General features: G+C 67.0%; 47 protein-coding genes, 2 tRNA genes, 5 rRNA genes, 11 pseudogenes and 1 riboswitch (2 of these 66 only partly in view). Of the genes and pseudogenes, 58 read left to right on the plus strand and 7 right to left on the minus strand.

Features of this window, described 5'->3' with window-relative positions; translation table 11 throughout:
* The 7 genes from HK415_RS21560 to rrf (HK415_RS21590) form a co-directional block, all read left to right on the plus strand.
* Positions 1–2568, plus strand: a 23S ribosomal RNA gene (locus HK415_RS21560) (it extends 309 nt beyond the left edge of the window).
* A 137-nt stretch (positions 2569–2705) separates the two neighbouring features.
* A 5S ribosomal RNA gene (gene rrf, locus HK415_RS21565) occupies positions 2706–2818 on the plus strand.
* 407 nt (positions 2819–3225) lie between these two features.
* Positions 3226–4756, plus strand: a 16S ribosomal RNA gene (locus HK415_RS21570).
* Positions 4757–4851: 95 nt separating this feature from the next.
* A tRNA-Ile gene (locus HK415_RS21575) sits at positions 4852–4928 on the plus strand.
* 21 nt (positions 4929–4949) lie between these two features.
* A tRNA-Ala gene (locus HK415_RS21580) sits at positions 4950–5025 on the plus strand.
* A 322-nt stretch (positions 5026–5347) separates the two neighbouring features.
* A 23S ribosomal RNA gene (locus HK415_RS21585) occupies positions 5348–8225 on the plus strand.
* 137 nt (positions 8226–8362) lie between these two features.
* Positions 8363–8475 (plus strand): 5S ribosomal RNA (gene rrf, locus HK415_RS21590).
* The 16S, 23S and 5S rRNA genes sit together here with 2 tRNA genes alongside, the layout of an rRNA operon.
* Before the next feature lie 84 nt (positions 8476–8559).
* Here the strand turns inward: rrf (HK415_RS21590) and HK415_RS21595 are convergent.
* From HK415_RS21595 to HK415_RS21605, 3 genes are read right to left on the minus strand one after another with little or no spacing between them, the layout of a single operon-like run.
* Positions 8560–9483: an MBL fold metallo-hydrolase gene (locus HK415_RS21595; protein ID WP_171562790.1), complete on the minus strand. Its 924-nt coding sequence runs from the start codon at positions 9481–9483 to the stop codon at positions 8560–8562.
* 6 nt (positions 9484–9489) lie between these two features.
* Positions 9490–11178, minus strand: a complete 1689-nt coding sequence (locus HK415_RS21600; RefSeq protein WP_171562792.1) for an AMP-binding protein — start codon at positions 11176–11178, stop codon at positions 9490–9492.
* A 46-nt stretch (positions 11179–11224) separates the two neighbouring features.
* Positions 11225–11959: an FFLEELY motif protein gene (locus HK415_RS21605; protein ID WP_171562794.1), complete on the minus strand. Its 735-nt coding sequence runs from the start codon at positions 11957–11959 to the stop codon at positions 11225–11227.
* Between the two features lie 62 nt (positions 11960–12021).
* Here HK415_RS21605 and HK415_RS26680 point away from each other — a divergent pair, with 62 nt between their 5' ends.
* From HK415_RS26680 to HK415_RS21620, 5 genes are all read left to right on the plus strand, one after another.
* Complete coding sequence (locus HK415_RS26680) at positions 12022–12150, plus strand: hypothetical protein (RefSeq protein WP_309246785.1); 129 nt, start codon at positions 12022–12024, stop codon at positions 12148–12150.
* A 20-nt stretch (positions 12151–12170) separates the two neighbouring features.
* Entirely contained in the window at positions 12171–12932 is a 762-nt protein-coding gene (locus HK415_RS21610) for an esterase/lipase family protein (RefSeq protein ID WP_309246786.1), read from the plus strand.
* A gap of 116 nt (positions 12933–13048) precedes the next feature.
* Entirely contained in the window at positions 13049–13690 is a 642-nt protein-coding gene (locus HK415_RS21615) for a helix-turn-helix transcriptional regulator (protein WP_253261983.1), read from the plus strand.
* A gap of 60 nt (positions 13691–13750) precedes the next feature.
* A complete protein-coding gene (locus HK415_RS25695; protein WP_253261984.1) occupies positions 13751–13921 on the plus strand; it encodes a hypothetical protein in 171 nt (56 codons plus the stop codon).
* A complete protein-coding gene (locus HK415_RS21620) occupies positions 13900–14409 on the plus strand; it encodes a Crp/Fnr family transcriptional regulator (protein WP_309246787.1) in 510 nt (169 codons plus the stop codon). Before HK415_RS25695 ends, HK415_RS21620 begins: the two co-directional genes overlap by 22 nt.
* Here the strand turns inward: HK415_RS21620 and HK415_RS21625 are convergent.
* Complete coding sequence (locus HK415_RS21625) at positions 14349–16133, minus strand: adenylate/guanylate cyclase domain-containing protein (protein WP_171562798.1); 1785 nt, start codon at positions 16131–16133, stop codon at positions 14349–14351. The two genes, HK415_RS21620 and HK415_RS21625, sit on opposite strands and share 61 nt — an antisense overlap.
* A 196-nt stretch (positions 16134–16329) precedes the next feature.
* Between HK415_RS21625 and HK415_RS21630 the strand changes: the two genes are divergently transcribed.
* From HK415_RS21630 to HK415_RS21665, 8 genes and pseudogenes are all read left to right on the plus strand, one after another.
* Entirely contained in the window at positions 16330–16989 is a 660-nt protein-coding gene (locus HK415_RS21630) for a GNAT family N-acetyltransferase (RefSeq protein ID WP_171562800.1), read from the plus strand.
* An 89-nt stretch (positions 16990–17078) separates the two neighbouring features.
* Positions 17079–17958: pseudogene (locus tag HK415_RS21635) on the plus strand (CorC family transporter).
* A pseudogene (lnt, locus tag HK415_RS21640) lies at positions 17955–19496 on the plus strand (apolipoprotein N-acyltransferase). Before HK415_RS21635 ends, lnt begins: the two co-directional pseudogenes overlap by 4 nt.
* Positions 19497–19633: 137 nt before the next feature.
* Positions 19634–20469, plus strand: a pseudogene (glyQ, locus tag HK415_RS21645) (glycine--tRNA ligase subunit alpha); the annotation flags it as partial.
* Between the two features lie 3 nt (positions 20470–20472).
* Complete coding sequence (gene glyS, locus HK415_RS21650) at positions 20473–22575, plus strand: glycine--tRNA ligase subunit beta (protein ID WP_171562801.1); 2103 nt, start codon at positions 20473–20475, stop codon at positions 22573–22575.
* Positions 22576–22587: 12 nt separating this feature from the next.
* On the plus strand, positions 22588–23154 hold the full coding sequence (gmhB, locus tag HK415_RS21655; protein ID WP_171562802.1) for a D-glycero-beta-D-manno-heptose 1,7-bisphosphate 7-phosphatase: 567 nt from the start codon (positions 22588–22590) through the stop codon (positions 23152–23154).
* 5 nt (positions 23155–23159) lie between these two features.
* The gene (locus HK415_RS21660) at positions 23160–23927 is read left to right on the plus strand and encodes a lysophospholipid acyltransferase family protein (protein WP_171562803.1); all 768 of its coding nucleotides are present in this window, start codon (positions 23160–23162) and stop codon (positions 23925–23927) included.
* 44 nt (positions 23928–23971) lie between these two features.
* Positions 23972–24883 carry a M48 family metallopeptidase gene (locus tag HK415_RS21665; RefSeq protein ID WP_171562804.1) on the plus strand — a complete coding sequence of 304 codons (912 nt, stop codon included), beginning with the start codon at positions 23972–23974 and terminating at the stop codon, positions 24881–24883.
* 2 nt (positions 24884–24885) lie between these two features.
* Here HK415_RS21665 and HK415_RS21670 read toward each other — a convergent pair whose 3' ends face one another.
* A complete protein-coding gene (locus HK415_RS21670; protein ID WP_171562805.1) occupies positions 24886–25959 on the minus strand; it encodes an MBL fold metallo-hydrolase in 1074 nt (357 codons plus the stop codon).
* 97 nt (positions 25960–26056) lie between these two features.
* Between HK415_RS21670 and HK415_RS21675 the strand changes: the two genes are divergently transcribed.
* The 10 genes and pseudogenes from HK415_RS21675 to HK415_RS21715 all read left to right on the plus strand — a co-directional run bounded on the left by HK415_RS21675 (position 26057) and on the right by HK415_RS21715 (position 34277).
* On the plus strand, positions 26057–26476 hold the full coding sequence (locus HK415_RS21675) for a MerR family transcriptional regulator (RefSeq protein ID WP_171562806.1): 420 nt from the start codon (positions 26057–26059) through the stop codon (positions 26474–26476).
* 35 nt (positions 26477–26511) lie between these two features.
* Positions 26512–26973 carry a PaaI family thioesterase gene (locus HK415_RS21680; RefSeq protein ID WP_171562807.1) on the plus strand — a complete coding sequence of 154 codons (462 nt, stop codon included), beginning with the start codon at positions 26512–26514 and terminating at the stop codon, positions 26971–26973.
* Between the two features lie 19 nt (positions 26974–26992).
* Positions 26993–28171, plus strand: coding sequence for an isovaleryl-CoA dehydrogenase (locus tag HK415_RS21685; protein WP_171562809.1), 1179 nt, complete (start codon positions 26993–26995; stop codon positions 28169–28171).
* Positions 28172–28221: 50 nt separating this feature from the next.
* Positions 28222–28875: a carbonate dehydratase gene (gene can, locus HK415_RS21690; RefSeq protein ID WP_171562811.1), complete on the plus strand. Its 654-nt coding sequence runs from the start codon at positions 28222–28224 to the stop codon at positions 28873–28875.
* Between the two features lie 21 nt (positions 28876–28896).
* Positions 28897–30693: a bifunctional isocitrate dehydrogenase kinase/phosphatase gene (gene aceK / locus HK415_RS21695; RefSeq protein ID WP_256373125.1), complete on the plus strand. Its 1797-nt coding sequence runs from the start codon at positions 28897–28899 to the stop codon at positions 30691–30693.
* The gene (locus HK415_RS25700) at positions 30690–30938 is read left to right on the plus strand and encodes a hypothetical protein (protein ID WP_253261985.1); all 249 of its coding nucleotides are present in this window, start codon (positions 30690–30692) and stop codon (positions 30936–30938) included. The genes aceK and HK415_RS25700 overlap by 4 nt, the downstream gene beginning before the upstream one ends.
* A complete protein-coding gene (locus tag HK415_RS25705; RefSeq protein WP_253261986.1) occupies positions 30935–31183 on the plus strand; it encodes a hypothetical protein in 249 nt (82 codons plus the stop codon). The genes HK415_RS25700 and HK415_RS25705 overlap by 4 nt, the downstream gene beginning before the upstream one ends.
* Before the next feature lie 11 nt (positions 31184–31194).
* A pseudogene (locus HK415_RS21705) lies at positions 31195–32375 on the plus strand (acetyl-CoA C-acyltransferase).
* A gap of 93 nt (positions 32376–32468) precedes the next feature.
* Positions 32469–33137: an SDR family oxidoreductase gene (locus HK415_RS21710; protein ID WP_171562816.1), complete on the plus strand. Its 669-nt coding sequence runs from the start codon at positions 32469–32471 to the stop codon at positions 33135–33137.
* A 10-nt stretch (positions 33138–33147) separates the two neighbouring features.
* Positions 33148–34277, plus strand: a pseudogene (locus HK415_RS21715) (acyl-CoA dehydrogenase family protein).
* A 12-nt stretch (positions 34278–34289) separates the two neighbouring features.
* Here the strand turns inward: HK415_RS21715 and HK415_RS26685 are convergent.
* Positions 34290–34583, minus strand: a complete 294-nt coding sequence (locus HK415_RS26685; RefSeq protein ID WP_309246788.1) for a sensor histidine kinase — start codon at positions 34581–34583, stop codon at positions 34290–34292.
* Positions 34538–35410 carry a hypothetical protein gene (locus HK415_RS21720; protein ID WP_309246789.1) on the minus strand — a complete coding sequence of 291 codons (873 nt, stop codon included), beginning with the start codon at positions 35408–35410 and terminating at the stop codon, positions 34538–34540. The genes HK415_RS26685 and HK415_RS21720 overlap by 46 nt, the downstream gene beginning before the upstream one ends.
* A 148-nt stretch (positions 35411–35558) precedes the next feature.
* Here HK415_RS21720 and trkA point away from each other — a divergent pair, with 148 nt between their 5' ends.
* The 28 genes and pseudogenes from trkA to HK415_RS21850 form a co-directional block, all read left to right on the plus strand.
* Positions 35559–36947 (plus strand): Trk system potassium transporter TrkA, encoded by a 1389-nt coding sequence (trkA, locus tag HK415_RS21725; protein ID WP_171562817.1) that lies wholly within the window; start codon positions 35559–35561, stop codon positions 36945–36947.
* A complete protein-coding gene (locus HK415_RS21730) occupies positions 36948–38408 on the plus strand; it encodes a TrkH family potassium uptake protein (protein ID WP_171562818.1) in 1461 nt (486 codons plus the stop codon).
* A 22-nt stretch (positions 38409–38430) separates the two neighbouring features.
* Positions 38431–38850, plus strand: coding sequence for a rhodanese-like domain-containing protein (locus tag HK415_RS21735; RefSeq protein ID WP_171562819.1), 420 nt, complete (start codon positions 38431–38433; stop codon positions 38848–38850).
* Complete coding sequence (locus tag HK415_RS21740) at positions 38847–39257, plus strand: YchJ family protein (RefSeq protein WP_171562820.1); 411 nt, start codon at positions 38847–38849, stop codon at positions 39255–39257. Before HK415_RS21735 ends, HK415_RS21740 begins: the two co-directional genes overlap by 4 nt.
* 1 nt (position 39258) lies before the next feature.
* Positions 39259–39930 (plus strand): HAD family hydrolase, encoded by a 672-nt coding sequence (locus tag HK415_RS21745; RefSeq protein WP_171562823.1) that lies wholly within the window; start codon positions 39259–39261, stop codon positions 39928–39930.
* 85 nt (positions 39931–40015) lie between these two features.
* Positions 40016–40872: pseudogene (locus tag HK415_RS21750) on the plus strand (STAS domain-containing protein).
* Between the two features lie 7 nt (positions 40873–40879).
* Positions 40880–41254: an STAS domain-containing protein gene (locus tag HK415_RS21755; protein ID WP_171562825.1), complete on the plus strand. Its 375-nt coding sequence runs from the start codon at positions 40880–40882 to the stop codon at positions 41252–41254.
* Positions 41244–41651, plus strand: a complete 408-nt coding sequence (locus HK415_RS21760; protein ID WP_171562826.1) for an anti-sigma regulatory factor — start codon at positions 41244–41246, stop codon at positions 41649–41651. Before HK415_RS21755 ends, HK415_RS21760 begins: the two co-directional genes overlap by 11 nt.
* 29 nt (positions 41652–41680) lie before the next feature.
* Positions 41681–42376 (plus strand): annotated as a pseudogene (locus HK415_RS27630) (ATP-binding protein); the annotation flags it as partial.
* 276 nt (positions 42377–42652) lie between these two features.
* Positions 42653–43520, plus strand: a pseudogene (locus tag HK415_RS21770) (sensor histidine kinase).
* Between the two features lie 107 nt (positions 43521–43627).
* Positions 43628–44047: pseudogene (locus tag HK415_RS25710) on the plus strand (response regulator transcription factor); the annotation flags it as partial.
* Positions 44002–45378: a hybrid sensor histidine kinase/response regulator gene (locus HK415_RS21775; protein ID WP_253262365.1), complete on the plus strand. Its 1377-nt coding sequence runs from the start codon at positions 44002–44004 to the stop codon at positions 45376–45378. The pseudogene HK415_RS25710 and the gene HK415_RS21775, both read left to right, overlap by 46 nt.
* A 572-nt stretch (positions 45379–45950) precedes the next feature.
* Positions 45951–46285 (plus strand): annotated as a pseudogene (locus HK415_RS24115) (FKBP-type peptidyl-prolyl cis-trans isomerase); the annotation flags it as partial.
* Entirely contained in the window at positions 46285–46908 is a 624-nt protein-coding gene (locus HK415_RS21785) for a glutathione S-transferase family protein (protein ID WP_171562828.1), read from the plus strand. The pseudogene HK415_RS24115 and the gene HK415_RS21785, both read left to right, overlap by 1 nt.
* 5 nt (positions 46909–46913) lie before the next feature.
* On the plus strand, positions 46914–47690 hold the full coding sequence (locus tag HK415_RS21790) for an SDR family NAD(P)-dependent oxidoreductase (protein WP_171562830.1): 777 nt from the start codon (positions 46914–46916) through the stop codon (positions 47688–47690).
* Between the two features lie 365 nt (positions 47691–48055).
* Positions 48056–48150, plus strand: a riboswitch (TPP riboswitch).
* A gap of 59 nt (positions 48151–48209) precedes the next feature.
* Entirely contained in the window at positions 48210–49046 is an 837-nt protein-coding gene (thiD, locus tag HK415_RS21795) for a bifunctional hydroxymethylpyrimidine kinase/phosphomethylpyrimidine kinase (protein WP_171562832.1), read from the plus strand.
* Entirely contained in the window at positions 49046–50122 is a 1077-nt protein-coding gene (locus tag HK415_RS21800) for a LuxE/PaaK family acyltransferase (RefSeq protein ID WP_171562834.1), read from the plus strand. The genes thiD and HK415_RS21800 overlap by 1 nt, the downstream gene beginning before the upstream one ends.
* Positions 50119–51588 carry an acyl-CoA reductase gene (locus tag HK415_RS21805; protein WP_171562836.1) on the plus strand — a complete coding sequence of 490 codons (1470 nt, stop codon included), beginning with the start codon at positions 50119–50121 and terminating at the stop codon, positions 51586–51588. Before HK415_RS21800 ends, HK415_RS21805 begins: the two co-directional genes overlap by 4 nt.
* Before the next feature lie 5 nt (positions 51589–51593).
* The gene (locus HK415_RS21810) at positions 51594–52334 is read left to right on the plus strand and encodes an ABC transporter ATP-binding protein (protein WP_171563598.1); all 741 of its coding nucleotides are present in this window, start codon (positions 51594–51596) and stop codon (positions 52332–52334) included.
* Complete coding sequence (locus tag HK415_RS21815; protein WP_171562838.1) at positions 52331–53098, plus strand: ABC transporter permease; 768 nt, start codon at positions 52331–52333, stop codon at positions 53096–53098. The genes HK415_RS21810 and HK415_RS21815 overlap by 4 nt, the downstream gene beginning before the upstream one ends.
* A 13-nt stretch (positions 53099–53111) precedes the next feature.
* Entirely contained in the window at positions 53112–53240 is a 129-nt protein-coding gene (locus HK415_RS26695; RefSeq protein WP_309246790.1) for a hypothetical protein, read from the plus strand.
* Positions 53198–54115, plus strand: a pseudogene (locus HK415_RS21820) (ABC transporter substrate-binding protein); the annotation flags it as partial. The gene HK415_RS26695 and the pseudogene HK415_RS21820, both read left to right, overlap by 43 nt.
* The gene (locus HK415_RS21825; protein WP_171562841.1) at positions 54112–54879 is read left to right on the plus strand and encodes an SDR family oxidoreductase; all 768 of its coding nucleotides are present in this window, start codon (positions 54112–54114) and stop codon (positions 54877–54879) included. The pseudogene HK415_RS21820 and the gene HK415_RS21825, both read left to right, overlap by 4 nt.
* On the plus strand, positions 54876–55913 hold the full coding sequence (locus HK415_RS21830) for a thiamine phosphate synthase (protein WP_171562844.1): 1038 nt from the start codon (positions 54876–54878) through the stop codon (positions 55911–55913). Before HK415_RS21825 ends, HK415_RS21830 begins: the two co-directional genes overlap by 4 nt.
* A gap of 20 nt (positions 55914–55933) precedes the next feature.
* Complete coding sequence (locus HK415_RS21835; protein WP_171562847.1) at positions 55934–56425, plus strand: tripartite tricarboxylate transporter substrate-binding protein; 492 nt, start codon at positions 55934–55936, stop codon at positions 56423–56425.
* Entirely contained in the window at positions 56350–56913 is a 564-nt protein-coding gene (locus HK415_RS21840; protein ID WP_171562850.1) for a Bug family tripartite tricarboxylate transporter substrate binding protein, read from the plus strand. The genes HK415_RS21835 and HK415_RS21840 overlap by 76 nt, the downstream gene beginning before the upstream one ends.
* 4 nt (positions 56914–56917) lie before the next feature.
* The gene (locus HK415_RS21845) at positions 56918–57565 is read left to right on the plus strand and encodes a phosphatase PAP2 family protein (protein WP_171562853.1); all 648 of its coding nucleotides are present in this window, start codon (positions 56918–56920) and stop codon (positions 57563–57565) included.
* Positions 57562–57671, plus strand: the 5' end (the start) of a protein-coding gene (locus HK415_RS21850) for a 6-bladed beta-propeller (RefSeq protein ID WP_171562856.1). Its footprint extends 988 nt past the window's final position; 110 of the gene's 1098 nt are visible here — the first part of the coding sequence; its start codon is at positions 57562–57564; its stop codon lies off the right edge, out of view. The genes HK415_RS21845 and HK415_RS21850 overlap by 4 nt, the downstream gene beginning before the upstream one ends.

A 57671-nucleotide genomic window follows, 5' to 3' on the forward strand; every position in this document is an offset into this window, starting at 1 on the left:
GCTACAGAGGGTGATAGCCCCGTACGCGAAAAGATCTGTGTGGTACTAAGCTAGCGAAAAGTAGGGCGGGACACGTGAAATCCTGTCTGAAGATGGGGGACCATCCTCCAAGGCTAAATACTCGTAATCGACCGATAGTGAACTAGTACCGTGAGGGAAAGGCGAAAAGAACCCCGGGAGGGGAGTGAAATAGATCCTGAAACCGCATGCTTACAAAAAGTAGGAGCCCGCAAGGGTGACTGCGTACCTTTTGTATAATGGGTCAGCGACTTACATTCAGTGGCAAGGTTAACCGAATAGGGTAGCCGCAGGGAAACCGAGTCCGAACAGGGCGTCCAGTCGCTGGGTGTAGACCCGAAACCAAGTGATCTATCCATGGCCAGGATGAAGGTGCCGTAACAGGTACTGGAGGTCCGAACCGACTAGTGTTGCAAAACTAGCGGATGAGCTGTGGATAGGGGTGAAAGGCTAAACAAACTTGGAAATAGCTGGTTCTCTCCGAAAACTATTTAGGTAGTGCCTCGCGTATTACCTTCGGGGTAGAGCACTGTTTTGGCTAGGGGTCATGGCGACTTACCAAACCAAGGCAAACTCCGAATACCGAAGAGTACAGCGCGGGAGACAGAGCACCGGGTGCTAACGTCCGGACTCAAGAGGGAAACAACCCAGACCGCCAGCTAAGGTCCCTAAAATTGGCTAAGTGGGAAACGAAGTGGGAAGGCTAAAACAGTCAGGATGTTGGCTTAGAAGCAGCCATCATTTAAAGAAAGCGTAATAGCTCACTGATCGAGTCGTCCTGCGCGGAAGATGTAACGGGGCTAAGCCAGTTACCGAAGCTGCGGATTTGCACGCAAGTGCAAGTGGTAGGAGAGCGTTCTGTAAGCCTGTGAAGGTGTCTCGAGAGGGATGCTGGAGGTATCAGAAGTGCGAATGCTGACATGAGTAGCGTTAAAGCGGGTGAAAAGCCCGCTCGCCGTAAGCGCAAGGTTTTCTACGCAACGTTCATCGGCGTAGAGTGAGTCGCCCCCCTAAGGCGAGGCAGAGATGCGTAGCTGATGGGAAACAGGTCAATATTCCTGTACCGATGTGTAGTGCGATGTGGGGACGGAGAAGGTTAACTCAGCCGGGTGTTGGATGTCCCGGTTCAAGCCTGTAGTCGTGCCTGGTAGGTAAATCCGCCGGGCTTAGATGAGGGGTGATAACGAGGCGGCTTGCCGCCGAAGTGAGTGATACCCTGCTTCCAGGAAAAGCCACTAAGCTTCAGCTACACACGACCGTACCGCAAACCGACACTGGTGCGCGAGATGAGTATTCTCAGGCGCTTGAGAGAACTCGGGAGAAGGAACTCGGCAAATTGACACCGTAACTTCGGAAGAAGGTGTGCCTTTAGTAGGTGAAGTCCCTCGCGGATGGAGCCCAATGAGGTTGCAAAAATCGGTGGCTGCGACTGTTTAATAAAAACACAGCACTCTGCAAACACGAAAGTGGACGTATAGGGTGTGACGCCTGCCCGGTGCTGGAAGATTAAGTGATGGGGTGCAAGCTCTTGATCGAAGTCCCAGTAAACGGCGGCCGTAACTATAACGGTCCTAAGGTAGCGAAATTCCTTGTCGGGTAAGTTCCGACCTGCACGAATGGCGTAACGATGGCCACACTGTCTCCTCCCGAGACTCAGCGAAGTTGAAATGTTTGTGATGATGCAATCTCCCCGCGGAAAGACGGAAAGACCCCATGAACCTTTACTGTAGCTTTGTATTGGACTTTGAACGGATCTGTGTAGGATAGGTGGGAGGCTTTGAAGCCGGGTCGCTAGATTCGGTGGAGCCAACGTTGAAATACCACCCTGGTGCGTTTGAGGTTCTAACCTAGACCCGTTATCCGGGTCGGGGACAGTGCATGGTAGGCAGTTTGACTGGGGCGGTCTCCTCCCAAAGCGTAACGGAGGAGTTCGAAGGTACGCTAGTTACGGTCGGACATCGTGACGATAGTGCAATGGCATAAGCGTGCTTAACTGCGAGACTGACAAGTCGAGCAGATGCGAAAGCAGGACATAGTGATCCGGTGGTTCTGTATGGAAGGGCCATCGCTCAACGGATAAAAGGTACTCTGGGGATAACAGGCTGATACCGCCCAAGAGTTCATATCGACGGCGGTGTTTGGCACCTCGATGTCGGCTCATCTCATCCTGGGGCTGTAGCCGGTCCCAAGGGTATGGCTGTTCGCCATTTAAAGAGGTACGTGAGCTGGGTTTAAAACGTCGTGAGACAGTTTGGTCCCTATCTTCCGTGGGCGCTGCAGATTTGAGGAAGCCTGCTCCTAGTACGAGAGGACCGGAGTGGACGCACCTCTGGTGTACCTGTTGTCACGCCAGTGGCATTGCAGGGTAGCTAAGTGCGGAAGAGATAACCGCTGAAAGCATCTAAGCGGGAAACTCGTTTCAAGATGAGATCTGCCGGGGCCTCGAGCCCCCTGAAGAGTCGTTCTAGACCAGGACGTTGATAGGCTGGGTGTGGAAGCGCAGCAATGCGTTAAGCTAACCAGTACTAATTGCTCGTGCGGCTTGACCCTATAACTTTGATCAAGAGATCAAGGTGTTATGCCAGGGTTGAACGCAATCAAGATACCGCAGCGCGCCCAGCGCTGCAGCTGATAAGACTCTATGAATTGGCTGTCTTGCCCGCAAAGCAAGATGGCAAAAAGTTATGCCTGATGACCATAGCGAGGTGGTCCCACTCCTTCCCATCCCGAACAGGACAGTGAAACGCCTCTGCGCCGATGATAGTGCGGGTTCCCGTGTGAAAGTAGGACATCGTCAGGCTGTTATTTGAGGCGCCCCGTCTTCGGACGGGGCGTTTTCATCAGTGCTCCTTGATCCCGATCAGGTCGAGCCTTGATGAGAACGCGACGAGTGTGCTAGAATGTGAGTCTTCACCGACATCGTGACCCGTAAACTGCACGGCAGGCGGTAAGCGAAGCGGCAGAGACCACAGAGTTTGACGGGACTCTACAAAATCTGTCATAATCGAGGGCTTCGCTGATCGCAGCGGGGTTGGCAAGAAGGGAAGGCGCAAAGCCGGAAGATCTTGCGGGGTTCGTTAAAAATATACAGCCGATAAGCGTGGGCGTTTGATGGCGACTGCCAAGTTCTTCGGAACAAATCAAACGCTCATATGAAGAAGAGAAGTGAAGTTCACTTCGATTCCTATTGAGCAAATTTTCAAGATCGAACTATAGAGTTTGATCCTGGCTCAGATTGAACGCTGGCGGAATGCTTTACACATGCAAGTCGAACGGCAGCACGGGGGCAACCCTGGTGGCGAGTGGCGAACGGGTGAGTAATACATCGGAACGTGCCCAGTCGTGGGGGATAACGTAGCGAAAGCTACGCTAATACCGCATACGAACTCTGGTTGAAAGCGGGGGATCGCAAGACCTCGCGCGATTGGAGCGGCCGATGGCAGATTAGGTAGTTGGTGGGGTAAAGGCTCACCAAGCCGACGATCTGTAGCTGGTCTGAGAGGACGACCAGCCACACTGGGACTGAGACACGGCCCAGACTCCTACGGGAGGCAGCAGTGGGGAATTTTGGACAATGGGCGCAAGCCTGATCCAGCCATTCCGCGTGCAGGATGAAGGCCCTCGGGTTGTAAACTGCTTTTGTACGGAACGAAAAGGCCTGAGTTAATACCTCGGGCTCATGACGGTACCGTAAGAATAAGCACCGGCTAACTACGTGCCAGCAGCCGCGGTAATACGTAGGGTGCAAGCGTTAATCGGAATTACTGGGCGTAAAGCGTGCGCAGGCGGTTATGTAAGACAGGTGTGAAATCCCCGGGCTTAACCTGGGAACTGCATTTGTGACTGCATAGCTAGAGTACGGTAGAGGGGGATGGAATTCCGCGTGTAGCAGTGAAATGCGTAGATATGCGGAGGAACACCGATGGCGAAGGCAATCCCCTGGACCTGTACTGACGCTCATGCACGAAAGCGTGGGGAGCAAACAGGATTAGATACCCTGGTAGTCCACGCCCTAAACGATGTCAACTGGTTGTTGGTCCTTCACTGGATCAGTAACGAAGCTAACGCGTGAAGTTGACCGCCTGGGGAGTACGGCCGCAAGGTTGAAACTCAAAGGAATTGACGGGGACCCGCACAAGCGGTGGATGATGTGGTTTAATTCGATGCAACGCGAAAAACCTTACCTACCCTTGACATGTCTGGAATTTCGCAGAGATGTGAAAGTGCCCGAAAGGGAGCCAGAACACAGGTGCTGCATGGCTGTCGTCAGCTCGTGTCGTGAGATGTTGGGTTAAGTCCCGCAACGAGCGCAACCCTTGTCATTAGTTGCTACGAAAGGGCACTCTAATGAGACTGCCGGTGACAAACCGGAGGAAGGTGGGGATGACGTCAAGTCCTCATGGCCCTTATGGGTAGGGCTACACACGTCATACAATGGCTGGTACAGAGGGTTGCCAACCCGCGAGGGGGAGCTAATCCCATAAAACCAGTCGTAGTCCGGATCGTAGTCTGCAACTCGACTGCGTGAAGTCGGAATCGCTAGTAATCGCGGATCAGCATGTCGCGGTGAATACGTTCCCGGGTCTTGTACACACCGCCCGTCACACCATGGGAGCGGGTTCTGCCAGAAGTAGTTAGCCTAACCGCAAGGAGGGCGATTACCACGGCAGGGTTCGTGACTGGGGTGAAGTCGTAACAAGGTAGCCGTATCGGAAGGTGCGGCTGGATCACCTCCTTTCTGGAAATACTAGCAGTCCAATTCAGGCGCTCACACTTATCGGTTGTTGGAAGATGTCGCCAGCGACGTCAAAAGCTCGTTTTAGCGACCGGCCTGGGTCTGTAGCTCAGTTGGTTAGAGCACCGTCTTGATAAGGCGGGGGTCGTTGGTTCGAGACCAACCAGACCCACCATCTCCGGCAAAGCGGATTCCTGGGGGATTAGCTCAGCTGGGAGAGCACCTGCTTTGCAAGCAGGGGGTCGTCGGTTCGATCCCGTCATCCTCCACCATCACCATCATCGGACAAGAGTTCAACACCAAAGCGGCTTGGCGCCACGCCAGGCTGCTTTGTTGTTGACTGCGGCATCTGCTGCAAGTCAATCGGCTGTTCTTTAACAATTCATAGAGTCGAATCAGCGTTGTTGGCGGAAACTGCACATTCGTAAAGGTTTAGTGCAGACCGTGCCGCCAATGACAATTTTTTGATTGCGTCAACCAGACTTCAATTTCGGATCAAACCGAAAGTATGAAGACGGCATAACGCGCGAGGTGAAAGACCTCGCGATTCCTTGATGGGCTTTCGAATCCTCGTGAGAGGGGTCAAAGTTATAGGGTCAAGTGAATAAGAGCATGTGGTGGATGCCTTGGCGATTACAGGCGACGAAGGACGTGATAGCCTGCGATAAGCTTCGGGGAGCTGGCAAATAAGCTTTGATCCGGAGATTTCCGAATGGGGAAACCCACCTCGCAAGAGGTATCGCATGATGAATACATAGTCATGCGAGGCGAACCGGGTGAACTGAAACATCTCAGTAGCTCGAGGAAAAGACATCAACCGAGATTCCGAAAGTAGTGGCGAGCGAAATCGGAAGAGCCTGCTAGTGATAGCACAGAACTTAGCGGAAGGACCTGGAAAGGTGCGCTACAGAGGGTGATAGCCCCGTACGCGAAAAGATCTGTGTGGTACTAAGCTAGCGAAAAGTAGGGCGGGACACGTGAAATCCTGTCTGAAGATGGGGGACCATCCTCCAAGGCTAAATACTCGTAATCGACCGATAGTGAACTAGTACCGTGAGGGAAAGGCGAAAAGAACCCCGGGAGGGGAGTGAAATAGATCCTGAAACCGCATGCTTACAAAAAGTAGGAGCCCGCAAGGGTGACTGCGTACCTTTTGTATAATGGGTCAGCGACTTACATTCAGTGGCAAGGTTAACCGAATAGGGTAGCCGCAGGGAAACCGAGTCCGAACAGGGCGTCCAGTCGCTGGGTGTAGACCCGAAACCAAGTGATCTATCCATGGCCAGGATGAAGGTGCCGTAACAGGTACTGGAGGTCCGAACCGACTAGTGTTGCAAAACTAGCGGATGAGCTGTGGATAGGGGTGAAAGGCTAAACAAACTTGGAAATAGCTGGTTCTCTCCGAAAACTATTTAGGTAGTGCCTCGCGTATTACCTTCGGGGGTAGAGCACTGTTTTGGCTAGGGGGTCATGGCGACTTACCAAACCAAGGCAAACTCCGAATACCGAAGAGTACAGCGCGGGAGACAGAGCACCGGGTGCTAACGTCCGGACTCAAGAGGGAAACAACCCAGACCGCCAGCTAAGGTCCCTAAAATTGGCTAAGTGGGAAACGAAGTGGGAAGGCTAAAACAGTCAGGATGTTGGCTTAGAAGCAGCCATCATTTAAAGAAAGCGTAATAGCTCACTGATCGAGTCGTCCTGCGCGGAAGATGTAACGGGGCTAAGCCAGTTACCGAAGCTGCGGATTTGCACGCAAGTGCAAGTGGTAGGAGAGCGTTCTGTAAGCCTGTGAAGGTGTCTCGAGAGGGATGCTGGAGGTATCAGAAGTGCGAATGCTGACATGAGTAGCGTTAAAGCGGGTGAAAAGCCCGCTCGCCGTAAGCGCAAGGTTTTCTACGCAACGTTCATCGGCGTAGAGTGAGTCGGCCCCTAAGGCGAGGCAGAGATGCGTAGCTGATGGGAAACAGGTCAATATTCCTGTACCGATGTGTAGTGCGATGTGGGGACGGAGAAGGTTAACTCAGCCGGGTGTTGGATGTCCCGGTTCAAGCCTGTAGTCGTGCCTGGTAGGTAAATCCGCCGGGCTTAGATGAGGGGTGATAACGAGGCGGCTTGCCGCCGAAGTGAGTGATACCCTGCTTCCAGGAAAAGCCACTAAGCTTCAGCTACACACGACCGTACCGCAAACCGACACTGGTGCGCGAGATGAGTATTCTCAGGCGCTTGAGAGAACTCGGGAGAAGGAACTCGGCAAATTGACACCGTAACTTCGGAAGAAGGTGTGCCTTTAGTAGGTGAAGTCCCTCGCGGATGGAGCCCAATGAGGTTGCAAAAAATCGGTGGCTGCGACTGTTTAATAAAAACACAGCACTCTGCAAACACGAAAGTGGACGTATAGGGTGTGACGCCTGCCCGGTGCTGGAAGATTAAGTGATGGGGTGCAAGCTCTTGATCGAAGTCCCAGTAAACGGCGGCCGTAACTATAACGGTCCTAAGGTAGCGAAATTCCTTGTCGGGTAAGTTCCGACCTGCACGAATGGCGTAACGATGGCCACACTGTCTCCTCCCGAGACTCAGCGAAGTTGAAATGTTTGTGATGATGCAATCTCCCCGCGGAAAGACGGAAAGACCCCATGAACCTTTACTGTAGCTTTGTATTGGACTTTGAACGGATCTGTGTAGGATAGGTGGGAGGCTTTGAAGCCGGGTCGCTAGATTCGGTGGAGCCAACGTTGAAATACCACCCTGGTGCGTTTGAGGTTCTAACCTAGACCCGTTATCCGGGTCGGGGACAGTGCATGGTAGGCAGTTTGACTGGGGCGGTCTCCTCCCAAAGCGTAACGGAGGAGTTCGAAGGTACGCTAGTTACGGTCGGACATCGTGACGATAGTGCAATGGCATAAGCGTGCTTAACTGCGAGACTGACAAGTCGAGCAGATGCGAAAGCAGGACATAGTGATCCGGTGGTTCTGTATGGAAGGGCCATCGCTCAACGGATAAAAGGTACTCTGGGGATAACAGGCTGATACCGCCCAAGAGTTCATATCGACGGCGGTGTTTGGCACCTCGATGTCGGCTCATCTCATCCTGGGGCTGTAGCCGGTCCCAAGGGTATGGCTGTTCGCCATTTAAAGAGGTACGTGAGCTGGGTTTAAAACGTCGTGAGACAGTTTGGTCCCTATCTTCCGTGGGCGCTGCAGATTTGAGGAAGCCTGCTCCTAGTACGAGAGGACCGGAGTGGACGCACCTCTGGTGTACCTGTTGTCACGCCAGTGGCATTGCAGGGTAGCTAAGTGCGGAAGAGATAACCGCTGAAAGCATCTAAGCGGGAAACTCGTTTCAAGATGAGATCTGCCGGGGCCTCGAGCCCCTGAAGAGTCGTTCTAGACCAGGACGTTGATAGGCTGGGTGTGGAAGCGCAGCAATGCGTTAAGCTAACCAGTACTAATTGCTCGTGCGGCTTGACCCTATAACTTTGATCAAGAGATCAAGGTGTTATGCCAGGGTTGAACGCAATCAAGATACCGCAGCGCGCCCAGCGCTGCAGCTGATAAGACTCTATGAATTGGCTGTCTTGCCCGCAAAGCAAGATGGCAAAAAGTTATGCCTGATGACCATAGCGAGGTGGTCCCACTCCTTCCCATCCCGAACAGGACAGTGAAACGCCTCTGCGCCGATGATAGTGCGGGTTCCCGTGTGAAAGTAGGACATCGTCAGGCTGTTATAGCGACGAAGGCCCGGCAGAAATGCCGGGCCTTTTGTTTTGGTGCGTCCGATCGCAACGCCTGTGCAGCCACAGTCGCTCAGTCGTTGGCCAGCATCCCATTTTCGATCCGTGCCGCGCCGCTGCGGACCAAGTCCTCCAGCAAGGAGGCAATCCACGACGCCTCCGGCGTGCCGGAAAACCAGCGGCGCCACACCAAGCCGAAATAGGCCGTGCTTTCCGCCCAGGCCACGAAGTCGGCGACCGTCACCTGCTGAATCTCCAGCAGCTTGAACTTCAGCAGCACCTTGGCCGCATGGGAGGCATGGCGCGCTGGACCGCGAGCGTACGCCTCCAGCCTGCTGCGGGCCCGACCCAAGGCAGCGGCCACGTCGACGAAGGGTGCGCCGTGCCCGGGAAGCACCACCTGCGGCTCCAGTCCTTCGATCAGGTCCAGCGTGGCCGCGACTTCGTCGAAGGCCCGCTCTCCCTCGAGCTCCTGGAACACGATCCCGAAACCGTTCTGCCACAGGGCATCCGCTGAAATCAGCGTGCGGGAGGTGGGCTCGAACAGGATCACAGAATGCTGATCGTGTCCTGGCGCTGCATGCACCTCCCAGGACAAATCCCCCAAAGCGATCGCCTCGCCCGGCCGCAGCGTTTCCTGGAAGTCGAACCGCGGGCAGCGCTGCCCTGTTGGCACGAAAGTGAGCGCCACTTCGTCCCAGTTCCGCACCGCGGCAGCGAGTCCAGGCGGGATCAAGGTACGCAGCCCCGGCCAGCGCGACTGCAGCGCGGCGTTGCCGCCGCAATGGTCGCTGTGCAAGTGCGTGTTCACCAGCGTTTGCGGCGTGCGATCCCCGGCCGCGTGGGCGACCAGCTCCACCGTCTGCTCCGCATGCGTGCAGTAGCCACTGTCGACGACCGCTGCGCCGCTGCGTCCGCGGATCACGATGTTGTTGGATGACAGCCAGCCCCGTTCGAGAACCACCACGCCGGGCGGCAGCATCGCCTGGTATCCCATACGGACTCAGTCCGCAGCGCGCAGCTCGCGCCGCAGGATCTTGCCGACGTTGGACTTCGGCAGCTCGTCCCGGAACTCGATGTACTTGGGCATCTTGTAGCCGGTCAGGTTCTGCCGGCAGTGGCTGGCGACGCCTTCTTCGGTCAGCGTCGGGTCGTTCTTCACCACGAACACCTTGATCGCCTCGCCCTGTTTCTCGTCGGGGATGCCGATCGCTGCGCATTCGACCACGCCCGGGCAGAGCGAGATGACGTTCTCCAGCTCGTTCGGATACACGTTGAAGCCGCTGACCAGGATCATGTCCTTCTTGCGGTCGACGATGCGCGTGTAGCCGCGCGCATCCATCTCGCCGATGTCGCCCGTGCGAAGGTACCCGTCCGGGGTAAAGGCCTTCGCGTTCTCCTCCGGCTTGTCGTAGTAGCCCGGCGTCACGTTCGGGCCCTTGATGCAGATCTCGCCGCGTTCGCCGATCGGCAGCGACCTGCCCGCGTCGTCCTTGATCGCCACGTCGATGCTCGGCAGGGGCAGGCCGATGGTGCCGGAGAAGTCGGTGGCGTCGAGCGGATTGTTCGTGCCGATTGCGCAGGTCTCGCTCATGCCCCAGCCTTCGACCATCACGCAGCCCGTGGTCTGGCGCCACTGGCGTGCGGTGCCCGCGGACGCCGCCATGCCGCCGGCTTGCGACACATACAGCTGCGAGAAGTCCACCGATCGGAACTGCGGATGCTGCAGCAGCGCATTGAACAGCGTATTGACGGCCGGCAGCATGTGGAAGGGGCGCTTCTTGAGCACCTCCACGAACTTGCCGATGTCGCGCGGATTGGGCACCAGCGTCATGTGCGCGCCGGAACGGATCGCCAGGAAGCACAGCGTCAGCGCGAAGATGTGATACAGGGGCAGCGCCGCGATGCTGTTGGTGCGGCTTACGTCGCCCACGCGATTCAGCGCGGGATGGAACCAGGCCTCCGCCTGCAGGATCGCGGCGACCACATTGCGGTGCGTGAGGACGGCGCCCTTGGACAGCCCGGTGGTCCCGCCCGTGTATTGCAGGAATGCGATCGAGTCCAGCGTCTGCTGCGTGGGCTGCAGGTTGCGCTGCGACCCTTCGGACACGGCCACCGGGAACGGCGTCACCGTGCGCCCGTCCGCCAGCGACAGCCGGTACGCCGGGACCATTTTCGCCACGTGCCGCACCGCGAACGTGATCCACTGCCCGTACACCGTCCCCAGCAGGTCGCCCATGGCGGTGACGACCACGTGGCGCACGCCGGTGTGCGGCAGCGCCTCTTCCAGGGTGTGGCAGAAGTTCTCCAGGATGATCAGCGCCGTGGCGCCCGAGTCCTTCAGCTGGTGCTCCAGCTCGCGGGCGGTGTACAGCGGGTTGACGTTGACGCAGGTATAGCCCGCGCGCAGCACGGCAGCCATCGCAACCGCGAACTGCGGCACGTTCGGCAGCATGATCGCCACCCGCGCGCCGGGCTCCAGGCCGCGGGACTGCAACCAGGCCCCCAGTGATTTCGAAAGTTCGTCCAGCTGGCGGTACGACATCCACCGCTCCATGCAGACGGAGAAGGGCCGGTCGGCATGCTTGCGGAAGGACTCTTCCAGCAGTTGCGTCAGCGAGGTGTACTGGTCCGGGTCGATCTCGTGGGGAACTCCTTGCGGGTAGCTCCTCAGCCAGGGCTTCTGCTCCATTCAACGCTCCTTCGGGCGCGATTCTCTGCAGCAATGGCGCCGCCGGTTAGCGGGCTTGTCCTAGGATGCTGCGCAGTTCGGTCTCGCAAGCGACAAGGTCGGCGTCGAACAGCAGGTCCACCAGGTGCTGCTCCCGCTCGCGGATGATCTCCAGGAAGCGCTCGGCGCCGCCGCGCTGCTTGGCCACCTCCGCGAAGGTGTCGAATCCCGCCTCCAGGAAGCGCTGCAGCGAGCTCATGCCGGCGGCGGAGGCCGGCCCGCGCATCATCTTCAGCATCATGCGGATGCCGGGCAGCCGCGTCAGCCGCGTCATCTCGGCGCCCACCGCCACGACCGTTTCGAGCTGGCGCTGTCTATCCTCGCGGCGCCCGATCGCTTTCCAGGCCCGCACGTAGCCGTCGACGTCGTCGTGGCCGTCGAGCGGTTCGATGCGCGCCATGCCGTGATCGAGCGACTCCGTGAGGGCGTGCAGCCTGGCGAGGGTGGCGGCGGTGTCCGCCACGTCGCGCGGGAACAGCTTCTCCACGGCGCCGGCGATGCGGGCGAACTGGGCATCGCGGTCACCGTAGTCGCGTTCGCTGTACAGCTCCTCGAGGAAGAAGCGCGCGGCCGCCGCGTACGACTGCGAAGCCAGCAGGTCCGCGTAGGTGCCGGCAAAGCGCCGGGCCTGGAAGCGCTTGAGCCGCACGACGGCGGCGCCGATGGCCGGCACCAGGCGGCTTTCTTCCCGCAATCGCTCGACCTCGGCGACGGACTCGCGGATGGTTTGCGCTGTATTCATGCGTCGTGCCAAGTCTAGCGCCCCTTCGCGAGGCCGCCGGCACGCGTGGGATACTGGCTGGGATGCCGAGCCGATCCAGCCTCGCGCGACTGCTGCAGGTCGCCTGTCTCGCCCAGCTCGCGCTGGCGCTCGCCTGGCTGGCCTGGCGCTGGAATGCCTCGCCGCTGCAGGCCCTGGGGGAGCAGCGCTGATCCTGTTCATCGCCCCGGCAGTGCTGGCCATCGAGTTCGTGATCGTCTCGCGGGTCGGAAACTCGCATGCGGCTCCGCCTCCCAGCGTCGGCCAGCTCGCGGGCGCCTGGCTGTCCGAAACCGCGCACTTCTTCCAGACCTTCTGCTGGCGCCAGCCCTTTCGCTGGCGGCGCGTGCCGGACCACCTGGACCCCGCGTGCGCCGGCCGCACCGGCGTCGTGCTGGTGCACGGCTTCATGTGCAACCGCGGCTTCTGGAACGCATGGATGCAGGACCTGCGCGATGGTGGCCACGCCTGCGCCGCCGTCAACCTGGAGCCGGTGTTCGCCTCCATCACCGAGTACGCCGCAACGATCGACGAAGCCGTGGACCGCATCAGCCGGCTGACCGGACGTCCGCCCGTGCTCGTCTGCCACAGCATGGGAGGCCTGGCTGCTCGCGCCTGGTGGCGCACGGTCGGTGGACGCCGGCGCATCGCGCACCTGGTCACCATCGGAACGCCGCACGGCGGTACCTGGCTGGCCCGGTTCAGCCGCAGGATCAACGGCCGGCAGATGCAACTGGACAGCCAGTGGGTGCGGCAACTGGCGCTGGACGAGGAACGCCTGCCGCTGCCCGCCACCACCTGCTGGTTCTCGAATTGCGACAACGTCGTCTTCCCGGCGTCGACCGCCACGCTGGCGACGGCGGACAACCGCTTCGTCCCCGGGCAGGCGCACGTCGCACTGGCCTTCCACCCCGAGGTCCGGCAGGCCTGCCTTGAGCTCATTGCCCGCAGCTGACCGCGCGTCAAGGTGAATCCGTCACCGGATCGGCTTTGGAAAAGCGCTAACGGCCGTGATGGCCGCGTTCCTAAGCTGGCTGGACTTTGCCGGAGGGGGAACACATGGATGCAGCCTTGGAAAGCGCACGCAGCGCCGCCTTCATCGCCGGGATGCTCGAGGGCCCGGCGCACGGGCTGTCGCTGGTAATGGACGAACTCGCGCACGGCGTGCTGCTCGCATCCGTCAAGGGGCAACTGCTGCATGCCAACCACGCCGCCCGGCACGAACTCGCGCTGCGCCAGACCCTGTCCGTGCATGAAGGCCACCTGCAGACCGCCGATGCCGCCCAGTCGAAGATCCTGGTGCAGGCGCTGGCCAAGGCGGAGACCGGCCGTCGCAGCCTGATCGCGCTCCGCTCGCCGGCGCGCAAGCGCCTGAGCATCGCGGTCGTCCCCCTGCGCTCCGAGCGGGGCCATCCTGCCCCGTCGGTGGCGCTGGTCTTTTCCCGCGCGACCGTGTGTGACCCGGTGATGCTCTGTTTCTTCGCACGCACGCACGGACTGACGCCGTCGGAGGAACAGGTGCTGGGCATCCTGTGCCAGGGCTATTCAGCCCCCGAGGTGGCGCGCCAGCTGAACGTCGCGGTCTCCACCGTGCGCAGCCACGTTCGCAGCATGTGCACCAAGACGCACTCGAACGGCGTGCGGACGCTGGTCGGACAGGTGGCGGTGCTTCCGCCCATCGGCGCGGCGCACCTGCAGGAGCCGGTGCATTAGCAACCCCTCTTGGGCCTTGCGCATCGCCATGCTAGAGTTTTTCCAAGGGGGAAGGACGCCATGAACGTGTCCCGGACAGTGATGGAGCAGGACAGGTTGATCGCCCGGCTCGAGCCCGCCGTCGGGCGGCTGGCCGCCAAGGGCATCGTGCGAAGCTATCGCAAGAACACCATCGTCCTGAACGAGGGCGAACCGGGGGACTCCTGTTCGTGCTGCTGCAAGGCGAGGTGAAGGTGTACGCCACCGACGAGAACGGCCGCGAGATCACCTACGGCACCATCGTGGCGGGCGACTATTTCGGCGAGATGTCCCTCGACGGCGGCCCACGCTCCGCTTCCGTCATGACGCTGGAACCCTGCCTGTGCGCCCTGCTCTCGCGCGCCGCGGTGCAGCAGCACCTGGCCGAGGAACCTGCATTTGCCATGCACCTGGTCACGCAGGTGATCCGGCGCGCGCGCTCCGCCACCGAGACGGCGCGGCAGATGGCGCTGCTCGACGTGTACGGCCGCGTGATCCACACCCTCGAAGGCGAACAGGGCCCTGCCAGCATGCAGGCTCCGGTGCAGCTCACGCAGATCACGCACCAGCAGATCGCCAGCCGCGTGGGCGCATCGCGCGAAATGGTCAGCCGCCTGCTGAAGGACCTGGAAAAGGGTGGCTACGTCGAACTGGGCATCAAGCGCATCACGCTCAAGAAGAAGCTGCCGGCGCGCTGGTAGCCTGCCTCAGGTTTCCGGCACGCCCGCGCGCGCGAGCGCCCGTGCAAAGCGCGCCTGCAGCCCCTCCTCCATCGATGTCGCCCCCGTGAAGGTGCGGACGCTGAAGGCCGGCTGCTTCTGAACAGCTGCTGCTGCGTGGCGCGTGCATCCCCGATTCGCTCGTTCTCCACCTGGGCGACGACCAGCGTGCGCAAGGCAGGCAGGTAGCGCGGATTGCGCTGCACCGACTGTTGCGCGAGCACCAGCGCCTGTTCCGCGTCCCGGTCGGCCAGTGCCGCCAGCGCGGCGACCGCGTCGTACAGGTAGCGCATCGGCTCCAGCGACAGGCCGTGCGTGGCCTGGAGTGCGGCAAGGCGCGCGGCGCGGCCGGAGCCGCGCAGTGCCAGCCACTCCGCCTGGAACAGGAGCGCGAGCGAATGCCGGGGGCGCAGGCTCAGGGCCTGCGCGAAGCGCTCGCCCGCCGCCTCCATGTTGCTCGCGCAGTGCACGCACGCGTGTCCGTCCATGGCCAGGGCGAGCACTGCGCTCGAATCCGCCTGGACGGCGGCCGCGGCATGGGCGCGGGCCAGGGCCTCGTCCTGCCGCGTGAAGCCGGGCAGCGACTGCTGCACGCGCAGCACGTGCAGGTGTCCCAGCCAGGCGTGCGTCACGGGGTGGCGCCGCCAGCGTTCCAGCAGGTGCTCCAGCATCCCGCGCGCCGTCGCCATGTCCACGGGCGACAGCCTGTGCATCAATCCCACGGACGCCAGCAGCAGGCGGGCGCCTTCGACCGAGGGCAGCGGCCGGCCGCCCACCGACTTCAGTTCGCGTTCGATCACCGCGCCATGCACCGCGGTCACGACCTGGGAGAGCAGGGCGCCATCCAGCAGCCCCTGTGCGTCCGCGGCGGGATGGAAGCTGTCGGCCCAGACGACGTCGCCACTGTCCGCTTCGGCGAGCTCCGCGTGCATCACGAGCGCACCGGCGCGCGGGCGCGCGCGGCCGGTGAGCACGTAGCGTGCGCCGACCTCGCTCGACACCGTGTGCAGCGAGTCGCGGCTCGCGTCCAGCGGCGCGGTGCTCATGCGGGAGACGACCTGCAGCACGTCGCTGCGGCTGAGCGCGGTGACCAGTTCGTCGGCCAGCGTCTCGCCGCCGGACTCGGACGCGGGCTCGCTGCGCGACGCGAAGGGCAGCACCGCCACCGCCACGCGCAGGCCGCGCGTGTCCACCGGCTGGGCCGAAAGCACCGGCGCCTCCCGTGCCTGGCCGATGCGGAAGGCGTGCACCGGCTGCTTGACGTGCTTGAGGTGGCAGCGTCCCAGGTCCTCCAGGTGCAGGGCCAGCGCGCCGGCCAGCCGGTCGCGCAGGGCCGCGGAGATCACCACTTCGCCCGGACCGGCGAGCGAGGCGATGCGCGCCGCCACGTTCACGTCGGTGCCGTAGATGTCGTACTGGTCGGCGAGGAAGTCCGCGACGTGCGCGCCGATGCGCAGGTGAACGTGCTCCTCGCTGGGCAGGCCCTGGTTGAGGTCGTGGAACCAGGCCTGCATGGCCAGGGCGGCCCGCACGCAACCGGGGGCGTCGGCGAACTCCAGCATCAGCCCGTCGCCCAGGCTCTTGTGCAGCCGACCGGAGTAGAGCACCACGTGCTCCTGCACGAAATTCACGAACTGGTGCCAGCGGGTGATGAATTCGTGCTCGCCCAGCTCCATCAGCCGGACCGACTCCACCACGTCGGCCACCGCGATGACCTTGGTGGCCCGTGTGAAGGGAAAGACGCGTGGAGGGCTCGACATCTGTTTGAGCTGGCGCAAACGCCGAGATACTTGTAGCACGTCGTGTGAAGCGTTGCACATTGCATCTGATTCAGAGCAGACGGATGTCGCTTTTAGAGGTCTGTCCTCTGGAGATTTACGGGAAAACCCTTACAGTTCGTGCATGGAAGAACCGAAGCACGACGACCCGCATTCGCGCGTCGTCCCGATCCGATCCCTGGGCGCCGGACACCGCAGCCGCATCCTCGCGCACCTGCTGGCGCTGGACGAGCAGGACCGGTACCTGCGCTTCGGCTACAGCGCGAACGACGAGCAGATCCACCGCTACGTCGACCACCTCGATTTCGAGCGCGACGACATCTTCGGCATCTTCAACCGGCGCCTGGAACTGATCGCCATGGCGCACCTGGCCTTCATCCCCAACGAACCGGGGACGCCGGCCGGCGGCGAATTCGGCGTCTCCGTGCTGAAGAAGGCGCGCGGCCGCGGCTACGGCACGCGCCTGTTCGAGCGCGCGGTGATGCACGCGCGCAATGAGGGCGTGGAGCTGATGTTCATCCACGCGCTCTCGGAAAACACCGCGATGATCAAGATCGCGCGCAACGCGGGTGCCACCCTGGAGCGCGCCGGCAGCGAGACCGAAGCCTACCTGCGCCTGCCGCCCGCCACGCTCGACAGCCGCGTCACCGAACTGGTCGAAGAGCAGATGTCTCAGGCCGACTATCTCCTGAAGCAGCAGGCCAAGAACTTCCTGGACTTCCTCGCGCAGGTGCAGGAGATCCGGCGCGGCGCGGTGGAAGCGCGCTCCAAGAGCGGCCGCTAGCGGCGGTTCTCCCGCCTCCGCCGGGCGGCTGAGCCATTGGGCATGGCCAATCCGCTATCCTATGGGTCCCTCCACTCCGCCTCACGGCTGTGTCTGACCCTCACCCTGCGCGCACCGCGCACGAAAAGCAGGACAAGCGCACGTTCCTCCAGAAGGTCGCCGAGTTCATCCACCCGGGTCCTGATTCGAAAGCGGAACTGATCGAGACGCTTGCCGACGCCGAGGACAACGACATCATCGGCCCGGAATCCCGGGTCATGCTGGAAGGCGTCATCAACATGGCCGAGCTCACCGCCGGCGACGTGATGGTCGCGGCGCCGCGCATGGACCTGGTGAACATCGATGCGCCCTACGACGAGGTCCTCAACGTCGTCATCGACACGGCGCACTCGCGCTTTCCGGTGTACGAGGGCGACCGAGAGAACATCATCGGCATCCTGCTGGCCAAGGACCTGCTGAAGCTGCAGCGGGCGCCCTCGCTGAACCTGCGCGCGCTGCTGCGCCCCGCGGTGTTCATCCCGGAAAGCAAGGGGCTGAACGACCTGCTGCGCGAATTCCGCGGCAACCGCAACCACCTGGCGATCGTCATCGACGAGTTCGGGCGCGTGGCCGGCCTGGTCACCATCGAGGACGTGCTGGAGCAGATCGTGGGCGAGATCGAGGACGAATTCGACATCGTCGAGGACGAGGGCGACATCTTCGCGCTGGCCGACCGCACCTACCGGGTCAGCGGCGACACCTCGATCGAACGCGTCAACGAGGCCTTCGGCGTGCAAGCTGGCCAGCGACGACGAGGAAGACGACTTCGACACCGTCGGCGGACTGATCGCGCACCGCATGGGACACGTGCCCAAGCGCGGCGAGGCCTCCACCGTCGGCGGCCTGAACTTCGTCGTGCTGCACACCAAGGGCGGCGCCGTGCGCTGGTTCAAGGTGTCGCCCGTCGAAGCCAGCGGCACTTCCGCTTGAGCCCGCGCGCCCTCCGCTGGGCCGCGCCCGTGGCCGCGGCCGGGGCAGGCGTCCTGCAGGCCCTGTCGCTGGCCTGGCCTGGCTGGGGCCAGCCCCTTTGGTGGCTGCAGCTGCTGTCGCTGGCGCTGCTGGCCGGCCTCCTGCAACGCAGTCCCAGCTGGCGCGAGGCCGCGCTGGCCGGATGGATCTTCGCCACCGCCTGGCTGACGTCCACCTTCTGGTGGCTGTTCATCTCCATGCACGTGTACGGCGGCCTGGCTTCGCCGCTGGCCGCGCTCGCGGTGCTGCTGCTGGCCGGCTTCCTCGCGCTGTACTACGCGCTGGCCGCGGGCCTGTACCGGTGGGGCGCCGTGGCCAAACCGGGGCGCGACGCTGCGCTGTTCGCGGGCCTGTGGCTCGGGGCCGAACTGCTGCGTGGCACGCTGTTCACGGGTTTCCCCTGGGGAGCCGGCGGCTATGCGCACGTGGACGGTCCGCTGGCGGCACTGGCGCCCTGGATCGGCGTCTATGGCATGGGCGCGGTGGCCGCCTGGCTGGCGATGCTCGCGGCCCTGCTGGTGCGGCGGCCGGTGCGCGGCTCCTGGCGCTACTGGCTGGTCGTCGGCGCGAGTGCCGGCCTGCTGGCCGCCTGCAATGCGCAGTCCCGCCTCGGCGCCCCGGACGCCGGCGGCCCCGCCTGCGCGTGGCGCTGCTGCAGGGAAACATCCCGCAGGACGAGAAGTTCGAGGGCGGCACCGGCGTCCCGCTCGCGCTGGACTGGTACGGCCGCATGCTGAAGGACAGCGACGCGCAGCTGGTGGTCGCCCCGGAAACGGCCATTCCGCTGCTGCCCGCGCAACTGCCCGACGGCTACCTGCAGGCGCTGCGCGACACCTTCACCCAGGGCTCGCGGGCCGCGCTGCTGGGCATTCCCCTGGGCAGCTTCGATGCCGGCTACACCAACTCGGTGATGGGATTTAGCACCGGCGACGGCAGCTACCGCTATCACAAGCACCACCTGGTGCCCTTCGGCGAGTTCATCCCGCCGCTGTTCAAGTGGTTCACGCGGATGATGAACATCCCGCTGGGCGACTTCAACCGCGGCGACGTCGGCCAGCCCTCGTTCACGTGGCAGGGTCAGCGGCTGGCGCCCAACATCTGCTACGAGGACCTGTTCGGCGAGGAACTCGGCGCGCGCTTCGCCGATCCGGCCACGGCCCCGACGATCTTCGTCAACCTCAGCAACATCGCCTGGTTCGGCAACACGGTCGCCATCGACCAGCACCTGCACATCAGCCGGATGCGGGCGCTGGAGTTCCAGCGGCCCATGATCCGCGCCACCAACACGGGGGCCACCGTCATCATCGACCGCTTCGGGCAGGTGACGCATTCCCTGCCGCGCCACACCCGCGGGGTCCTGGCGGGGAGGTGGTGGGGGCACGAAGCTCACGCCCTTCGCCCGCTGGGTGTCGCGTTTCGGCCTCTGGCCGCTGTGGGCCGTGGCTTTCGGCACCGCGCTGGTCGCGTGGCTGGGGAGGCCGCGCTGGCCGCAGCCCTAAAATCGAAGGTTCCGCGGGCCGCCGGCCCGCGCCCGAACCGGGGCGCGCCGAGGGCGGCCCCGCTGACCATGCTCACATTCCAGCAATTGATCCTCAAGCTGCAGTCGTACTGGGACGCCCAGGGCTGCGCGCTGCTCCAGCCCTACGACATGGAAGTCGGCGCCGGGACCTCGCACACCGCGACCTTCCTGCGCGCGATTGGCCCGGAGCCCTGGAAGGCCGCCTACGTGCAGCCCAGCCGCCGACCCAAGGACGGCCGCTACGGCGACAACCCCAACCGCATGCAGCACTACTACCAGTACCAGGTGGTGCTCAAGCCGGCGCCGGCCAACATCCTGGAGCTGTACCTGGGTTCGCTGCAAGCCGTGGGCTTCGACCTGAAGAAGAACGACATCCGCTTCGTCGAGGACGACTGGGAGAACCCGACGCTGGGCGCCTGGGGCCTAGGCTGGGAGGTCTGGCTCAACGGCATGGAAGTCACCCAGTTCACCTATTTCCAGCAGGTGGGCGGCATCGACTGCAAGCCGATCACCGCGAGATCACCTACGGCCTGGAGCGCCTGGCCATGTACCTGCAGGGCGTGGACAACGTGTTCGACCTGCAATGGACCGAGGGCCTCAAGTACCGCGACGTGTACCACCAGAACGAGGTGGAACAGTCGGCGTACAACTTCGAGCACAGCGACGCCGAGTTCCTGTTCACCGCCTTCGGCGCGCACGAGAAGCAGGCGAAGTACCTGATGGAGCAGCAGCTGGCGCTGCCCGCCTACGAGCAGGTGCTCAAGGCGGCGCACACCTTCAACCTGCTGGACGCGCGCGGCGCGATCAGCGTGACCGAACGCGCGGCCTACATCGGCCGCATCCGCAACCTGGCGCGCAGCGTCGCCCAGAGCTACTACGAAAGCCGCGAGCGCCTGGGCTTCCCGATGGCCCCGCGCGAGTGGGTCGCCAACATGCAGAAGAAGGCGGCCTGAGCGATGAAGAACCTCCTGGTCGAACTGTTCGTCGAAGAGCTGCCCCCGAAGGCGCTGAAGAGGAAGCTGGGCGAGTCCTTCGCCGGCGTGCTGCTGGAGCAGCTGAAGGCGCAAGGCCTGGCGTCCGGTGAGTCGAAGCTGACCGCCTATGCTTCGCCACGGCGGCTGGCCGCGCACATCACCGCCGTCGCGCCGCAGGCAGCGGACAAGTCGGTGTCGCAGAAGCTGATGCCGGTGAGCGTGGGCCTCGATGCTGCCGGCAACGCGACGCCGGCGCTGCTGAAGAAGCTGCAGGCGCTGGGCGCCGACGCCTCCGCGGTGCCGAAACTCAAGCGGGCCATGGACGGCAAGGCCGAAGCGCTGTTCCATGACAGCACCGCCAAGGGCGCGACCCTGGCCGAGGGCCTGCAGAAGGCGCTGCACGAAAGCCTGGCCCGACTGCCGATCCCCAAGGTCATGACCTACCAGCTGGCCGACGGCTGGACCGACGTCAAGTTCGTGCGACCCGCGCATGCGCTGGTGGCGCTGCATGGCGGCGACGTGGTGCCGGTGCAGGCGCTGGGACTGCAGTCCGGCCGCAGCACCAAGGGCCACCGCTTCGAGGCCGCGCAGGCGCAGGTGAGCATCCCCGATGCCGACAGCTACGCGCAGACGCTGGCGCGCGAAGGCGCGGTGATCGCCAGCTTCGCGGAACGCCGCGCGGAGATCGAGCGGCAGCTCAAGGAAGCCGCGGCCCGCGTGGGCGGCGGCGCGCGTCCCATCGAGGACGACGCGCTGCTCGACGAAGTGACGGCGCTCGTGGAGCGGCCGAACGTGCTCACCTGCGAATTCGAGCGGGAATTCCTGGAAGTGCCGCAGGAGTGCCTGATCCTCACGATGAAGGCCAACCAGAAGTACTTCCCGCTGCTGGATGCCAAGGGCCGCCTGACCAACAAGTTCCTCGTGGTCAGCAACATCCGCCCGCAGGATGCCAGCGCGGTGGTCGGCGGCAACGAGCGCGTGGTGCGTCCGCGCTTGGCCGATGCCAAGTTCTTCTTCGACCAGGACCGCAGGAAGACGCTGGAGTCGCGCGTGCCCGGCCTGGCCAAGGTCGTGTACCACAACAAGCTGGGCACGCAGGGCGAGCGCATCGAGCGCGTGCGCGCCATCGCCAAGGTGATCGGCGCCCAGATGGGCAGCGACCACCTGGCGCACGAGGCCGACATCGCCGCGCGCCTGGCCAAGGCGGACCTGCTGACCGACATGGTGGGCGAGTTCCCCGAGTTGCAGGGCATCATGGGCGGCTACTACGCGCGCCATGACAAGCTGGGCGACGAGGTTGCCTTCGCCATCGAGGACCACTACCGCCCGCGCTTCGCCGGCGATGCGCTGCCGCGCAACGACCTCGGCCTGGTGGTGGCCCTGGCCGACAAGCTGGAGACGCTCTCGGGCCTGTTCGCCATCGGCCAGCTGCCCACGGGCGACAAGGACCCGTTCGCGCTGCGCCGACACGCACTGGGCATAGTGCGCATGCTGATGGAAAAGGACCTGCCCTTGGAACTCGGCGCGCTGGTGACCGAGTCGCTGGGTCTGTTCTCGCAGGCGCAGCCCGGCACGGCCGAACAGCTGACGGACTTCATCTACGAGCGCCTGGCCGGCTCGCTGCGCGAGCAGGGCTTCAGCGCGCAGGAAGTCGAGGCCGTGCTGGCCCTGAAGCCGCAGCGCCTGGGCGACGTGGTCAAGCGGCTGAACGCCGTGCGCGCCTTCGCGGCGCTGCCCGAAGCCCCCGCTCTGGCCGCGGCCAACAAGCGCATCGGCAACATCCTGAAGAAGGCCGAGAAGGCCGACGCGCACGTCAACGAGCGCCTGCTGAAGGAAGAGGCCGAGAAGGCGCTCTACGCCGCCACGCAGAAAATCGCGCCGCAGGCCCGCGCCCAGTTCGAATCCGGCGACTACACCGCCTCGCTGCAGACCCTGGCGGGGCTGCGCGGGCCGGTGGACGCCTTCTTCGACGACGTCATGGTCAACGCCGAGGAAGCGGACCTGCGACTGAACCGCCTGGGTCTGCTCGCGACGCTGCACCAGGCCATGAACCGCGTCGCCGACCTGTCCCGCCTCGCGCAGTAAAGGGCACGCCGCATGAAACTCGTCATCCTCGACCGCGACGGCACCATCAACGTCGACAGCGACGAGTTCATCAAGACGCCGGACGAGTGGGTGCCCCTGCCGGGCGCCCTGGAAGCCATCGCGCGCATGAACCACGCGGGCTGGCACGTGGCGGTCGCCTCCAACCAGTCGGGCCTGGGCCGCGGCCTGTTCGACGTCGGCTCGCTCAACGCCATCCACGCCAAGATGCACAAGGCGCTGTCCGCCATCGGCGGCCGCATCGACGCGGTGTTCTATTGCCCGCACAGCCCGGACGAAGGCTGCCAGTGCCGCAAGCCGCTGCCCGGCCTGTTCGAGCAGATCGGCGAGCGCTTCGGCGTGGATCTGCGCACCGCCCCCGTGGTGGGCGACACCCTGCGTGACCTGCAGGCCGGCGTCGCCGTCGGCTGCCTGCCCCACCTCGTGCTCACCGGCAAGGCGCAGGGGCTGCGCGGCAAGCCGCTGCCCGAAGGCTATCCGCCGGGCACGCGCGTGCACCAGGACCTTTCCGCCTTCGCCGACTGGCTGATCACGCGCGTCCCCGCGCCGCGTCCTACCTGAAAGAGATGCTCGCCTTCCTGCGTTCCCTGCTGCATGGCCTGTGGATGTTCATCACGGTCGTCCCCTGGGCTCTCTGGATGGTGCTGGCCTCGCTGTGGGCCGGCGGCGAGGAGATGTACTGGAAGGCCGCGCGCTGGCTGGGCTGGCAGATCGACGGGCTGCGCGTGCTGTGCGGCGTGCAGGTGCGCGTGAGCGGCATGGAGAACCTGCCGCAAGGCAAGACCAGCCCCGCGATCCTGCTGGTGAAGCACCAGTCCACGCTGGAGACCTTCCTGATCCCGACGCTGATGCCGCATCCGCTGGCCTACGTGTTCAAGCGCGAGCTGATCTTCATCCCCTTCTTCGGCTGGGCGATCGGGCGCATGGACATGATCCACATCGACCGCAGCCAGCGCGCGCAGGCCTTCAGCAAGGTGGTGGAGCAGGGCAAGCGGCTGCTGGCCCAGGGCGTGTGGGTGATCATGTTCCCGGAAGGCACCCGCATCCCGCGCGGCAAGGCCGGCACCTACAAGTCCGGCGGCACGCGGCTGGCCGTGGCGACCGGCGCGCCGGTGATCCCGATCGCGGTGAGCTCCGCCAAGTGCTGGCCGCGCAAGTCCTTCATCAAGCATCCCGGCGTGGTGGACGTCTCCATCGGCAAGCCGATCCCCAGCCAGGGGCGCGAAGCGGACGAACTGATGCGCGAAGTGGAGGCCTGGATCGAAGCCGAGATGCGGCGCCTGGACCCCGACGCCTACGTGCACGAAGACACGAAAGAGACCGCGCGCGTGTAAGGACACTGGCGCGCGGCGCGGCTGCGCCCGTAAAATCGCGCTCCATGCAGTCGCCGTTTCAGCTCCTCCTCGACCTGTTCGACGAGCCGAAACCCGCCGCCCCTGCACCGAAGGCCGCCGCACCCACCGTCCCCATCGCCGACCTCGAGCCCTCGCCTGGCGAGCCGCTCGAACAGGTCCTCGCCCCGCAGGCCTTCCGCCACCCCGACGCCAACCGCGAAACGCGCCTGGGCGAGGTGCTGGTCGCCTATGAATTCCGCCGCGCCAAGCGCAAGAACATCGGCTTCGTGGTCGGCCCCGAAGGCCTGGTGGTGAGCGCCCCGCGCTGGGTGCCGCTGGGCGAGGTGGAACAGGCGATCCGCGCCAAGTCGCGCTGGATCGTGAACAAGCTGGAGGGTGCGCGCGAGCGCCAGCAGCGGCTGGAGGCCGCCCGCATCGAGTGGAAGGACGGCGCCACCTTCCCCTTCCTCGGCGAGCCGGTGATCGTGGTGCTGGACCCGCGGCACGACTTCCGCGAAGCAGGCGGCGTGCTGAGCACCGACAGCAGCACGCTGCCCGGCGTGGCGCGCCAGGTGCTGCGCATCGGCGTCGCGCAGAACGCGCAGCCGTCCCAGATCCGCGATGCGGTGCAGGCCTGGCTGATGCGCCAGGCGCGCGCGCTCTTCACCGAGCGCCTGAACCACTATGCGCCGCAGCTGAAGGTGCAGTGGCGCAAGCTCACGCTCTCCAGCGCGGGCACGCTGTGGGGCACGGCGCACAGCGATGGCTCGATCCGCCTGAACTGGCGGCTGGTGCATTTCCGGCTGCCGGTGATCGACTACGTCGTGGCGCACGAACTGAGCCACCTGCGCGTGATGGACCACAGCCCGCGCTTCTGGGAGACGGTGCGGACGGTCGTGCCGAACTATCCGGAATTGCGCGGGGCGCTGAAGGACGAGGCCATCCCGGCCTGGTGACCTCAGCCGACCGCGGAGAAGCGCCAGACCCCTTCCGCATCCTTCACCCGCCGCAGCTTCCCCGCATGCCACAGCGCATGCAGGTGCGCCACCGATTCGCCCATGGCGAAGGTCGTCTGGTGCAGGTCCAGCTTGCGCTTGAACAGCTCCGGCATCACGTCGGCGGCGGAGCAGGGCTTCGCGCTGCAGGCCTCCATCACCTCGGCCAGCCGGTCGCGGTGGTGGTCGTGCAGCTGGCGGATGCGCGCGTGCAGGCCGCGGAAGGGCTTGCCATGCGAGGGCAGCACCAGCGTGTCCTTGGGCAGGCCGCGGAAGCGGTCGATCGATTCCAGGAACAGCTTCAGCGGGTCGGCCTCCGGTTCCAGGTCGTACACGCTCACGTTGGTGGAGATCCGCGGCAGCATCATGTCGCCGCTGATCAGCACCTTCAGCGCCTCGCAGTACAGCGAGATGTGCTCCGGGGCGTGCCCGAAGCCGGCGATGCAGCGCCAGGAGTGCACGCCGATGCGGATCACGTCGCCGTCCATCATGCGGCGGTAGCTCGCCGGCACCGCCGGCACCAGCCCCGGGTAGTAGCTGGCCCGGGCACGGATCTTCTCCAGCGACTCGGGATCCACCATGCCCTGCGAGGCGAAGTAGTTGGCGGCGTTCTCGCCGCCGAAACCGGTGGTGCTGTGCGAGGCCACGCGCGCGGCGTTGTAGTCGGTCGAGCTGATCCACAGGCGGCAGGCGTGCTGAGGCGTGCTCCAGCGCTCGCACAGCCAGTGCGCCAGCCCGATGTGGTCCGGGTGCATGTGCGTCACGATCACGCGCAGGATCGGCAGCCTTTGCAGCTGGGTGGTGAACACCTGCTCCCACTGCGCCTTGGCCTCGTCGCGGCTGATGCAGCAGTCCACCACCGTCCAGCCCTCCCGGCCGTCGAGCGTGTCCCGCAGCAGCCACAGGTTGATGTGGTCCAGGGCGAAGGGCAGCGCCATGCGGATCCAGCGCACGCCCGGGGCCAGTTCCAGGGTGGCGCCGGGGGCGGGCAGCGTGTCGCCCAGGGGGTACTGCAGTTCTCTTTCCAGGAGGTTCATGGGCGGCGCCGATTGACGTTGACGTAAACGTCAGATGTAATCGGCCCATTCTAGGCGCGCCGCACCCGGTGCGCTGTCTCCCGCCGTACATGACCCCATGGCCGCCACGCACTCCCAGACCATCTACACGATCAGCGACCTGGCTCGCGAGTTCGACCTCACCACCCGGGCGATCCGCTTCTACGAGGACATGGGCCTGCTGCAGCCGGAGCGCACCGGCCCGGGTGGGCGCAACCGCAGCTACAGCACGCGCGACCGCACGCGGCTGAAGCTCACCCTGCGCGCCAAGCGCCTGGGCCTGTCGCTCACCGAGGCCAAGGACATCATCGACATGTACGACAGCCCGCGGGACACCGGCCCGCAGCTGCGCAAGTTCCTGACCATCCTGGCCCAGCACCGGCAGCAGCTGGAAGAGCAGATGGCGGAGCTGCAGGCCAACCTGGACGAGGTCCGCACCCACGAGCGGGAAGCCAGGGCCCTGCTGGCGCGGATCGAAAAGGAGAAGGTCAGGGCATAATTGACGTTTACGTCAACGTCAATTCGGCAGCCCCCATGGACACACCGCGTTTCGAGCCGCAGGATCCCGCTTTCGCCGAGCGCGTACGCGCCAGCTTCGCCAGGCAGGGGGCGATGCACACCATCGGCGCCACGCTGGCCACGGTGGAGCCCGGCCGGGTCGTGATCGAGCTGCCCTGGCAGCAGGCGCTGACGCAGCAGCACGGCTTCCTGCACGCCGGCATGGTCGCCGCCGCGCTGGATTCGGCCTGCGGCTATGCCGCCTCCAGCCTGATGCCCGCCGACGCCGGCGTCCTGACCATCGAATACAAGATCAACCTGCTCGCCCCCGCGCAGGGAGAGCGCTTCCGCATGGAAGGCGTGGTGGTGAAGCCGGGGCGCACCATCAGCGTCACCGAAGGCCGCGCGTACGCGCTGCACGAGGGGCGCGAAAAGCTCATCGCCACCATGGGCGCGACGATGATGACCATCGCCGGCCGCGAAGGCATCAAGCACTGACAGCACAAGGAGACACCCCATGCAGCTACCCGGACTGAACTTCGGCCTCGGCGAGGACCTGGAGGCGCTGCGCGACACCGTGCACGCCTTCGCGCAGGCGGAGATCGCCCCGCGCGCCGCGGAGATCGATCGCAGCGACCAGTTCCCCATGGACCTGTGGCGCAAGATGGGCGAGCTCGGCGTCCTGGGCATCACGGTGCCCGAGGAATACGGCGGCGCCGGCATGGGCTACCTCGCCCACATGCTGGCGATGGAGGAGATCTCGCGCGCGTCCGCTTCCGTGGGGCTGTCCTACGGCGCGCACAGCAACCTGTGCGTCAACCAGATCAAGCGCAACGGCAGCGAGGCGCAGAAGAAGAAGTACCTGCCCAAGCTGATCTCCGGCGAGCACGTGGGCGCGCTCGCCATGAGCGAGCCGGGCGCCGGCAGCGACGTGATCTCCATGAAGCTGAAGGCGGAGGACAAGGGCGGCTACTACCTCCTGAACGGCAACAAGTTCTGGATCACCAACGGCCCCGACGCCGACACGCTGGTGGTCTACGCCAAGACCGAGCCCGAGCTGGGTGCCCGCGGCGTGACCGCCTTCCTGATCGAGAAGGGCATGAAGGGCTTTTCGATCGCGCAGAAGCTGGACAAGCTGGGCATGCGCGGCAGCCACACCGGCGAGCTGGTGTTCCAGAACGTGGAGGTGCCGGCGGAGAACATCCTGGGCGCCATCAACGGCGGCGCCAAGGTCCTGATGAGCGGCCTGGACTACGAGCGCGCCGTGCTCGCCGCCGGCCCCATCGGCATCATGCAGGCGGTGATGGACAGCGTGGTCCCCTACATCCACGACCGCAAGCAGTTCGGCCAGAGCATCGGCGAGTTCCAGCTGATCCAGGGCAAGGTCGCGGACATGTACACGATCCTGCAGGCATCGCGCGCCTACTGCTACCAGGTCGGCAAGAACCTGGACATGCTGGGCAGCGAGCACGTGCGCCAGGTGCGCAAGGACTGCGCCTCGGTGATCCTGTACTGCGCCGAGAAGGCCACCTGGATGGCCGGCGAAGGCATCCAGATCCACGGCGGCAACGGCTACATCAACGAATACCCGCTGGGCCGCCTGTGGCGCGACGCCAAGCTGTACGAGATCGGCGCCGGCACCAGCGAGATCCGCCGCATGCTGATCGGCCGCGAGCTGTTCGCCGAGACGATGTAGGTATTCCCACGAGGGCGGCGCCCGGCCGCCGCCCGCGTCACAATCCGCGCATGCCCGCCATTCAAGACCTCTTCGCCCATAACCGCGCCTGGGCCGCGGAGATGGAGCGCACCCGCCCCGGCTTCTTCAGCGCGCTGCAGAAGCAGCAGAAGCCCAAGTTCATGTGGATCGGCTGTTCCGACAGCCGCGTGCCCGCCAACCAGATCACCGGGCTGGAGCCCGGCGAGGTGTTCGTGCACCGCAACGTGGCCAACGTGGTGGTGCACTCCGACCTCAACGCGCTCTCGGCGATCCAGTTCGCCGTGGAGATGCTGAAGGTCGAGCACATCATGGTGGTGGGGCACTACGGCTGCGGCGGCGTGCTGGCCGCGCTCGACGGCGTGCGCGTGGGCCTGGCCGACAACTGGATCCGCCACATCCAGGACGTGCGCGACCGCCACCGCGGCCTGCTGGAGAACATGGCGCCCGAGAAGCGCGCCGACGCGCTGGTGGACCTGAACGTGATCGAGCAGGTCGTCAACGTCTGCGTCAGCACCGTGATGGTCGATGCCTGGGCCAAGGGCCAGAAGGTCACCATCCACGGCTGGGCCTTCGGCGTGCACGACGGCCTGCTGCAGGACCTGCACATGACGGTGTCCAGCACCGACTCGATCGAACCGGCCTACCGCGCCGCGGTGCAAGGCGTGATCGCGGTGCGCTCCTAGGAGGGCCATGTTCCCCAGCGCCTGGACTCGCCGCTCGCCTACGACATCGCCAAGGCGATGCTCGACGGGTTCAACCGGCATTACCGGCTGTTCCGCACCGAGTCCGCGCGCGCCAAACACCGCTTCGAGACGGGCGACTGGCACGGCCAGCAGCGCGCCCAGCGCGAGCGCATCGAGTTCTACGACCTGCGGGTGCGCGAGGCCGTGCAGCGGCTGGAGAAGGAGTTCAAGGCTGGCGAGCAGCCCATGGAGCTGTGGCACCAGGCCAAGCTGCACTACATCGGCCTGCTGATCGACCACCACCAGCCGGAGCTGGCGGAGACCTTCTTCAATTCGGTCACCACCAAGATCCTGCACCGCACCTACTTCCACAACGACTTCATCTTCGTGCGGCCGGCGGTCAGCACGGAGTACATCGAGAACGACGAGCCGGCGGCCAAGCCGACCTACCGCTCCTACTACCCGACGCCGCAGACGCTGCGCGAGAACGTCGTGCGCATCATCGACAACTTCCAGCTGCGGCGCGACTTCGAGGACCTCGATCGCGACGCGGGCTACGTGCTGGAAGCGATCAGCGGGCGCCTGAGCCAGGTGAAGCTGCGGGCGAACTTCCAGATCCAGGTGCTGTCGTCCCTGTTCTTCCGCAACAAGGGCGCCTACGTGGTGGGCAAGATCATCAACGGCTTCTCCGAGCTGCCGTTCGCGCTGCCGATCCTGCACAACAGAGGCGGCAAGCTGGTGATCGACGCCTGCCTGTTCGGAGAGGACGAGCTGCAGATGCTGTTCTCCTTCGCCCGCGCCTACTTCATGGTGGACATGGAGATCCCCTCGGCCTTCGTTCAATTCCTGCGCTCGCTGATGCCGCGCAAGCCGCGCGCCGAGATCTACAACGCGCTGGGCCTGGCCAAGCAGGGCAAGACCCTGTTCTACCGGGATTTCCTCTACCACCTGAAGCACTCCAGCGACAAGTTCCGCATCGCCCCCGGCATCAAGGGCATGGTGATGCTGGTGTTCGACCTGCCGTCCTTTCCCTACGTGTTCAAGGTGATCAAGGACTTCTACCCGCTGCAGAAGGACACCACGCGCGAGCAGATCCAGGGCAAGTACCTGCTGGTCAAGCAGCACGACCGTGTCGGCCGCATGGCCGACACGCTGGAGTACAGCGAGGTGGCGTTCTCGCGCGAGCGCTTCGAGGACGCGCTGATCGAGGAGATCCGCGCGTTCGCCCCCAGCCAGCTGGAGATCGGCGACCGCGACGGCGACGGCCACGAGGAGGTGATCATCAAGCACCTCTACATCGAGCGGCGCATGATCCCGCTGAACATCTACCTGCAGGAAGCCTTCGACGCGGGCGAGAAGGCGCAGGTGGAGCGCGCCGTCATCGAGTACGGCAACGCGATCAAGGACCTGGTGGCCGCCAACATCTTCCCCGGCGACATGCTGTGGAAGAACTTCGGCGTCACGCGCAACGGCAAGGTCGTGTTCTACGACTACGACGAGATCGAGTACCTCACCGACTGCAGCTTCCGCAAGGTGCCGCAGGCGCGCACCGAGGAGGAGGAGATGTCGGGCGAGGTCTGGTACAAGGTCGGCCCGCGCGACGTGTTCCCGGAGACCTTCGAGCCCTTCCTGCTCGGGAACCCCGCCGTGCGCGAAGTGTTCATGAAGCACCATGCCGACCTGCTCGACCCGGCGTTCTGGGACGCGCACAAGCAGCGGATCCTGGCGGGGCACGTCTACGACATCTTCCCGTACGAGCGCGACAAGCGCTTCGCCCGCCGCTACCGCCGGCCGGAAGCGGAGGTGGAGGTCGCATGAGCAGCGCCTGGCGCGATGGCTGGGAACTGGCGAGCTTCATCGTCACCGCCCTGGGCCTGCCCTTCGCCATCCTGTTCTTCGCCTGGGAGCAGCGCAAGGAACGCGACAACGAGGAGGAGGAGGGCTACCAGCTGCTCTCCAACGCCTACAACGATTTCCTCAAGGTCGTGCTGGCCCATCCGGACCTGCACCTGCGAACCAACGAGCCCCTGCCGGATCAAGCGCGGAACAGCGCGAGCGCATGATGGTGATCTTCGACATGCTGGTGTCCCTGTTCGAGCGCGCCTACCTGGTGGCGTTCAAGGACGCCATGACCGAGACCGAGCGCCGCCGCTGGAACAGCTGGGACGACTACATGCGCGAGTGGTGCCGCCGCGAGGATTTCCACAATGCCCTGCCGCAGCTGCTGCACGGCGAGGACCCCGAGTTCCGTGAATACATACGCCGCATCGCCGAAGAGGAGCGCGGCCCCATCCCCACCGTCATCTGAAGGAGAGAACCATGGCTGAATCCATCGTCATCGTCGGCGCCGCCCCACCCCCATGGGCGGCTTCCAGGGCGACTTTTCATCCCTGTCCGCGCACGACCTCGGCGGCGCGGCCATCAAGGCCGCCGTGCAGCGCGCCGGCATCCCGGCCGATGCCGTCGGCGAAGTGCTGTTCGGCAACTGCCTGATGGCGGGCCAGGGCCAGGCGCCCGCGCGCCAGGCCGCGTTCAAGGGCGGCCTGCCGAAGAGCGCCGGCGCGGTCACGCTGTCCAAGATGTGCGGTTCGGGCATGAAGGCCGCGATGTTCGCGCACGACATGCTGCTGGCCGGCACGCACGAGATCATGGTGGCGGGCGGCATGGAGAGCATGACCAACGCGCCCTACCTGCTGCTCAAGGGCCGCGGCGGCTACCGCATGGGCCACGACAAGGTGTACGACCACATGATGCTGGACGGCCTGGAGGACGCCTACGAGGCCGGCCGCTCCATGGGCACCTTCGGCGAGGACTGCGCGGCCAAGTACAAGTTCACGCGCGAGGCGCAGGATGCCTTCGCCACCGCCTCCGTGCAGCGCGCCAAGAAGGCCACCGAGTCGGGCGCCTTCGCCACCGAGATCACGCCGGTGACGGTGAAGACGCGCGCCGGCGAGACCGTCGTCTCGATCGACGAAGGCCCGGGCAAGGTCAAGCTGGACAAGATCGCGACGCTCAAGCCCGCGTTCAAGAAGGACGGCACCATCACAGCCGCCTCCAGCTCCTCGATCAACGACGGCGCCGCGGCGCTGGTGATGATGACCGAGAGCACCGCCAAGCGCCTGGGCCTGAAGCCGCTGGCGCGCATCGTCGGCCACGCCACCCACGCGCAGGAGCCCGAGTGGTTCACCACCGCACCGGTGGGCGCCACGCAGAAGCTGCTGGCGAAGACCGGCTGGAAGGTGTCCGACGTGGACCTGTGGGAAGTGAACGAGGCCTTCGCCGTGGTGCCGATGGCGCTGATGGCGGAACTGAAGGTCTCGCACGACATCGTCAACGTCAACGGCGGCGCCTGCGCCCTGGGCCACCCGATCGGCGCGTCCGGCGCCCGCATCATGGTCACCCTGATCCATGCGCTGAAGGCGCGCGGCGGCAAGCGCGGCATCGCCACGCTGTGCATCGGCGGCGGCGAAGGCACGGCGGTGGCGCTGGAACTGGTGTGATGTGTAGGCTGGGGTGACGCAGGAACCCCAGCGATCCCGGCGAAGCTGGGGTTCGCTACGCTCACCACCAGCCTACGAGAATTGCGACGCCCCATGAAAGTCCTCATCCTCGGCGCCTCCCGCGGCATCGGCCTGGAGTTCGTGCGCCAGTACCGCGCCGCCGGCGACATCGTGATCGCGACCGCGCGCGACGCCGAGGGGCTGACGCGGATCGAGCAACTCGGGGCCAAACCGCTCAAGCTCGACGTGACCGATGCCGCCAGCGTCAGCGGCCTGGGCTGGCAGCTCGATGGCGAGAAGGTCGACCTCGCGATCTACGTGGCCGGCGTCATGTCGCACGGCGGCGCGAAGGAGCCGCCGCCGCGCGACGAATTCGACCAGGTGATGCGCACCAACGTTTGGGGCGCGATGCAGGCGATTCCCCTGGTCGCGCCGCTGGTGGAGGCGGCGCACGGCTGCTTCGCCTTCGTCAGCAGCCAGATGGGCCACATCGCCGGTGCCGACAACAGCTACGGCTGGGTGTACCGCGCCAGCAAGGCGGCGCTGAACATGGCCGCGGTGGCGGCGCAGCCGGATTACCCCCACGCGACTTTCGTCGTGCTCAGCCCCGGCTGGGTGCAGACCGACATGGGCGGCGAGAAGGCGCCCCTGCCGGTGGAAGCCAGCGTGGAATGGCTGCGCCGCACGATCGACGAGCTTCCCGCGAAGCACCGCCACGTTCCTTTCCTCGACTACGACGGCACCGCCTTCAAGGGCTGGTGACGCACCCACGATGCTGCTGAACCCCGACCAGGAAATGATCCGCGACGCGGTGCGCGACTTCGCACGCGAACAGCTGTGGCCGCACGCCGCGCGCTGGGACCGCGAGCGCAGCTTCCCGCGCGAGGCGCACCAGGGCCTGGCGGCGCTGGGCGCCTACGGCATCTGCGTGCCGGAGGAATACGGCGGCGCGGGGCTCGACTACCTGACGCTGGCCCTGGTGCTGGAGGAGATCGCGGCCGGCGACGGCGGCACCAGCACCGCGATCAGCGTGACCAACTGCCCGGTCAACGCCATCCTCATGCGCTACGGCAACGAGGCGCAGAAGAAGAAGTGGCTCACGCGGCTGGCGAAAGGCGAGCTGCTCGGCGTGTTCTGCCTGACCGAGCCGCACGTGGGCAGCGATGCCTCGGCGCTGCGCACCACGGCCATGAAGGACGGTGACGGCTACGTGCTCAATGGCGTCAAGCAGTTCATCACCAGCGGCAAGAACGGCCACCTGGCCGTCGTCATCGCCGTCACCGACAAGGGCGCGGGCAAGCGCGGCATGAGCGCCTTCCTGGTGCCGACCGACGCGCCCGGCTACGTGGTCGCTCGGCTGGAGGAAAAGGTCGGCCAGCATTCCAGCGACACCGCGCAGATCAACTTCGAGAACTGCCGCATCCCTGCCGAGAACCTGGTCGGCGAGGAAGGCGAGGGCTACCGCATCGCGCTCTCGGCGCTGGAAGGCGGCCGCATCGGCATCGCCGCCCAGAGCGTGGGCATGGCGCGCAGCGCCTTCGAGGTCGCGTTGCAGTACGCCAAGGAGCGCCAGAGCTTCGGCACCGCCATCTTCAACCACCAGGCCGTGGGCTTCCGCCTGGCCGACTGCGCCACGCAGCTGGAGGCCGCGCGCAGTTGATCTGGCATGCCGCCGCCCTGCGCGACGCCGGCAAGCCCTGCCTGAAGGAAGCGGCGATGGCCAAGCTGTTCGCCAGCGAGATGGCCGAGCAGGTGTGCAGCGCCGCGATCCAGACCCTGGGCGGCTATGGCTACGTCAACGACTTCCCGGTGGAACGCATCTGGCGCGACGTCCGCGTGTGCCAGATCTACGAGGGCACGTCCGACGTGCAGAAGATCCTGATCCAGCGCGCGCTGGCCTAGGGAGGCCGCCGCTCAGACGGCCATCGGCAGCCGCATCGTGAAGACGCAGCCGACGCCCGGCACGTCACGCACGCCCAGCTGGCCGCCTTCCGCCTCGACACTGCGCCTGGCGATCGACAGGCCCAGGCCGAGGCCGGAACGGTCCGTGCCGTGCTGGGCGAAGGGCGTGAACAGCGTGCCGGCCGCCCCGGTGGGCAGGCCGCCGCAGTGGTCGGCGACGTCGATGTCCACCTCCTTGCCGACCGGGTTCGCGCTCAGGGTCACCAGCGTGCCGGGCTGCGTGAACTTGAAGGCGTTCTGCAGCATGTTCCCCAGCGCGGCGAGCAGCAGCGGGCGGCTGCCGGTGATCTCGATCGCGGGGTCCACCGGCTCCATCCGGAAACCCGCCTTCTTCTCTTCCGCGTAGAGTTCCGCGGCTTCAGTGGCCTCGGCCAGGAAGCCCGAGAGCGAGAAGGTGCGGCTGCCGGATGTCCCCCCACGCGAACTTCGTCGAGGGCGGCGCTGATCAGCTGCTTCATCTCCTGGATGCTTCTCTTGAGCACCCCGCCGGTCGCGCCCGAGATCGGCAGCTGGCTCTGCTGCAGCGCCGCGACCGCCAGCGAAGCCGTCAGCAGCGAGTTGCGCAGTTCGTGCACGAGGAAGCCCAGGCGCTCGTTGAAGGCCTCCGCCTGCCGGCGTGCGAGCGACGCATCGCGCAGCGCGCTGAATTCCGTCACCGCCTCGGCGATGGCGTTGTCCAGGCAGCGGTTGAGGGTGCGGAACTCCTGCACGCCAAAAGGCGCATCGCGTTCCACCGCCAGGTCCGTGATGGCCTGGCACAGGTCGCCGTAGTCGTGAACCACCTGGTCGATGGTGAAGCCGAGCTCCAGCAGCGCCTTGCCGTGGGCGATCGCACTCACGCCCATTTCGGATTGAGCGCTCGCGTCGCCGCCGGAGTGCCCGGAGATCTTCGCGCTCTCCAGGTCCTCCCCGCCTTCTTCCGCCCTCAGGGTACGTTCCAGCTGCTCGAGGAAGATCGGCACGCCGTTCTTCAGCTGTTCCAGTGTGGCCGCGCGGGTCGGCCGCAGGGCCACTTTCGCCTTGCAACGCTCGATCAGCTCGTCGCGGTTGTTGGCCAAGAATGAATACATCATGATATTTGGCCTCCCGTCTCCACCATACGCCCTGGCCGGGCTGCGCTCCAGAAGTATTTGGCTCGAGCGTTACCAGACGTACGGGGATTCCCGCTGTCGCTATGATGGCGGCGCGCCGCAGCCCGGCTGTCGGGCAGGCGCATGCAGCATGCGAATCATCATCCTCGGGGCCGGCCGCGTCGGCGAAAGCGTGGCCGAAAGCCTGGTCTCGGAACGCAACGACATCACCGTCATCGACCCCGACCCCCAGCGGCTGCGGGGGCTCGAGGAGCGCCTGGACCTGCGCGGCGTGCCGGGCAACGGCATCCACGCCGAGGTCATGCGGCGCGCCGGCGCGCAGGACGCCGACATGCTGATCGCCTGCGCCTCGCTGGACGAGACCAACCTCGTGGCCTGCAAGATCGCCCACGACGTGTTCCAGATCCCGTCCACCATCGCCCGCCTGCGGGGCGCTGAGTTCAAGGAGGGCGACCCCCTGCTGGGCAAGGGCGGCTTCTCGGTGGACCACGTGATCTGCCCGGAAGAGTCGCTGGTGAAGTACGTGCAGAAGCTGATCGACTACCCCGAGGCGCTGCAGGTGCTGGAGTTTTCCGAAGGCCGGGCGCTGCTGATCGCCGTGGGGGTGGCCCACGGCAGCCCGGTGGTGAACCACACGATCGCCGAACTGCGCCAGCTGTTTCCCGACGCTCCCATGCGGCTGGTGGCGCTGTACCGGGAGGAGAAGCTGATCAGCTGCGAAGGTGGCACGCGCATGCTCGCCGGCGACGAGATCTTCCTGCTGGCCGCGGGGGACAAGATCCGGCCGGTGCTGCACGCCATGCACCCTTCGGACCAGCCGGTGCGCCGGCTCATGATCGCCGGCGGCGGCAAGGTCGGCCTGCGGCTGGCACGCCGCCTGGCCGGGCAGTACGAGGTGAAGGTGGTCGAGCGCGAATTGAAGCGCTGCGAATACCTGGCCAGCCAGCTTCCCAGCAGCATGCTGGTGCTGGAAGGCGACTGCACCGACGAGGAACTGCTGGCCGACGAGAACGTGGACGACATGGACCTGTTCCTGGCGCTCACCAGCGACGACGAGGACAACATCCTGGCGGCGATGCTGGCCAAGCGGCTGGGCGCCAAGCGCGTGCTGGCGCTGATCAACCGGCGCGCCTACGGCGACCTGATCCAGGGCAGCACCATCGACATCGCGCTGTCGCCGGCGCACACCGTCATCGGCGAGCTGCTCGCGCACGTGCGCCGCGGCGACGTGGTGGCGGTTCACAGCCTGCGGCGCGGCGCGGCCGAGGCGCTGGAGGGCATCGCCCGCGGCGACGCGCGCACCTCGAAGCTGGTGGGGCGGCAGGTGGGGCAGCTGCTGCTGCCGGCCGGCGTCACCATCGGCGCGATCGTGCGCGGCGACGCGGGCGATCGCAAGGTGCTCATGCCGCACCACGACACCGTGATCGAATCCGACGACCGCCTCGTGATGTTCATCCCGCACAAGCGGCAGGTGCGCGAAGTCGAGCGCCTGTTCCAGGTGGCGGCGACCTTCCTCTAGATGGACAGCCTGCAACCCGTCCTGGCGGTGCTGGCCCGTGTGCTCATGGGCTTCTCCGTCGCCTTCCTTGTGCCGCTGCTCTGGTCGCTTTGGGCCGGCGAAGGCGGACATGCGCGCGTGTGGGCCGCGGGCTTCGGCGCGACGCTGGTGGCGGGCTGGGGGCTGGGCTGGCTACTGCGCCACCACAGCCGAGAGATGCAGCCGCGCGACGGTTTCCTGCTGGTCACGCTGGTGTGGGTGGCGCTGCCCGCGTGCGCCGCCGTGCCGCTGATGTGGACCGTGCCCGGCATCGAATGGGCCGACGCCTACTTCGAGGCCATGAGCGCGCTGACGGCCACGGGCGCGACCGCCCTGGCGGGCCTGGACAGGCTGCCGCTGTCGGTGAACATCTGGCGCTGCTTCCTGCAGTTCATCGGCGGCCTGGGCATCATCCTGCTGGTGGTGGCCGTGCTGCCGCTGCTGGGGCTGGGCGGCATGCAGCTCTATCGGGCGGAAACGCCGGGGCCGCTGAAGGACGACAAGCTCACGCCGCGCATCGCCGAAACGGCGCGCGGGCTGTGGACGGTGTACTTCGCGCTGTCGGCGCTGTGCCTGGTCTCCTACCGCGCCGCGGGCATGGGCTGGCCCGATGCCTTCATGTACATGTGCACGACCATGGGCCTGGGCGGCTTCTCGCCGCACGACGCCAGCTTCGCCCAGTTCGACTCGCCGGTGATCGAAGCGGTGGCGATCGTGTTCATGACGCTCGCCGGCGTCAGCTTCCTGCGTTACTTCGCCGTGTGGCGCGGACGTTCCACCCGCGTGCTGGTGCGCGACCCGGAGGTGCAGGCCTATGCTTTCGTGCTGCTGGCCTCGGTGTTCGCGATCAGCTTCGTTCTGCACGCGCACGGCGTGTACGACAGCTTCGCCGCCAGCCTGCGGGCCGCCGCCTTCCACGTGGTCTCGCTGGGCACCACCACCGGCTATGCCGCCACCGACTACGCCGCCTGGCCGCCGTTCGCGCCGGTGCTGATGATCTTCCTGGGCTGCTTCGCGTCCTGCGCCGGCTCCACCGGCGGCGGCATCAAGATGGTCCGCATGGTGCTGCTGCTCAAGCAGGCGCAACGCGAGCTGGTACGCATCATCCATCCGCGCGTGGTGAACCCGGTCACCCTGGGCGGCGCCACGGTGCCGGCGACCGTGCTGGCGGCGGTGCTGGCCTTCATGCTGATCTACGGCGCCAGCATCATCGGCCTGACGCTGGTGATGCTGCTGTCGGGGCTCGACCTGGTCACGGCCTTCTCGGCGGTGATCGTGTGCGTGAACAACATCGGCCCCGGCCTGGGCCTGGTCGGGCCGGTGAGCAACTTCGGCGTGCTCAACGACTTCCAGCTCTGGGTCCTCAGCTTCGCGATGCTGCTGGGGCGGCTGGAACTGCTGTCCGTGCTGGTGCTGTTCACCGCGCGCTTCTGGCGAAAATAGGTTTCACTCTGGAGGAGATGCCATGACCATCACCAAGGGCTACCGCGCGCTCGTCGACGAGGCGATGGCGCAGGTGAAGACGTATTCGGTGGCCGAGGTGCGCGCGCGCATGGGCGCGCCGGACCTGCAGCTCGTCGACATCCGCGACATCCGCGAACTGCAGGCGGAAGGCACGGTGCCGGGCAGCTTCCACGCGCCGCGCGGCATGCTGGAGTTCTGGGTCGATCCCGCGTCGCCCTACTTCAAGAAGGTGTTCGCCGAGGGCGGCAAGGAGTTCGTGCTGTTCTGCGGCGCCGGCTGGCGCAGCGCGCTGGCTGCCAGGACGCTGCAGGACATGGGCATGGAGAACGTCGCCCACATCGACGGCGGCTTCACCGAATGGGTGAAGCAGGGCGCGCCCACCGAGACGCTGGAAGAGCGCAAGGCGAAGAAGCCCGCATGACGCTGCCGGCGGACGGTCCCTGCCCCTGCGGGCGAGCGGATGCGCGCCAGCGGCCGCTGGCCTTCGCGCGCTGCTGCGGACCGTATCTCGCCGATGTCGCCGGCCATCCGGCACCCGACGCGGAGGCGCTGATGCGCTCGCGCTACTGCGCCTTCGTGCGGGAGGATGCGCCCTACCTGCTCGCCACCTGGCAGTGGGCCAAGCGGCCGCCGCAGCTGGCGTTCGAGCCGGGCATCAAGTGGCTGGGGCTGGAGGTGCGCGAACACCGCGTGGTGGACGACAGCCATGCGGAGGTCGAATTCGTCGCGCGCTCGCGCGTGGCCGGCCGCGCCCAGCGCCTGCACGAGCGCAGCCGCTTCGTGCGCGAGGACGGCCGCTGGTATTACGTGGACGGGGACCTGGCCTGAGATGAAACACGCAAGATTCGACGCCGTGCTGTTCGACTGCGACGGCGTGCTGGTGGACAGCGAGGGCATCACCAACGGCCTGCTGCGCGAGATGCTGGAGGACCTGGGCTGGAAGCTGGACCCCCGCGAGTGCATGCGCATCTTCCTGGGCAAGGCGGTGAAGGACGAACAGGCGCTGATCGAGGCGCAGACCGGCCGGCCGCTCACCGAGGAATGGTTCGTGCGCTTCCGCGAGCGCCGCAACGAGCGCCTGCTGGCGGGCGTGGGGCCGGTGCGCAATGCGGTGGAAGCGGTGGCCGCGATCAGCGACGCCTTCGCGGGGCGCATCGCCTGCTGCTCCGGCGCCGACCGCTGGAAGGTGGAGATGCAGCTGGCCAAGTGCGGGCTGCTGCCGTACTTCGAGGGCCGCATCTACAGCGGCCACGAGATGCCGCGCTCCAAGCCGGCGCCCGACGTGTACCTCGCCGCGATGCCCCCGCTGGGCGCCGTGCCCGGCCGCTGCGCGGTGATCGAGGACACGGTCACCGGAGTGACCGCGGGCATCGCCGCCGGTGCCACGGTGTTCGGCTACAGCCCGGAGGAGGCAGGCCACGACGCGCCGGCTGCATTGCGCGCCGCGGGGGCCTCGGTGATCTTCCAGGACATGGCCGAGCTACCCGGGCTTTTGCGCTGAAGCTGAGTCTGTCGGTCTCTTCCTACAGGGTCGAACTCATCCGCAGTCCCATAATGGCCGTCCCCTCCACCGGCCTGCTACTCCAATGACCAAAGAAACCGAGGCCGTGCTCCAGCTATTGGCACAGCACGAAGAACAGATCCTGACGGAATGGCTGCAGGAGGCGGGTGCCGCGTCCTCGCGCGTGAGCGACGCCGCGCGGCGCTCCCTGCGCGGTGAAGCCCAGGAGATCCTCCAGGGCGTGCGCACCGCGCTGCAGGCCTCGGGGATCCCGACAACCTGCAGACGCCCGCGTGGGCGGGCGTGCGCCAGACGCTGGAGACGCTCTCGCGTTCGCGCGCGGCGCAGGGCCAGTCCGCGGGCGACACCAGCGTGTTCGTGCTGGCGATGAAGCGGCCGGTGTTCGGCATCATCCAGCGCGACCTGGCGGGCAAGGCGGACCAGCAGATGGCCGCCGTGTGGAGCGTCACCTCGATGATGGACCGCATGGCGCAATGGACCATCCAGACCTACCAGCTGAGCCGCGAGGACATCATCAAGCGCCAGCAGCAGGACCTGCTGGAGCTGTCCACGCCCGTCATCAAGCTGTTCGAAGGCGTGCTGGCCGTGCCCATGATCGGCACACTGGACTCGGCGCGCACGCAGGTGGTGATGGAGACACTGCTGCAACGCATCGTCGAGACCGGCTCGCGCCTGGCCATCATCGACATCACCGGCGTGCCGACCGTGGACACGCTGGTGGCGCAGCACCTGCTGAAGACGGTGAGCGCGATCCGCCTGATGGGCGCGGAATGCATCATCAGCGGCATCCGCCCGCAGATCGCGCAGACCATCGTGCACCTGGGCATCGACCTGCAGGGCATCGCCACCAAGTCGAGCCTGGCCGACGCGCTGGCGCTGGCGATGGAGCAACAAGGCTTCGTCATCACGCGCACCAAGTAAGGCGGCCATGAACCGCATTCCGATCCTGCAGATGGGCAACACGCTCCTGGTGACGATCCAGGTGGACATGCAGGACCAGATGGCGCTGGCCCTGCAGGACGACCTGGCCAACAAGATCTCCGCCGTCGACGCCAAGGGCGTGCTGATCGACATCTCCGCGCTGGAGATCGTCGACTCCTTCGTCGGGCGCATGCTCGCCAGCATCTCCGGCATCGCGCGCGTGCTCGACGCCACCACGGTGGTGGTCGGCATGCAGCCCGCGGTGGCGATCACGCTTGTGGAACTGGGCCTCTCCCTGGAAGGTGTCCGCACGGCGCTGAACGTCGAACGCGGCATGGAACTCCTGCGGCACGCGGGCAAGGGGAAGCCGCTTGCCCGCTGAAGAACGCACCGGATCGCAGCCGCTGCGCACGGAGGAGGACATCGTCCACAGCCGCCAGAAGGTGCGCGTCCTCGCGCAGCAGCTGAAGTTCTCGCTGGTGGACCAGACCAAGATGATCACGGCGGCCAGCGAGCTGTCGCGCAACACCCTCGTGCACGGCGGCGGCGGCACCATGCGCTGGGAACTGCTGGACGACGGCCTGCGCCGCGGCCTGCGCCTGCATTTCGAGGACCAGGGCCCGGGCATCCCGGACTCCAAGCTGGCCATGACCGACGGCTGGACCTCCGGCGGTGGCATGGGGCTGGGCCTGCCCGGAAGCAAGCGACTGGTCCACGAGTTCGAACTCGCATCCGTCCCCGGCAAGGGCACACGCGTGAGCATCACCCGGTGGAAATGATCTTCGGCACCTTCCACACGGTCTTTCCCATGGGCGACCCCAGCCGCGTGGGCGAGGCCCGGCGGCATGCCGCGCAGCTCGCGGACGAATGCGACCTGGGCGAGGTGGAGGCGGGGCGGCTCGCGATCATCGTCACCGAACTCGCCACCAACCTCGTGCGGCACGCCACCCGCGGCCGGATCTGGATGTCCTGTCGTCCGGCGCGGCGCGAAGTGGAAGTGATCGCGGTGGACGAAGGCCCGGGCATCCCGAACATCGATCGCTCGCTGGGCGACGGCTTCTCCACCGGCGGCACGCCGGGCACCGGCCTGGGCGCGGTGCGGCGGCTGGCGCAGCACTTCGACCTCTACACGCACGTCCCCGGTGGCACGGTCATCGTGGCGCGCGTGCGCGCCGCGGGCGTGCCGGAACCCGAGTCGGCCGCATGGGTCGGCGCCGTCTCGCTGGCCTACCCGGGCGAATCGGTGTGCGGCGACGGCTGGGGCTTCGCCCTCGCGGGCGAACGCGCGGCCATGATGGTCGCCGACGGCCTCGGCCACGGGCCCGACGCGGCGGAAGCGGCCGAAGTGGCCCTCGGAGCCTTCGCCGACGGGCCCATGGAAGGCCCGCGGCAACTGCTGCAACGCACGCACCAGGCGCTGCGGCGCACGCGCGGTGCCGCCGTCATGGTGGTGGACGCCGACGCCGGGTCGGGCACCATCCGCAGCGCCGGTGCCGGCAACGTCATGGCGCGCCTCGTCTCGGGCGTGACCGACCGCACGCTGCTTTGCCAGCACGGCACGGCCGGCATCACCATCCGGACGCCGGAAGAGGTCAACACCCCTGGCCCCCGCACGCGATGCTGGTCGTGTTCAGCGACGGCATCGAGTCGCGCTGGAACGCCGACAGCATGGCGCCGCTGCTGGGCCGGGATCCCACCCTTGCCGCCGCGGTCCTGGCGCGAGACCATTGCCGTGGCCGGGATGACGCCACCGTCGCCGTCCTGCGGCGCAAGGACTGACATGCCCTCCGACCAGGCAGAAGACTCCCAAGGCCTGCAGGCCGCCCTCGAGGCGAGCCTCAAGGACGCGCAGGAGCTGCGCTCCGAGCTGGAGGAAACCAACCGCGGCGTGCTCGCGCTCTATGCGGAGCTGGACTCGCAGGCGGAGCAGCTGCGGCTGGCCACCGAACTCAAGAGCCGCTTCCTCGCGTACATGAGCCACGAGTTCCGCACGCCGATCAACTCCATCCGCAGCATCACGCGGCTGCTGCTGGACCGCGTCGACGGCCCGCTGACCGAGGAACAGGAAAAGCAGGTCTCCTTCATCCAGCAGAACGCCATCGAGTTCGCCGAGATGGTGGACGACCTGCTGGACCTGGCGAAGGTGGAAGCGGGCCGGGTGGAGATCTCGCCGGCCTGGTTCGAGATGGTGGACCTGTTCTCCGCGCTGCGCGGCATGTTCAAGCCGGTGCTCACCAATCCCGCGGTCAACCTCGTGTTCGAGGAACCGCGCGACGTGCCCAAGCTGTACACGGACGACCGCAAGCTCGCAGATCCTGCGCAACTTCATCTCCAACGCGCTGAAGTTCACGCCCAAGGGCGAGGTGCGCGTGTCCGCGCACTTCGAGGGCGACGGCATGGTCACCTTCTCGGTGCAGGACAGCGGCATCGGCATCGCCTCCGAGTTCCACGACACGATCTTCCAGGACTTCTCGCAGGTGAAGTCGCCGCTGCAGAAGCGCCTGCGCGGCACCGGCCTTGGCCTGTCCCTGAGCAAGAAGCTCGCGGAACTGCTGGGCGGCACCGTGCGCCTGGACAGCGAGCCCGGCAAGGGCTCGACCTTCTCCGTCACGATTCCCGTGCAGCTGGAGGGCGCCACGCCCGAATGATCGACACCGACGTCATCAACGCCACGATCGACCGCTCGGTCCACACGGTGCTGGTGGTGGACGACAACCCCGCGACCCGGTATTCCACCGGCCGCGTGATCCGGGCGGCGGGCTTCCGCACGGCCGAGGCCGGCAGCGGCTCGGAAGCGCTGGAGCTGATCGCCCGTGGCGTGTCGGCCGTGGTGCTGGACGTGCACCTGCCCGACATCGACGGCTTCGAAGTCTGCCGCATGATCCGGGCGAACCCGGCGACGGCGATGCTGCCCGTGGTCCACCTCTCGGCCGCCTACATCCGCGACGAGGACCGCGTCACCGGCCTCAACGCCGGTGCCGACGGCTACATGGTGCACCCGGTGGAGCCGGCGGTGCTGGTCGCTACCCTGCAGGCGCTGATCCCGCGCGCACGGCGGAAGACGAGCTGCGGCGCAGCGAGCAGCGCTTCCGCGCCATCTACGACCAGGCGCAGAGCGGCATCGCCCTGCTGGACGAACAGGGCCGCTTCCAGGACGCGAACCCCGCGCTGCTGAAGGTCCTCGGGCGGCGCCGCGAGGATCTGATGGGGCACGCGATCAGCGACTTCGCGCCCGCGGAGTGGCAGGGCTTCATCGAGACGCAGCTGTCGCGCCCGGTGGAGGACCGCCGGCCCTGGCGCGGCGAGTTCCCGCTGCACGATGCCGGCGGCCGATCGGTGTACCTGGAATGGAGCGTGTCCTCGCACGTCGAGCCCGGCGTGCGCATCGCCATCGCGCTCGACGTCTCCGAGCGCTACGAACTCGAGCAGCGCCGGCGCGACGTGCTGGAGCGCGAACAGGCGGCGCGCCAGGTGGCCGAGCGCCACAGCCGCACCAAGGACGACTTCATCGCCGTGCTCTCGCACGAACTGCGCACGCCGCTCAACGCCATCATCGGCTGGGTGCACATCCTCAAGCGGCGCGGCACCACGCCGGAAGCGGCCAAGGGCCTGGAGGCGATCGAGCGCAACGTGAAGACGCAGGCGCGCATCATCTCCGACATCCTCGACGTGTCGCGCATCAACTCCGGCAAGTTGCGGCTGGACCGCGAGTGGACCGACCCGGCGGAGCTGGTCACCAGTTCCATCGACGCGCTCTCGGTGAGCATCCAGGACAAGCGCATCCGGGTCGACACGGAAGTCGAGGACGCGCACGCACCGGCCTTCGTGGACCCGGCGCGCTTCCAGCAGATCTTCTGGAACCTGATGACCAATGCCGTCAAGTTCTCGCCGGCGGACGGCCGCATCGTCGTGCGCCTGCACCGCATGGGCGACCGCCTCTCGCTCGAGGTGCAGGACTTCGGGCAGGGCATCAACGCGGAGTTCCTGCCGCACCTGTTCGACCGCTTCACGCAGAGCGACTCGCCCGGCAACCGGCGCCACGGCGGGCTGGGCCTGGGCATGTCGATCGTCAAGCACCTGGTGGACCTGCACGGCGGCGAGGTCGCGGCGGCGAGCGAGGGCGAAGGCCGCGGCACCCGGGTGATCGTCGCCCTGCCGGCGGAGCCGCAGGGCGACCCGACGCAGCAGCACGAGGCGCCGGACAGCGAAGGCGGGCCGGAGCCGGAGGACGAAAGCAGCCTGGAGGCCCTGCGCGGGCTGGACGTGCTGGTGGTGGAGGACGACCACGAGGCCATCGAGATGATGAAGCTGGTGCTGTCCGACCGCGGCGCGCGGGTGCGCACGGCGGGCGACTACGACAGCGCCGTGCACGCGCTGCAGCAGGCCTGGCCCGACGTGCTGGTCAGCGACATCGGCCTGCCGGGCCGCGACGGTTACGAGCTGGTGCGGCGCGTGCGCCGCTGCAGGCCGAGCGCCAGGCGCCGCACCTGCCGGCGATCGCGCTGACCGCCTTCGCGCGCGCGGAGGACCAGCAGAAGACCCTGGCCGCCGGCTTCGACCTGCACCTGAGCAAGCCGCTCAAGCCGCACCAGTTGCTGGAGGCGATCAGCCGCTCGCGTCCGGGCAGTGGAACGTGAGTGACCGCGCACGCTCGACCGTAGTGCATCCTGCTCCCCTGATCGGAGGAGCTGCCTAAGCTTTGGGCACCGCAGCCCGAAGGCGCGCCGGTGCTGGCTGCGCAAGGATGCGGGGGCTGCCAGGGGCGCCTTGTCCACAGTGGCGGTGGATATCTCGGCGCCGAGCCGGCGCGATATCACTTGACAGGGCGGGCGTGGAGGCGCTGGACCCGCGCCATCGGCATGCGCGCGTCGCCGTTCAGCGGGACCCGGCAGGCTGCCGCGCGTGAATAATGGCTGGTCATCCACATCCCGGACCTTCCCATGCGCTTCCTGCACTACGCCTGGCCGCTCGCCGGCCTCGCCCTCGTCGCCGCCTGCACCCCGCCCAGCAGCCCGCCCGCCTCGCGGCCCAGCGCCTCGTCCACCAATCCGCCCAACGTGGGCGCCCTCACCGGCACGGCGCGCGTCACCACGCCCAGCGGCATCGTGTTCGAGTCCATGCAGGCGGGCAGCGGCGCTCGCCCAAGGCCACCGACACGGTGAAGGTCCACTACCGCGGGACCTTCCCGGACGGCCGCGAGTTCGACAGTTCCTACAAGCGGGGCGAGCCGACCACCTTCCCGCTCAATCGCGTGATCCCGTGCTGGACCGAGGCCGTGCAGATGATGAAGCCGGGCGGCAAGGCCCGCATCACCTGCCCGCCGCAGCTCGCCTACGGCGAGCGCGGCGCGGGCGGCGTGATCCCGCCGAATGCCACGCTGGTGTTCGACATCGAACTGGTCGCGGTGCAGTGATGCTGACCTTCTACTACGCCCCGGGCACCTGTGCCCTCGCATCCCACCTCGCGCTGGAATTCGCCGGCGCCCCCTACGAAGCCAAGCGCCTGGACTTCAAGCAGAACCAGCAGCGCTCGCCCGAATACCTGCGCGTGAACCCCAAGGGCCGCGTGCCGGCGCTGGTGACCGAGCGCGGCGTGCTGACCGAGACGCCGGTGCTGCTGCAGTACATCGCGCAGGCCTTCCCGCAGGCGAAGCTCGCGCCCGTGAACGACGCCTTCCTGCTGGCCAAGGGCAACGAGTTCAACAGCTACCTGTGTTCCACGGTGCACGTGAACCACGCGCACAAGGGCCGCGGCTACCGCTGGGTGGAAGCCGACGACAGCGCGTCGCTGGAGGCCATGAAGAAGAAGGTGCCGCAGACCATGGCCGAGAGCTTCGCGCTGATCGAGGAGCAGATGCTCAAGGGCCCGTGGGTGCTGGGCGAATCGTTCAGCACCAGCGACCTGTACCTGTACACGCTGACACGCTGGCTGGAAGGCGACGGCGTGGACGTCAAGCGCTTCCCCAAGGTGGCGGACCACATGCGGCGGATGGAGGCCCTGCCGCAGGTGCAGAAGGTCGTGGCCCTGCACCAGTGAGCGCCATGTACCAGCCCTTCAACCTCGAAGGCCGCGGCGTCGTCGTCACCGGCGGCAACGGCGGCATCGGCTACGGCATGGCGCGCGCGCTGCTCGCCTCCGGCGCCAGTGTGGCGATCTGGGGCTCGAACCCCGACAAGACCGAACGCGCGAAGGCCTCGCTGGCGCAGGAGTGCGGCGATGCGTCCCGGGTCCACGCCTTTGTCTGCGACGTCGGCGACGAGGCGCAGGTCGAGCGCAGCTTCGCGGATTCGGTGGCGGCGCTGGGCCGCGTCGACAGCTGCTTCGCCAACGCCGGCGTGTCCAGCAAGGGCACGCTGCTGACCGAGATGACGCTGGAGGAGTTCCGCCGCGTGCAGCGGGTCAACGTGGAAGGCGTGTTCCTCACCTTCCGCGCCGCCGCCCGCCACATGGCGCAGCACGGTCGCGGCGGCTCGCTGGTGGCCACCGCCAGCACGGCGGCGGTCGAGGGCGCGGCGCGCAACAGCCACTACGGCGCGTCCAAGGGCGCGGTCACGGCCTATGTCCGCGCGCTGGCGGTCGAACTGGCGCGCCACAAGATCCGCGTGAACTCCATCCTGCCGGGATGGATCGTCACCGACATGACCGAGCGCTCGGTGCAGAACCCCAAGTTCGCGGAGGCCGTGCTGCCCCGCATCCCGGCGCGCCGCTGGGGCGAGATCGACGACTTCGGCGGCATCGCGGTCTTCCTGGCGAGCGATGCGTCCTCGTATGCGACCGGGGAGCAGTTCCTGATCGACGGCGGGTACACGAAGTTCTGACCCCCACGAGGCTGGAGCGGCGAGGTCCGTCGCGACAGGCGGTGGGCGGTGTGGGGCCGCATGAAGGGGTGGCGCCTGAAAGGCGGGTTCCGGCGCAGCAGCGCGGCTACGAGAGCGCGCCAGCGCGGATCGAGCCGCGCGTACGTCTCTGGCTCGCGGGAAGTGTCTGAGTCTGGAGTTTGGCCGCTGGCGGACAAACTCCAGACGAGTTGTCCCGCGGGCGGCGCAGGAACCCGTCTTTCAGGTTTGCCGGCGCGCTTGCGCGCCGGACGCCACCCCAGCGGCTCCACACCGCCCGCCACCTGCCGCGACGAAAGTGCCACCAAAACCCCTCCCGGCGCCATCCCGCCCCCTGTGCCACAATCCGCACAGCTCCGGGGTGTACGCGACGCGTGCTGAGATCCAGACCCGTGAACTTGAACCGGTTCAGACCGGCGGAAGGAGAGCTGCAACCCTGACCTCCCAGGCGGTCGGGGGCGAAGCCTTCGGAGCACCTCGTCCGCTCGTGAAGGAGCCCCCGTGACCCGCACCGCTTTCCGCTACCCCCGCGTCCTGTCCATCGCAGGCTCCGACTCGGGCGGCGGCGCCGGCATCCAGGCCGACCTCAAGACCTTCGCCGCGCTCGGCTGCTTCGGCATGACCGCGATCACCGCGCTCACCGCGCAGAACACGCTGGGCGTGCGCTCCATCCACGCCGTGCCGCTGCAGATCCTGGCCGACCAGGTCGATGCGGTGGTGGAGGACATCGGCGTCGATGCCGTCAAGATCGGCATGCTGCACTCCGCCGACACCGTGCGCACCGTCGCCGCGGCACTCAAGCGCCACGGCCTGCGCAAGGTCGTGCTGGACCCGGTGATGATCGCCACCAGCGGCGCCAAGCTGATCGACGACGCGGCCATCGATGTCCTCGTGCGCGAACTGTTCCCGCTGGCGACCGTCGTCACGCCCAACCTGGACGAAGCGGCCCTGCTGGTCGGCCGGCCGCTGCACAGCGAAGCGGACATGGAAGCCGCGGCCCGTCATCTCATCGAGCGCGGCGCCAACGCGGTGCTGCTGAAAGGCGGCCACCTCGCCGGCGAAACCGTCAGCGACCTGCTGCTGGTCCGCGGTGCATCGCCCGCGTGGATGCGCGCGCCACGCATCGCCAGCCCCAACACGCACGGCACCGGCTGCACCCTGTCCAGCGCGATCGCCAGCCATCTCGCGCTCGGCGCCGAACTCCCCGTGGCCGTCGACCATGCCCGCGCCTTCGTGCGCGGCGCGCTCGAAGCCGGTGCCCGCGTGCGCACGGGCGGCGGCAGCGGGCCGCTGAACCACGGGTTCGCGCCGCAAGCCATGCACCTGAAGCCGCTGTGATGGACCAGGAAATCATCGCCACGCTGCTGGACTTCCTGGCGCAGGACGGCTGCACGGACGCGCAGTTCGACGCGCTCGCGCTGCAGCTGTTCGCGCGCCAGCACGCGGGCAACGCCGCCTGCCGAAAGTTCTGCCAGCTGCGCGGCGCCACGCCGCGCACCGTGAAAAGCTGGCGCGAGATCCCGGCGGTGCCGATCAGTGCCTTCAAGGAAGTGACGCTCAGCTGCGCGCCGGCCGATAGCGCCCAGCGCGTGTTCATGACCAGCGGCACCACCCGCGGCGATGTCAAGGGCAGGCATTACCACCCGACGCTGGCGGTGTACGACGCTTCCATGACGCGCAACTTCGCGCGCCGCTTCATGCAGGGCACACAACGCCTGCGCATGGCGGTCCTGTTCCCGAGCGAGCGCGAAATGCCGAACTCCTCGCTCGCGCACTACCTCGCGCTGGCGGTCGAACACTTCGGCGCCCCCGGCAGCGACTGGTACGTCACCCCGCAGGGGATGCAGACGGAGCGCCTGTGCGCGATGCTGCGCGCGGCGGAAAAGAGCGACGAGCCCTGCGCGCTGCTGGGCGCCAGCTACGCCTTCGTGCACCTGATGGACGCGCTGCTGGAACGCGGCGAGAGCTTCCGGCTGCCCGCGGGCAGCCGCATCCTCGACACCGGCGGCTACAAGGGCCACTCGCGCGAGCTGCCGCTGGAGGCCTTCTACGCGGGCCTGGCCGCCAGCTTCGGCGTGCCGCGCGAGCGCTGCATCAACATGTACGGCATGACCGAGCTGAGCACGCAGCTCTACGACGACGGCAACGCGCTCGCGCCTTCGGTCAAGTCCGGTCCGCACTGGATCCGCTCGCGCCTGGTGGACCCGCTCACCGGCCGCGAGGTGCCGCGCGGCGAACGCGGCGTGCTGGTGCATTGCGACCTGGCCAACTTCAATTCGGTGACCAGCATCCTGACCGAGGACGTCGGCGTCGCGGCGGACGGCGGCTTCCTGCTGCTCGGTCGCGCGGAGGGCGCGCAGGCCAAGGGCTGCTCGCTCGCCGTCGAGGAATTCCTGCGGGCGAGCCGGCCATGAGCACGCCCTGGACTGCCGGCCACCTGCCCGGCCTCGCCGAGGACGAGGTGGGGTGGCACACGCTCTCCTTCGGCGAAGGTGCGCGTGCGCTCGACGTGCGCGTGCCCGTGCTGACGCCCGAGCAACTCAGCGCGCTGGCGCAGCGCGTGAAGGACGCCAGCGCGGGCCACCTCAAGCGCCTGCCGGTCTCGCACATCGTGCAGATCGTGGACGAGGCGGTGGCCCGCCTGTTGGATCCGCGCGATCCCTACCGCCAGGAGGCCGAGCGCCTGCTGCCGGTGGTGAGCGGTTACGACGCGGCCATGGTGCGCCTGGGGCTCACCGGTTTCCTGCAGACCTTCCGCGCGCCGCAGCTGCACCGCTTCGTCGCCGAGGACTTCGCCAATCCCAAGGTGCTGGACGAATTCCAGCCGGCGGTGAAGGGCGGCTTCGTGCGCGCCTTCGGCCCGGACCTGCTGGTGCACAGCTGGGCGGGCAACGTGCCGGCGCTGCCGCTGTGGAGCCTGGCCTGCGGGCTGCTGGTCAAGGCCGGCAGCATCGGCAAGCTGCCCAGCGCCGAGCCGGTGTTCGCCAGCCTGTTCGCGCGCCTGCTGGCCGAAGTGCATCCGCCGCTGGCCGAATGCCTGGCCATCGTCTGGTGGAAGGGCGGCGACGCCGCCAGCGCCGGTGCGTTGTTCGCCGAAGCGGACACGGTGCTCGCCTATGGCGGCAACGATGCGATCGCGCAGGTGCGCGCGCAGGTGCCGGTCACCGCGCGCTTCCTGGGCTACGGGCACAAGCTCGGCTTCGGGCTGGTGTCCAAGGCGGCCCTCGACACGCAGCGGGCGCCGGGCATCGCGCGGCTGGCCGCGCACGACATAGCCCGCTACGAGCAGCAGGGCTGCTACTCGCCGCACCAGTTCTACGTCGAGCGCGGCGGCAAGGTGGACGCGCGCGCCTTCGCGCAGTACCTCGCCGCCGAACTGGCGAACCTGCAGCACCGCCATCCGCGGCGCGCGCTGGCGCTGGAGGAATCCGCCTCGGTCTCCGGCTGGCGCCAGGGCGCCGAGCTGCGCGCGCTGGCAGCGGAGGGTCACGAATTGCTCGGCACGGAGGACAGCGCCTGGAGCGTCGCCTTCAGCGAGCAGCCGCAACCGCTCGCGCCCACCGCCGGCGGCCGCAGCATCCTGGTCAGCGCCGTCGACCACCTGGACGACGTGGTGCCGCTGGTGGCGCCGCACGCCCGCTTCCTGCAGACGGCGGGCATCGCCGCCGAACCGCAGGAGCTGTTCCGCCTGGCCGAAGCGCTGGGCCGCGCGGGCGTCACCCGCATCTGCGCGCTCGGCGCCATGACCGCGCCGGAAGCGGGCTGGCACCACGACGGCCGCTTCAACCTCGCCGACCTGGTGCGCATGGTGGAGATCGAGCAGTCCGCCGAGCGCGCCGCCGACCGGCTGGCACCTTATGCGCAGGAGGAGAAACCGTGAGTGTCCTGTCGCTGCAGCAGGTCCGCTTCGCCTTTCCCGGCTGGGGGCCGACCGTGGATGGTGTCGACCTCGAAGTGGAGCAGGGCGCCTTCCACTGCCTGGTGGGACGCAGCGGCTGCGGCAAGACCACGCTGCTGAAGCTCGCGGCCGGCCTGCTGGTGCCGGACAGCGGGCGCGTCGTCTTCCACGGCCGCACCCACGACGCGATCGGCCCCGGCATCGGCTTCGTGTTCCAGTCGCCCAACCTGCTGGAGTGGCACCGCGTCATCGACAACGTGCTGCTGCCGGTCTCGCTGCACCACCGGCCGACGGAGGCAGAACGCGCGCAGGCCCTGCAGCTGCTCGACCAGCTGGGCTTGGCCGCGCACGCGCAGAAATACCCGCGCCAGCTCTCCGGCGGCCAGCAAAGCCGCGTGGCATTGGCGCGCGCGCTGATCCTGCAGCCGGCGCTCTTGCTGCTGGACGAACCCTTCGCCGCACTGGACGCCATCACGCGCGAGGAGTTGCAGCGCGACCTGCTGCAGATGTGTCGCGACCGGCGCACCAGCGTGCTGTTCGTCACGCACGACATCGCCGAGGCCGTGTACCTGGCCGACCGCGTGGACGTGATCGATGCCGGCCGCATCGCGCAGGAGATCTCGATCGCGCTGCCCGCGCGCACGGGGGCCACGCGGTACAGCGCGGCGTTCGTGCAGTACTGCGCGCAGGTGCGTGCCGCCCTGCACCTGGAAGCGGTGGACGCATGAAGCGCCACGAGTTGCCCCTGCGCCTCGGCTCGCTGCTGCTCGCGGCGGGCCTGCTGCTGGCCTGGGAGGCCGCCTGCCGCACGCTGCGCCTGTCGGCGCTGGTGCTGCCGCCGCCGTCGGCGGTGGCGCAGTCGCTCTGGCAAGGGCTGGCCAGCGGCTACTTCTGGCCGCACCTGCGCACCACGGTGGTCGAACTGCTGCTGGGCGTGACCCTCGGCTGCACCGTCGGCTTCCTCGCCGGCATCCTGCTGGGCGAGCACGCGCTGCTGCGCCGCCTGCTGATGCCCTACGTGGTGGCCAGCCAGGTGATCCCCAAGCTGGCGCTCGCGCCGCTGTTCGTGCTCTGGTTCGGGTTCGGCATGGCGCCCACCGTGGTGATCACGGCGCTGATCTGCTTCTTCCCGCTGATGGAGAACACGCTCACCGCCTTGCAGCAGGTCGCGCCCGAGCGGCTGGAACTGTTCCGCATGCTGGGCGCCACGCGCGCGCAGACGCTGTGGCGGCTGAAGCTGCCTTCGGGGCTGCCTGCCATCCTCGCGGGCTTGCGCGTCGCCGTGGTGCTGGCGCTGGTCGGCGCCGTGGTCGGCGAGTTCATTGCCGCCAGCAAGGGCCTGGGCGCGCTGGTGATCGCCTCGCAGGGCACCATGGACACCTCGCTGATGTTCGCCGTGCTGGTGCTGATCGCACTGCTCGGCATGCTCGTCTACCAGGCCACGCTGCTGCTCGAGCGCTGGCTGCTGCTCCCCTTCACCCGCACCACCTGAGAGAGGACTCCCCATGCACACCATCGCCCGACGCCAGCTGCTGGCCGCGCTGCTCGCCACCCCTTCGCAAGCTGGGCGCAGCAGGGCACCCGCCTCGACCGCATCGTGGTGGCGGGCTGGAGCAAGCCCATCACCGAGGTGACGCCGCTGCTTGTGGAGGAGGACAAGGGCTTCTACAAGGCGCAGGGCATCGCGCTGGAATACGTGCCGGGCGCAGGCAGCGCGGACGCCATCCGCAACATCCTCAGCGGCCAGGCCGACGTCGCCTTCGCCGACCCGGGCTCCTTCTTCTCCGCGCTGGACAAGGGCGAGAAGCTGCGCGCGATCTACGACATCTATCCGCAGAACGTGTTCAACGTGGTGTCGCTCAAGGGCAGCGGCATCACGAAACCTTCGGACCTGAAGGGCAAGAAGATCGGCGTGTACAGCCTGGCCAGCGGCACGCGCCAGGCGCTGCAGGTGCTGCTGCACACGGCGGGCCTGTCCGAGTCCGACGTGACCGTGGTGGTCACCGGCCTGCTGAATTTCGCGCCGCTGATGCAGGGGCAGGTGGACGCCACTGCGGCCACCGACACCGGTTTGCTGATCGGCCGCCGCCGCGGGCTGCCCGAGGTCAACGTGATCGAGGTGGGCCAGTACCTGCCGGCGTCGAGCGACCTGTTCGTGGTCACCGAGGACGTGTATGCGAAGAAGCGCGCGGCGCTGCAGCGCTTCCTGCGCGGCTACCGCGACGCGGCGGCCTGGATGATCGCGCGGCCCGAGGAGGCTGCGCAGCTCGCTGTCAAGCGTGCCATCGACGGCAGCGACCCGGCACTGAACCTGGAGATCATCAAGCTGCGCAACGCCGCCAGCGTGTCCGAGCTCACCCGCCGCAGCGGCCTGGGCACCATGGACGTCGCCTCGCTGCAGGCGGCGGCCGACACCTACCGCAAGCTGGGGCTGCTGCAGAAGCCGCTCGACGTGGCCAAGGTGGTGAGCCAGGACCTGCTGCCCGGCCGGCGCGGAGAACCGGGATGAACTTCGCGGGCAAGGTGGTGCTGGTCACCGGCGCCAGCCGCGGCATAGGCGCGGCGATCGCGCGGGCCTTCGCGGCGGAGCAGGCGACCGTGGCCGTCAACTACCTGCGCAACGGCGAGGCCGCCAACGAGGTCGTGCAGGAATGCCGGCTCGCGGGCGGCGATGCCTTCGCGGTGCAGGCCGACGTCACGCAGCCGGCGGAAGTCGCGCGGCTGGTGGAGCGCACCGTGGACGAGGCCGGCCGCATCGACGTGCTGGTCAACAACGCCTTCCGGCCCTATGCCTTCGACCCCGAGCAGCGCACGACCTTCGGCGAGCTGACCTGGGCCGACTACGAGGCGCAGTTCACGGGTTCGGTCGGCGCCGCCTACAACCTCTGCCGCGCGGTGCTGCCGCACTTCCGCCAGCGCGCCCAGGGCAGCATCGTCAACATCGTGAGCAACCTGGTGCAGAACCCCGTGGTGCCCTATCACGACTACACGACCGCCAAGTCGGCGCTGGTGGGCTTCAGCCGCAACCTGGCCGCCGAGCTCGGCCCGCTGGGCGTGCGCGTGAACTGCGTGGCGCCCGGGCTGGTCTATCCCACCGAGGGCAGCGGCGGCACGCGCGCGCAGTTCCGCGACCAGCTGATGGCGGCGACGCCGCTGCGGCGCCTCGCACGCCCGGAAGACGTCGCCGGGCCGGTCCTCTTCCTCGCCTCGCCCTGGAGCGGTTTCGTCACGGGGCAGGTGCTGTTCGTCGATGGCGGTCTGGTGATGCAATGAACGACAGTCAACTGGTGATCTCTTCCCTGGCCGAGGCGCAGCAGCGCGCCGGCACCGCTGGCGATGCACCCGCAGTGGCCCGCGCGCTGCGTGCCGGCGGTGCAAGCGCCGTGGTCATCGCCGATGCGCGCGAGGGCATGGACTGGGTCGATACCGAACACGCGCGCGGCTGGCTGGCCGGCACGCCCCAGTCGCCGGACGTCTTCAGCACGGCGATGCAGCGCACGCTGGCGCAGGGCTTCGTGCCGGCCGACGCGGCCATCGTCGCGAAGATGGTGGATCCCTATGCGCTGCCGCTGTTCTCCTGGGGCGAGGCACCGCCCGCGCGCCCGCCCTGCCGGCAGCCGCCGGAGCGCCGCCTGGACCTCTATGCAATCGTCGACAGCGCCGAGCGCCTGCACCAGGTGCTGGCCGCCGGCGTGCGCACAGTGCAGCTGCGCATCAAGACGCCGCCCTCGCCGGACGCGGCTTGGCACGCGATGCTGCGCGACGAGGTGTGGCGCGCAGTGGACCACGCCGCCTCCTTCGGCGCGGAGCTGTTCGTCAACGACCACTGGCAGCTCGCACAGGAACTGGGTGCCACCGGCGTGCACCTGGGGCAGGAGGACCTGCTGGCGCTGGGCGACGCGGGCCGCGCGCGGCTGCTGGCCAGCGGCATGGCCCTGGGCGTGAGTTCGCACAGCCTGTGGGAGCTGTGCCGCGCGCGCTCGCTCTCGCCGCGCTACATCGCCTGCGGACCGGTGTGGCCCACGCTCACCAAGGACATGCCCTGGGTGCCGCAGGGCCTGGACAACCTCGCCTGGTGGTGCCGCGCCGCGGGCGCGCCAGTGACCGCCATCGGCGGCATCCTGGACGCGAGCGAAGTCGAGGCGGCCGCGAGCGCCGGCGCCGACGGCGTGTGCATCGTGCGCGGCCTCGGCCCCGATCCGCGCGCGACCCTTCCCACCTTCGAAGCCGCGCTGGCGAAGGGCCGCGGCCATCCGCTGGCGGACGTGCCGGCCTGGCCGCATCCCTCCCTGACGCCGCAGCGGTGAGCCGCACAGGAGCAGCATCGATGACCCCTCCTTCCTCCCTCACGCGGCGTGGCTTGGTCGCCGGCGCAGCGCTGTTCGCGCTCGGCGCACGTGCCCAGGCCCCCGCCTTCCGGCCGACGCGCCCGGTGAGGATCCTCTCGCCGCAGCAGGCCGGCGGCTCCACCGACGCGATCCTGCGGCCGCTCGCGCAGAAGCTGGCCGACCTGTGGGGCCAGCCCGTGCTGGTGGACAACCGTCCCGGCGGCGGCAGCATCATCGCCACGCAGGCGGTGGTGCAGGCGCCGCCCGACGGCCACACGCTGGGCCTGGCGATCAACTCGCTCACCATCAACCCGAGCCTGCGCGACGACCTGCCTTACGACACGCTGCAGGACCTGACGCCGATCACGCAGATCGGCAGCACCACGGTCGCACTGGTCGCGCATCCTCGCTGGGCGTGTCCACGCTGGCGGAGTACATCGCGCTCGCCAGGGCGAAGCCGGGAACCATCTCCTGGGCCTCGCTGGGCATAGGCACCGGCGGTCACATCACCGGTGAACTGCTGAAGAAGCGCGCCGGCCTGCAGGTGGTGCACGTCCCCTTCACCGGCAGCAGCGGCGCCTTCCGCGAACTCCTGCCGGGGCGCGTGCAGGCGGCCTTCGTCGTGCTCGACACCGCCGTGCCGCACATCCAGGCCGGCAACCTCAAGCTGCTGGCGGTGGCCGATCCGCGCCGCAACCGCCAGTTCCCGGCCGTGCCCACGCTCGACGAGAGCTATCCCGGCCTCGGCTACGACGGCATCTTCGGACTGGTCGGTCCGGCGCGCATGCCGGCGGAGATCGTGCAGCAGCTGTACACCGACATCGCCGGCGTGCTGAAGGACCCTGCCGTCCACCAGCAGCTGGAGCGGCAGCACATGGACGTGCTCGCGTCCACGCCGGCCGACTTCGCCGCCGCGATCCGGCGCGAGATCGCGCACTGGCGCAACGCGGTCAAGGAATCCGGCGCGCAGGTCAGCTGAAGCCATGGGGGATCGCGTTCGCCTCGCGCTGGTGCTGTTCTGCCTGGCGGTGCTCGGCCTGCTGGCCGTCCAGGTGCTGGTGCACGGGCCGATGATGGAACTGGACCAGGCCGCGAGCCACTGGTTCGCTACCCACCGGCATGCGCTGCTGACGCGCGCGATGCTGCTGGTGAGCGAGATGCACCGCACGGCGCAGGTGCTGGCCGCAGCCGCAGTGCTGGCGCTGGTGCTGCTGCGGCGCGGCCAGCAGCGCTCGGCGCTGGCCCTGCTGGCGGTGCCCACCGGCATGGTGCTCAACGTGGGGCTCAAGGAAAGCTTCCAGCGCATGCGGCCCATGCTCGACGACCCGCTGGTGCAACTGGCCACCTACAGCTTCCCGAGCGGGCATGCGGTCGCCTCCACGGTGTTCTACGGCATGGCCTGCGCCCTGGTCTTCACCCACGTGCGCTCGCGCGCCTGGCGGGCGCTGGCCGCATGCTTCGCGGTGGCCATGGTGCTGGTGGTGACCTTCAGCCGCGTGTACCTGGGTGCCCACTACCCCAGCGACGTGGTCGCGGGCGTCGCCGTGGGGACGATCTGTGTCGTGTTGTTCCTGCGGCTGCTGCCGCGCAGGGCGGCCGCGGGCACAGACGTTGCTCGACCGCCCCCATGAATCCGTTTTCCCACCGCCGCACCCTCCTTCTCGGCCTGGGCGGCTCCGCGCTGCTCGCCTCCTGCGCGGTCGCGCCGCCGCCCGCCAAGGACGAGGACGTGGGCGA

The sequence above is a fragment of the Ramlibacter montanisoli genome (assembly GCF_013087525.1).
Classification (GTDB): Bacteria; Pseudomonadota; Gammaproteobacteria; order Burkholderiales; family Burkholderiaceae_C; genus Ramlibacter; species Ramlibacter montanisoli.

Coding starts and splice junctions, on each gene's coding strand:
- HK415_RS21595 (WP_171562790.1), bottom strand. CDS start 9,483: ATGGGATACCAGGCGATGCTGCCGCCCGGCGTGGTGGTTCTCGAACGG.
- HK415_RS21600 (WP_171562792.1), bottom strand. CDS start 11,178: ATGGAGCAGAAGCCCTGGCTGAGGAGCTACCCGCAAGGAGTTCCCCAC.
- HK415_RS21605 (WP_171562794.1), bottom strand. CDS start 11,959: ATGAATACAGCGCAAACCATCCGCGAGTCCGTCGCCGAGGTCGAGCGA.
- HK415_RS26680 (WP_309246785.1), top strand. CDS start 12,022: ATGCCGAGCCGATCCAGCCTCGCGCGACTGCTGCAGGTCGCCTGTCTC.
- HK415_RS25695 (WP_253261984.1), top strand. CDS start 13,751: ATGAACGTGTCCCGGACAGTGATGGAGCAGGACAGGTTGATCGCCCGG.
- HK415_RS21630 (WP_171562800.1), top strand. CDS start 16,330: ATGGAAGAACCGAAGCACGACGACCCGCATTCGCGCGTCGTCCCGATC.
- glyS (WP_171562801.1), top strand. CDS start 20,473: ATGAAGAACCTCCTGGTCGAACTGTTCGTCGAAGAGCTGCCCCCGAAG.
- gmhB (WP_171562802.1), top strand. CDS start 22,588: ATGAAACTCGTCATCCTCGACCGCGACGGCACCATCAACGTCGACAGC.
- HK415_RS21660 (WP_171562803.1), top strand. CDS start 23,160: ATGCTCGCCTTCCTGCGTTCCCTGCTGCATGGCCTGTGGATGTTCATC.
- HK415_RS21665 (WP_171562804.1), top strand. CDS start 23,972: ATGCAGTCGCCGTTTCAGCTCCTCCTCGACCTGTTCGACGAGCCGAAA.
- HK415_RS21670 (WP_171562805.1), bottom strand. CDS start 25,959: ATGAACCTCCTGGAAAGAGAACTGCAGTACCCCCTGGGCGACACGCTG.
- HK415_RS21675 (WP_171562806.1), top strand. CDS start 26,057: ATGGCCGCCACGCACTCCCAGACCATCTACACGATCAGCGACCTGGCT.
- HK415_RS21680 (WP_171562807.1), top strand. CDS start 26,512: ATGGACACACCGCGTTTCGAGCCGCAGGATCCCGCTTTCGCCGAGCGC.
- HK415_RS21685 (WP_171562809.1), top strand. CDS start 26,993: ATGCAGCTACCCGGACTGAACTTCGGCCTCGGCGAGGACCTGGAGGCG.
- can (WP_171562811.1), top strand. CDS start 28,222: ATGCCCGCCATTCAAGACCTCTTCGCCCATAACCGCGCCTGGGCCGCG.
- HK415_RS25700 (WP_253261985.1), top strand. CDS start 30,690: ATGAGCAGCGCCTGGCGCGATGGCTGGGAACTGGCGAGCTTCATCGTC.
- HK415_RS25705 (WP_253261986.1), top strand. CDS start 30,935: ATGATGGTGATCTTCGACATGCTGGTGTCCCTGTTCGAGCGCGCCTAC.
- HK415_RS21710 (WP_171562816.1), top strand. CDS start 32,469: ATGAAAGTCCTCATCCTCGGCGCCTCCCGCGGCATCGGCCTGGAGTTC.
- HK415_RS26685 (WP_309246788.1), bottom strand. CDS start 34,583: ATGCTGCAGAACGCCTTCAAGTTCACGCAGCCCGGCACGCTGGTGACC.
- HK415_RS21720 (WP_309246789.1), bottom strand. CDS start 35,410: ATGATGTATTCATTCTTGGCCAACAACCGCGACGAGCTGATCGAGCGT.
- trkA (WP_171562817.1), top strand. CDS start 35,559: ATGCGAATCATCATCCTCGGGGCCGGCCGCGTCGGCGAAAGCGTGGCC.
- HK415_RS21730 (WP_171562818.1), top strand. CDS start 36,948: ATGGACAGCCTGCAACCCGTCCTGGCGGTGCTGGCCCGTGTGCTCATG.
- HK415_RS21735 (WP_171562819.1), top strand. CDS start 38,431: ATGACCATCACCAAGGGCTACCGCGCGCTCGTCGACGAGGCGATGGCG.
- HK415_RS21740 (WP_171562820.1), top strand. CDS start 38,847: ATGACGCTGCCGGCGGACGGTCCCTGCCCCTGCGGGCGAGCGGATGCG.
- HK415_RS21745 (WP_171562823.1), top strand. CDS start 39,259: ATGAAACACGCAAGATTCGACGCCGTGCTGTTCGACTGCGACGGCGTG.
- HK415_RS21755 (WP_171562825.1), top strand. CDS start 40,880: ATGAACCGCATTCCGATCCTGCAGATGGGCAACACGCTCCTGGTGACG.
- HK415_RS21785 (WP_171562828.1), top strand. CDS start 46,285: ATGCTGACCTTCTACTACGCCCCGGGCACCTGTGCCCTCGCATCCCAC.
- HK415_RS21790 (WP_171562830.1), top strand. CDS start 46,914: ATGTACCAGCCCTTCAACCTCGAAGGCCGCGGCGTCGTCGTCACCGGC.
- HK415_RS21800 (WP_171562834.1), top strand. CDS start 49,046: ATGGACCAGGAAATCATCGCCACGCTGCTGGACTTCCTGGCGCAGGAC.
- HK415_RS21805 (WP_171562836.1), top strand. CDS start 50,119: ATGAGCACGCCCTGGACTGCCGGCCACCTGCCCGGCCTCGCCGAGGAC.
- HK415_RS21815 (WP_171562838.1), top strand. CDS start 52,331: ATGAAGCGCCACGAGTTGCCCCTGCGCCTCGGCTCGCTGCTGCTCGCG.
- HK415_RS26695 (WP_309246790.1), top strand. CDS start 53,112: ATGCACACCATCGCCCGACGCCAGCTGCTGGCCGCGCTGCTCGCCACC.
- HK415_RS21825 (WP_171562841.1), top strand. CDS start 54,112: ATGAACTTCGCGGGCAAGGTGGTGCTGGTCACCGGCGCCAGCCGCGGC.
- HK415_RS21830 (WP_171562844.1), top strand. CDS start 54,876: ATGAACGACAGTCAACTGGTGATCTCTTCCCTGGCCGAGGCGCAGCAG.
- HK415_RS21835 (WP_171562847.1), top strand. CDS start 55,934: ATGACCCCTCCTTCCTCCCTCACGCGGCGTGGCTTGGTCGCCGGCGCA.
- HK415_RS21845 (WP_171562853.1), top strand. CDS start 56,918: ATGGGGGATCGCGTTCGCCTCGCGCTGGTGCTGTTCTGCCTGGCGGTG.